This window comes from Pseudoxanthomonas fibrivorans, assembly GCF_041464125.1.
Taxonomy (GTDB): Bacteria; Pseudomonadota; Gammaproteobacteria; order Xanthomonadales; family Xanthomonadaceae; genus Pseudoxanthomonas.
Map to the genome: position 1 here is coordinate 2,512,292 of NZ_JBGNUG010000001.1, position 57,671 is coordinate 2,569,962.

General features: G+C 70.0%; 46 protein-coding genes, 2 tRNA genes, 3 rRNA genes and 1 pseudogene (2 of these 52 running past the window's edge). 30 read left to right on the plus strand and 22 right to left on the minus strand.

Annotated features, from left to right (window positions below; genetic code table 11):
- On the minus strand, nt 1-1,979 hold the 5' portion of the coding sequence (locus ACA089_RS11620; RefSeq protein WP_372016948.1) for a hypothetical protein. It extends 187 nt beyond the left edge of the window; the window shows 1,979 of its 2,166 coding nt (coding positions 1-1,979); the start codon lies at nt 1,977-1,979; its stop codon lies off the left edge, out of view.
- A gap of 295 nt (nt 1,980-2,274) precedes the next feature.
- On the opposite strand from ACA089_RS11620, the gene ACA089_RS11625 reads away from it, so the two are divergent.
- Complete coding sequence (locus ACA089_RS11625; RefSeq protein WP_372016949.1) at nt 2,275-3,399, plus strand: helix-turn-helix transcriptional regulator; 1,125 nt, start codon at nt 2,275-2,277, stop codon at nt 3,397-3,399.
- 15 nt (nt 3,400-3,414) lie between these two features.
- Here the strand turns inward: ACA089_RS11625 and ACA089_RS11630 are convergent, their stop codons facing one another.
- Nucleotides 3,415-3,618 (minus strand): YdcH family protein, encoded by a 204-nt coding sequence (locus ACA089_RS11630; protein ID WP_372016951.1) that lies wholly within the window; start codon nt 3,616-3,618, stop codon nt 3,415-3,417.
- Nucleotides 3,619-3,687: 69 nt separating this feature from the next.
- Here ACA089_RS11630 and ttcA point away from each other — a divergent pair, with 69 nt between their 5' ends.
- The 5 genes from ttcA (at nt 3,688) to ACA089_RS11655 (ending at nt 7,951) form a co-directional block, all read left to right on the plus strand.
- Entirely contained in the window at nt 3,688-4,608 is a 921-nt protein-coding gene (ttcA, locus tag ACA089_RS11635) for a tRNA 2-thiocytidine(32) synthetase TtcA (RefSeq protein WP_372016953.1), read from the plus strand.
- A gap of 86 nt (nt 4,609-4,694) precedes the next feature.
- Nucleotides 4,695-5,600, plus strand: a complete 906-nt coding sequence (locus ACA089_RS11640; protein ID WP_372016955.1) for a recombination-associated protein RdgC — start codon at nt 4,695-4,697, stop codon at nt 5,598-5,600.
- Between the two features lie 78 nt (nt 5,601-5,678).
- Nucleotides 5,679-6,017 (plus strand): hypothetical protein, encoded by a 339-nt coding sequence (locus tag ACA089_RS11645; protein ID WP_372016957.1) that lies wholly within the window; start codon nt 5,679-5,681, stop codon nt 6,015-6,017.
- A 52-nt stretch (nt 6,018-6,069) separates the two neighbouring features.
- A complete protein-coding gene (locus ACA089_RS11650; protein ID WP_372016958.1) occupies nt 6,070-6,858 on the plus strand; it encodes a YgjP family zinc-dependent metalloprotease in 789 nt (262 codons plus the stop codon).
- A gap of 49 nt (nt 6,859-6,907) precedes the next feature.
- On the plus strand, nt 6,908-7,951 hold the full coding sequence (locus tag ACA089_RS11655; protein WP_372016959.1) for an SMP-30/gluconolactonase/LRE family protein: 1,044 nt from the start codon (nt 6,908-6,910) through the stop codon (nt 7,949-7,951).
- Between the two features lie 69 nt (nt 7,952-8,020).
- On the opposite strand, the gene ACA089_RS11660 is transcribed toward ACA089_RS11655, so the two are convergent.
- Nucleotides 8,021-9,406: an OmpP1/FadL family transporter gene (locus tag ACA089_RS11660; RefSeq protein WP_372016961.1), complete on the minus strand. Its 1,386-nt coding sequence runs from the start codon at nt 9,404-9,406 to the stop codon at nt 8,021-8,023.
- A gap of 225 nt (nt 9,407-9,631) precedes the next feature.
- On the opposite strand from ACA089_RS11660, the gene ACA089_RS11665 reads away from it, so the two are divergent.
- Nucleotides 9,632-10,324: a rhomboid family intramembrane serine protease gene (locus ACA089_RS11665; RefSeq protein WP_372016962.1), complete on the plus strand. Its 693-nt coding sequence runs from the start codon at nt 9,632-9,634 to the stop codon at nt 10,322-10,324.
- A 69-nt stretch (nt 10,325-10,393) separates the two neighbouring features.
- The gene (locus ACA089_RS11670) at nt 10,394-10,717 is read left to right on the plus strand and encodes a DUF1820 family protein (protein WP_372016964.1); all 324 of its coding nucleotides are present in this window, start codon (nt 10,394-10,396) and stop codon (nt 10,715-10,717) included.
- A 24-nt stretch (nt 10,718-10,741) separates the two neighbouring features.
- Here the strand turns inward: ACA089_RS11670 and ACA089_RS11675 are convergent, their stop codons facing one another.
- Nucleotides 10,742-12,145 (minus strand): S41 family peptidase, encoded by a 1,404-nt coding sequence (locus ACA089_RS11675; RefSeq protein WP_372016966.1) that lies wholly within the window; start codon nt 12,143-12,145, stop codon nt 10,742-10,744.
- Between the two features lie 94 nt (nt 12,146-12,239).
- Nucleotides 12,240-13,457 (minus strand): murein hydrolase activator EnvC family protein, encoded by a 1,218-nt coding sequence (locus ACA089_RS11680; protein ID WP_372017765.1) that lies wholly within the window; start codon nt 13,455-13,457, stop codon nt 12,240-12,242.
- Between the two features lie 178 nt (nt 13,458-13,635).
- Here ACA089_RS11680 and ACA089_RS11685 point away from each other — a divergent pair, with 178 nt between their 5' ends.
- Together ACA089_RS11685 and ACA089_RS11690 are read left to right on the plus strand one after the other, a co-directional pair.
- Complete coding sequence (locus tag ACA089_RS11685) at nt 13,636-14,301, plus strand: DUF4097 family beta strand repeat-containing protein (protein WP_372016967.1); 666 nt, start codon at nt 13,636-13,638, stop codon at nt 14,299-14,301.
- 52 nt (nt 14,302-14,353) lie between these two features.
- Nucleotides 14,354-16,078: a M28 family metallopeptidase gene (locus ACA089_RS11690; RefSeq protein WP_372016969.1), complete on the plus strand. Its 1,725-nt coding sequence runs from the start codon at nt 14,354-14,356 to the stop codon at nt 16,076-16,078.
- A 774-nt stretch (nt 16,079-16,852) separates the two neighbouring features.
- Here the strand turns inward: ACA089_RS11690 and rrf are convergent.
- From rrf to hemH, 8 genes are all read right to left on the minus strand, one after another.
- Nucleotides 16,853-16,966: ribosomal RNA gene (rrf, locus tag ACA089_RS11695) — 5S ribosomal RNA — on the minus strand.
- A 145-nt stretch (nt 16,967-17,111) separates the two neighbouring features.
- Nucleotides 17,112-19,989 (minus strand): 23S ribosomal RNA (locus tag ACA089_RS11700).
- 228 nt (nt 19,990-20,217) lie between these two features.
- Nucleotides 20,218-20,294, minus strand: a tRNA-Ile gene (locus tag ACA089_RS11705).
- Between the two features lie 17 nt (nt 20,295-20,311).
- Nucleotides 20,312-20,387: transfer RNA gene (locus tag ACA089_RS11710), tRNA-Ala, on the minus strand.
- Nucleotides 20,388-20,479: 92 nt separating this feature from the next.
- Nucleotides 20,480-22,024 (minus strand): 16S ribosomal RNA (locus tag ACA089_RS11715).
- The 16S, 23S and 5S rRNA genes sit together here with 2 tRNA genes alongside, the layout of an rRNA operon.
- A 590-nt stretch (nt 22,025-22,614) precedes the next feature.
- Nucleotides 22,615-23,583 carry an NAD(P)-dependent oxidoreductase gene (locus ACA089_RS11720; RefSeq protein ID WP_372016970.1) on the minus strand — a complete coding sequence of 323 codons (969 nt, stop codon included), beginning with the start codon at nt 23,581-23,583 and terminating at the stop codon, nt 22,615-22,617.
- Nucleotides 23,584-23,657: 74 nt separating this feature from the next.
- A complete protein-coding gene (locus tag ACA089_RS11725; protein WP_372016972.1) occupies nt 23,658-24,506 on the minus strand; it encodes an alpha/beta fold hydrolase in 849 nt (282 codons plus the stop codon).
- Nucleotides 24,503-25,465 carry a ferrochelatase gene (hemH, locus tag ACA089_RS11730; protein ID WP_372016974.1) on the minus strand — a complete coding sequence of 321 codons (963 nt, stop codon included), beginning with the start codon at nt 25,463-25,465 and terminating at the stop codon, nt 24,503-24,505. The genes ACA089_RS11725 and hemH overlap by 4 nt, the downstream gene beginning before the upstream one ends.
- Before the next feature lie 247 nt (nt 25,466-25,712).
- Here hemH and ACA089_RS11735 point away from each other — a divergent pair, with 247 nt between their 5' ends.
- The 4 genes and pseudogenes from ACA089_RS11735 (at nt 25,713) to tatC (ending at nt 28,022) form a co-directional block, all read left to right on the plus strand.
- Entirely contained in the window at nt 25,713-26,591 is an 879-nt protein-coding gene (locus ACA089_RS11735; RefSeq protein WP_372016976.1) for a lipid-binding SYLF domain-containing protein, read from the plus strand.
- A 47-nt stretch (nt 26,592-26,638) separates the two neighbouring features.
- On the plus strand, nt 26,639-26,860 hold the full coding sequence (tatA, locus tag ACA089_RS11740) for a Sec-independent protein translocase subunit TatA (RefSeq protein WP_372016978.1): 222 nt from the start codon (nt 26,639-26,641) through the stop codon (nt 26,858-26,860).
- 21 nt (nt 26,861-26,881) lie between these two features.
- Nucleotides 26,882-27,217, plus strand: a pseudogene (gene tatB, locus ACA089_RS11745) (Sec-independent protein translocase protein TatB); the annotation flags it as partial.
- 46 nt (nt 27,218-27,263) lie between these two features.
- The gene (gene tatC, locus ACA089_RS11750; RefSeq protein ID WP_372016979.1) at nt 27,264-28,022 is read left to right on the plus strand and encodes a twin-arginine translocase subunit TatC; all 759 of its coding nucleotides are present in this window, start codon (nt 27,264-27,266) and stop codon (nt 28,020-28,022) included.
- Between the two features lie 2 nt (nt 28,023-28,024).
- On the opposite strand, the gene ACA089_RS11755 is transcribed toward tatC, so the two are convergent.
- Both ACA089_RS11755 and ACA089_RS11760 read right to left on the minus strand, forming a co-directional pair.
- Nucleotides 28,025-28,912, minus strand: a complete 888-nt coding sequence (locus ACA089_RS11755; RefSeq protein WP_372016981.1) for a BPSS1780 family membrane protein — start codon at nt 28,910-28,912, stop codon at nt 28,025-28,027.
- A gap of 117 nt (nt 28,913-29,029) precedes the next feature.
- Complete coding sequence (locus tag ACA089_RS11760; protein ID WP_372016982.1) at nt 29,030-29,779, minus strand: glutamine amidotransferase; 750 nt, start codon at nt 29,777-29,779, stop codon at nt 29,030-29,032.
- 106 nt (nt 29,780-29,885) lie between these two features.
- Between ACA089_RS11760 and glyQ the strand changes: the two genes are divergently transcribed.
- The 8 genes from glyQ to ACA089_RS11800 all read left to right on the plus strand — a co-directional run bounded on the left by glyQ (nt 29,886) and on the right by ACA089_RS11800 (nt 44,111).
- Nucleotides 29,886-30,782, plus strand: coding sequence for a glycine--tRNA ligase subunit alpha (glyQ, locus tag ACA089_RS11765; RefSeq protein WP_372016984.1), 897 nt, complete (start codon nt 29,886-29,888; stop codon nt 30,780-30,782).
- Nucleotides 30,779-31,126, plus strand: coding sequence for a cupin domain-containing protein (locus ACA089_RS11770; RefSeq protein ID WP_372016986.1), 348 nt, complete (start codon nt 30,779-30,781; stop codon nt 31,124-31,126). The genes glyQ and ACA089_RS11770 overlap by 4 nt, the downstream gene beginning before the upstream one ends.
- Nucleotides 31,123-33,219 carry a glycine--tRNA ligase subunit beta gene (glyS, locus tag ACA089_RS11775; RefSeq protein WP_372016988.1) on the plus strand — a complete coding sequence of 699 codons (2,097 nt, stop codon included), beginning with the start codon at nt 31,123-31,125 and terminating at the stop codon, nt 33,217-33,219. The genes ACA089_RS11770 and glyS overlap by 4 nt, the downstream gene beginning before the upstream one ends.
- A 59-nt stretch (nt 33,220-33,278) precedes the next feature.
- On the plus strand, nt 33,279-35,051 hold the full coding sequence (locus ACA089_RS11780) for an autotransporter assembly complex protein TamA (RefSeq protein ID WP_372016990.1): 1,773 nt from the start codon (nt 33,279-33,281) through the stop codon (nt 35,049-35,051).
- Nucleotides 35,048-38,860: a translocation/assembly module TamB domain-containing protein gene (locus ACA089_RS11785; RefSeq protein WP_372016992.1), complete on the plus strand. Its 3,813-nt coding sequence runs from the start codon at nt 35,048-35,050 to the stop codon at nt 38,858-38,860. Before ACA089_RS11780 ends, ACA089_RS11785 begins: the two co-directional genes overlap by 4 nt.
- Before the next feature lie 84 nt (nt 38,861-38,944).
- Nucleotides 38,945-41,104, plus strand: a complete 2,160-nt coding sequence (locus tag ACA089_RS11790) for a S46 family peptidase (RefSeq protein ID WP_372016993.1) — start codon at nt 38,945-38,947, stop codon at nt 41,102-41,104.
- A gap of 26 nt (nt 41,105-41,130) precedes the next feature.
- Complete coding sequence (locus ACA089_RS11795; protein WP_372016995.1) at nt 41,131-41,613, plus strand: GNAT family N-acetyltransferase; 483 nt, start codon at nt 41,131-41,133, stop codon at nt 41,611-41,613.
- A gap of 143 nt (nt 41,614-41,756) precedes the next feature.
- Entirely contained in the window at nt 41,757-44,111 is a 2,355-nt protein-coding gene (locus tag ACA089_RS11800) for a Tex family protein (protein ID WP_372016997.1), read from the plus strand.
- A gap of 92 nt (nt 44,112-44,203) precedes the next feature.
- Here the strand turns inward: ACA089_RS11800 and ACA089_RS11805 are convergent, their stop codons facing one another.
- Nucleotides 44,204-44,563, minus strand: a complete 360-nt coding sequence (locus ACA089_RS11805; RefSeq protein WP_372016999.1) for a carboxymuconolactone decarboxylase family protein — start codon at nt 44,561-44,563, stop codon at nt 44,204-44,206.
- Nucleotides 44,564-44,651: 88 nt separating this feature from the next.
- Between ACA089_RS11805 and ACA089_RS11810 the strand changes: the two genes are divergently transcribed.
- Nucleotides 44,652-44,963 (plus strand): ArsR/SmtB family transcription factor, encoded by a 312-nt coding sequence (locus tag ACA089_RS11810; protein WP_372017001.1) that lies wholly within the window; start codon nt 44,652-44,654, stop codon nt 44,961-44,963.
- Between the two features lie 14 nt (nt 44,964-44,977).
- Nucleotides 44,978-45,502, plus strand: a complete 525-nt coding sequence (locus ACA089_RS11815; protein ID WP_372017003.1) for a rhodanese family protein — start codon at nt 44,978-44,980, stop codon at nt 45,500-45,502.
- Between the two features lie 13 nt (nt 45,503-45,515).
- Here the strand turns inward: ACA089_RS11815 and ACA089_RS11820 are convergent, their stop codons facing one another.
- Together ACA089_RS11820 and mnmG are read right to left on the minus strand one after the other, a co-directional pair.
- Nucleotides 45,516-46,481 (minus strand): cation diffusion facilitator family transporter, encoded by a 966-nt coding sequence (locus ACA089_RS11820; RefSeq protein ID WP_372017005.1) that lies wholly within the window; start codon nt 46,479-46,481, stop codon nt 45,516-45,518.
- 68 nt (nt 46,482-46,549) lie between these two features.
- Entirely contained in the window at nt 46,550-48,439 is a 1,890-nt protein-coding gene (mnmG, locus tag ACA089_RS11825; RefSeq protein ID WP_372017007.1) for a tRNA uridine-5-carboxymethylaminomethyl(34) synthesis enzyme MnmG, read from the minus strand.
- Nucleotides 48,440-49,748: 1,309 nt separating this feature from the next.
- Here mnmG and ACA089_RS11830 point away from each other — a divergent pair.
- Genes ACA089_RS11830 through ACA089_RS11840 form a run of 3 tightly spaced genes read left to right on the plus strand, consistent with a single transcriptional unit; the run spans nt 49,749 to nt 51,782 of the window.
- Entirely contained in the window at nt 49,749-50,702 is a 954-nt protein-coding gene (locus ACA089_RS11830; protein ID WP_372017009.1) for a pyridoxal-phosphate dependent enzyme, read from the plus strand.
- On the plus strand, nt 50,690-51,304 hold the full coding sequence (locus ACA089_RS11835) for a YdcF family protein (RefSeq protein WP_372017011.1): 615 nt from the start codon (nt 50,690-50,692) through the stop codon (nt 51,302-51,304). Before ACA089_RS11830 ends, ACA089_RS11835 begins: the two co-directional genes overlap by 13 nt.
- A gap of 49 nt (nt 51,305-51,353) precedes the next feature.
- Nucleotides 51,354-51,782 (plus strand): ketosteroid isomerase-related protein, encoded by a 429-nt coding sequence (locus tag ACA089_RS11840; protein WP_372017012.1) that lies wholly within the window; start codon nt 51,354-51,356, stop codon nt 51,780-51,782.
- Nucleotides 51,783-51,804: 22 nt separating this feature from the next.
- On the opposite strand, the gene bioC is transcribed toward ACA089_RS11840, so the two are convergent.
- From bioC to bioB, 4 genes are read right to left on the minus strand one after another with little or no spacing between them, the layout of a single operon-like run.
- A complete protein-coding gene (gene bioC, locus ACA089_RS11845; protein WP_372017014.1) occupies nt 51,805-52,689 on the minus strand; it encodes a malonyl-ACP O-methyltransferase BioC in 885 nt (294 codons plus the stop codon).
- 15 nt (nt 52,690-52,704) lie between these two features.
- Nucleotides 52,705-53,484, minus strand: a complete 780-nt coding sequence (bioH, locus tag ACA089_RS11850; RefSeq protein ID WP_372017016.1) for a pimeloyl-ACP methyl ester esterase BioH — start codon at nt 53,482-53,484, stop codon at nt 52,705-52,707.
- Nucleotides 53,485-53,539: 55 nt separating this feature from the next.
- Entirely contained in the window at nt 53,540-54,730 is a 1,191-nt protein-coding gene (bioF, locus tag ACA089_RS11855; protein ID WP_372017018.1) for an 8-amino-7-oxononanoate synthase, read from the minus strand.
- 34 nt (nt 54,731-54,764) lie between these two features.
- Nucleotides 54,765-55,811 (minus strand): biotin synthase BioB, encoded by a 1,047-nt coding sequence (gene bioB, locus ACA089_RS11860; protein WP_372017020.1) that lies wholly within the window; start codon nt 55,809-55,811, stop codon nt 54,765-54,767.
- A 98-nt stretch (nt 55,812-55,909) separates the two neighbouring features.
- Between bioB and ACA089_RS11865 the strand changes: the two genes are divergently transcribed.
- The 3 genes from ACA089_RS11865 to ACA089_RS11875 form a co-directional block, all read left to right on the plus strand.
- Nucleotides 55,910-56,620 (plus strand): ComF family protein, encoded by a 711-nt coding sequence (locus tag ACA089_RS11865; RefSeq protein WP_372017022.1) that lies wholly within the window; start codon nt 55,910-55,912, stop codon nt 56,618-56,620.
- A 94-nt stretch (nt 56,621-56,714) separates the two neighbouring features.
- Nucleotides 56,715-57,269, plus strand: a complete 555-nt coding sequence (locus ACA089_RS11870) for an HdeD family acid-resistance protein (protein ID WP_372017024.1) — start codon at nt 56,715-56,717, stop codon at nt 57,267-57,269.
- Nucleotides 57,270-57,320: 51 nt separating this feature from the next.
- Nucleotides 57,321-57,671 carry the 5' portion of an HdeD family acid-resistance protein gene (locus tag ACA089_RS11875; protein WP_372017026.1) on the plus strand. 180 nt of this gene lie beyond the right edge of the window, so the window shows 351 of its 531 coding nt (coding positions 1-351); the start codon lies at nt 57,321-57,323; the stop codon falls past the right edge of the window.

The window sequence follows — 57,671 nt, forward strand, 5'->3', positions numbered from 1 at the left end:
TTCTGCCGGTAGTTGCCCTCGGTGAAGCCCGGACAGGCGCCGGTCGCCAGGTTCGGCCGGGTCGCATAGCCGCCGCCACCGGCGAGCGCACCGGCCGCCGAGGCCACGCCACCGCCGGTGCCCAGCACCTGGTCGCCGGTGGCGCCCAGGGCGGCCGCACCGGCGCTGTCGGGATTGAAGATCTGCGCACCCTTCAGCGCCGCGCCCATCACCTGGTCGCCGTCCAGGCCACCGGCGCTGGCCATCCCCGCAACCACCGCCGCACCGACCAGCGAGCGCAACATGCCGCCGCCGCCACTGGCTTTCTCCTGCTCTTCCTGCGCGCGCTGCTCGGCCAGCCGGGCGCGCTCGTCTGCCAGCTGCCTGCGCCGGGCCGCCTGCATCTGCGCCACCTGCCCCACCTTCTGGGCCAGTTCCGCACGCGAGCTCGGCACCCAGACCGTTCCGGACCCGTAGCGTTGCGAGCCATCGGCGAGCAGTTCGACCCTGTCCTTTTCCGCCAGCGACAGGCGCCTGTCCGCCGCAACCTGGTAAGCCACGAAGTTGAATGCATCGGCGCCGGCGCTGCGGAACTCCATCTCGCTGACGACCTCGCCGGCGGCGTCACGCCGCACGGCGCGATAGGTGCCGCTGGCCGGGTCGAACCGGTAGACCGTTTGAGCCTCGGCCTGCCTGACGCCCTGGTGCCAGACCACGCCGCTGTTCAGGCGAAGCTCCCTGGCCTGCGCATCCCAGAGGTATTCCTTCCAGCCGAAGGTCAGCAATTCGCCTTGCGCCTGCCACTCGGTGCCACCCTGGAACACCTTGCGATCCAACCGGGCGAATATCCGCTCCGCGTCGGCGGCACGCTGGGCCAGCACCTGCGGATCCACCACGACCGGTGCCGCCGGACCGTCGTGCCGGGCAGTCAGGGGCGCGGGAATGGCCTGCATGACGGCGGTGCCACCACGGGCCTTGCCCGGCTTCCGCTCCAGCTGCAGCTCGTAGTTGCGAGTAGGAACACCGGCGACCCACAGCCAGTAGTAACCGCCCGCCGCTTGCAGGTTCAGGATGCCATCGCCGCTCCACCAGCCGGACTTGCCGCTGACGCCGTCCGTCTTGCCCATTTCGCTTGCCTGGCCGCAGTCGGCGACCGGGCCCTGCGCCAAGCGGATGCTGGCCTTCTCCTCCCGCACCCGGACCCTGATCTCCCATCGATCGCCCGGTTGCGCGCGGACCAGATAGCAGTCGTACCACCTGCCCTCGTTATCGGTGGCCGATATACCGCGGGTGAAAGTGCCCTGCAGGGTCTCGCTCCCCGTGATCACGCGCACCGGGTGCGCACCGGCCGGGGCCTGGGGGGCGGCCGGTGCGATCGCCGCCGCAGCCCGGGTGCCCGTCTCCTGACCCGCGGCGGCCCGCGCGTCGACCGGAGGCGGGGACGAGGGAAGTGCGGGAGGCGGCAATGACGGGGCGGCGGCCAGCGCCGTCGCAGGCGCGCCGTCGGGGTTGCGGTAGCTCCTGCTGTACTTCGGGTTGACCGTGGCCTGGCCACCCTTGAACTTCAGCCACTGGTACTGCAGCTCGCCCTCCGCGGTCAGGACCATGCGGAAGCCGGTCTTGAACAGGGTGTCGTTCTCGAACTGCACGCTGCCGTCGGGCTGCACGCGGCCGATGAACGTGGGCGTGAACAGGTCGTCCTCGCGGTAGCGCAGGGTGCCGGTGGCGGCGTCGCGCCTGATCCGGGCCGGGATCCGGTAGGTGCCGGGGGCGCGCTCGAGCAGTTCCTCGCCCGGCGTGACCCAGCTCACGACCAGGCGCGAACCGTCGTCCGCCTGCCACTGCCGGTTCAGCACCTCCGCATAGACGCCCCAGACCGCCGGATCGGCCGGTGCCTGCGGTGGCGCGCCGGCGTCCTGCGCATGCGCGGCCGCGAAGCAGGCGAACAGCACCGTGCCCAACAACCCGTGAGTACCCGCGTGGCGGGCCAGCGTATCCATCATGTTTCCCCCTGGTGCCGGCCGCGACCGGCGGTTCAGTCCTTGCACCGGTAAAGGCGCCGCCGGGACGGGCTTCGTCCCGGCGCCGCCACCCCCGATGCCGCGCTCCACCCCCGACCTGCCTGGATCGCCAACGGCGCAAGGTCCCAGTGTTTGGCATAGTTCAATTCCCGGCCGCGACGCACGCAGCTCCCGGCCGGGGCTTGACAGGGGGATCCACCGATGTGCCATGCCAGACGGGCGCACGCCCGCCACCCGGCGCCGCCCTGCGCGCGCACAAGCAGGGGCTGCGGCCGTGCTTGACGATGCCGTGTTCGACGGGCTGCTGGAGTCGCTCTACGGTTCGGTGCTGGACCACGACCAGCTCGATGTGTTCAACCGGCGCCTGGCGCAGGCCACCGACAGCCACATCACCGGGGTGATGATCCACGACGTCATGTTCGGCCGCGCCGAGGCCTCGCGCATCCACGGCGTGGACATGGCCCGCCTCGGCGCCATGCTGGACGGCCAGGACCTGCGCGACGACCTGTGGATGCAGCGCGCCACACCCCAGCTGGAAACCTGCCGGATCCTGGATTCGGAGGCGATGGTGGAGCGCCGGGTCGCGCAGCGGAGCGATTTCTTCAACGCCTATTACCGGCGCCTGGACATCGTCCAGCAGATCGCCTGCGTGGGCCTGTTCGACGGCGCCAACTCGGTGACGCTGTCGATCTGCCACGGCGACCCCGACCGGCATTACGGCCCGGCCGAGAAGCGCCTGCTGCAGCGGCTCACGCCGCACTGGGTCAATGCCTACGCGATGATGCGCCGCCTGCAGGGCCTCGAGCGCCGCGCCGGTTCGCTGGCCCAGGCGCTGGACGCGGCGCCGGTGGCGATGTTCGCGCTGTCGCGCGAGCTGCGCCTGTCGCGGACCAACGCCGCGGGCGACCAGCTGCTCGAGCGCGGCGTGCTGCAGCGCGCGCCGGACGGGCGGCTGGCCGGGCACGGCGCCGCGGCGCGGCCGTTGCTCGACCTGCTGCAGCGCGCGGTGCGCGGGCGCGGCCTGCTGGTCGGCGGCGACGTCGAGCGCGTCGTCCTGCGCGACGGGGACGATCGTGCCGGGCTGGTGGTGACCGCGCATCCGACCGCGGCACTCGCCGGCGACGGGGCCGAAGCCCTGCTGGTGTTCGTGCGCGAAGTACACCGGCCGGCGGCGGCGCTGGAGCCGGTGTTGCAGGCCCTGTTCGGTCTGACCGCGGGCGAGGCCCGGCTGGCGGCGGCGATGCACCGGCACGCCGATGCGGCGCTGGCGGCGCAGGCCTGCGGAATCACCCCGGCCACCGCCCAGTCGCGCCTGAAGCTGATCTACGGCAAGACCGGCGAACGCAGCCAGTCCGCGCTGGGGCGGCTGCTCTCGGCGGTCGCCGCCAGCGGCGCCTGAACCGCCGGGTCGGGCTCAGGCCGGCTGGTCGGGAATGAGCAGGCTCTCCAGCCGCGCGATGCAGTCCTTGAGCTGCAGCTTGCGCTTCTTCAGGCGCTTGGATTCCAGCTCGTCGTCGGGATTGGCCGCCAGCTGCACGATCCGCTCGTCCAGCGCGCGATGTTCCCGCCGAAGTTCGGCGATGCGCTCGGCGATGGTGGCGGGATCGTCTGCTTCCACGATGGCCAAGCTTACACCGCTGCCCGCTCCAGCCGCGCCGCCGGCGCATGCCCGGTAGAATGGAGCCGCATGAACGCCGTCCTGCCCCTGCCCGAACCGGTTTCCCGGAAGCCCGACCGCCAGCCCGACCCGCGCGTGGTCCAGCGCGAACAGGCCAAGCTGGCCAAGCGCCTGCGCCGCCAGGTCGGCCAGGCGATCGCCGACTTCGGCATGATCGAGGCCGGCGACAAGGTGATGGTGTGCCTGTCCGGCGGCAAGGACAGCTACACGATGCTGGACATCCTGATGCAGCTGCAGCGCAAGGCGCCGGTGCCGTTCGAGCTGGTCGCGGTGAACCTGGACCAGAAGCAGCCGGGCTTCCCGGAGCACGTGCTGCCGGAGTACCTGCACTCGGTCGGGGTGCCGTTCCACATCATCGAACAGGACACCTATTCGGTGGTGTCGCGGGTGGTGCCGGAAGGCAAGACCATGTGCTCGCTCTGCTCGCGCATGCGCCGCGGCGCGCTGTACGCCTACGCGGCCGAGCACGGCTTCACCAAGATCGCGCTGGGCCACCATCGCGACGACCTGGTGGCGACGTTCTTCCTCAACCTGTTCCACCACGCCAAGCTGTCGGGCATGCCGCCCAAGCTGCTGTCCGACGACGGCCGGCACGTGGTGATCCGCCCGCTGGCCTACGTGCGCGAGAGCGACATCGTCGAGTACGCCGATGCCCGCCGGTTCCCGATCATCCCGTGCAACCTGTGCGGCAGCCAGGAGAACCTGCAACGCAAGCAGGTCGGCCTGATGATGAAGCAGTGGGAACGCGACGCGCCGGGCCGCATCGAGACCATCGCCCGCGCCCTCGGTGACATCCGCCCCTCGCAGCTGTCGGACCCGAAGCTGTTCGACTTCCTCGCCCTGGGCCATCGCGAAGGCGCGCAACGCGCCGATGCGCATGCGTGGCTGGCGGGTAGCCCGCACGAAGACGAGGCGCCGCCCCCCGGCTGATACCGTCGCGCCTCGTGCGACCCGCCGAGGTTCTCCTGCACGGCGCGCCGTAGCGCGCCCGACATTCCTTCGATCCCGGATTCCGCATGTTCTTCCGCAACCTGACCTTTTTCCGCTTCCCGACCACCCACGACTTCGAGCAGCTCGACGCCCTGCTGCCGGAAGCCGCGCTCAAGCCGGTCGGCCCGCTGGAGCTGTCCTCCAGCGGCTTCGTCTCGCCGTTCGGCCGCGGCGAGCAGGCGCTCTCGCACCGCATCGAGAAGTCGATCTGGCTGTCGGTCGGCAGCGAGAACAAGATCCTGCCCGGCTCGGTGGTCAACGACCTGCTGGCGCAGAAGGTCGCCGAGATCGAGGACAGGGAAGGCCGCAAGCTTGGCGGCAAGGCGCGCAAGCGGCTCAAGGACGACCTGCTGCACGAGCTGCTGCCGCGCGCGTTCGTGAAGAGTTCGCGCACCGATGCGCTGCTGGACCTGGAACACGGCTTCCTCGCCGTGGACACGTCCTCGCGCAAGAGCGGCGAGGCGGTGGCCTCGGAAATCCGTCGTGCGCTCGGCAGCTTCCCGGCGATCCCGCCGAACGCCGAGGTGGCGCCGCGCAGCATCCTCACCGGCTGGATCGCCGGCGAACCGCTGCCGGAAGGCCTGTCGCTGGGCGAGGAATGCGAACTCAAGGACGCGATGGACGGTGGCGCCGTCGTGAAGGCGCAGAACCAGGAGCTGGTCAGCGACGAGATCGGCAAGCACCTGGAGGCCGGCAAGCAGGTGACGAAGCTGGCGCTGAACCTCGACGACCACGTGTCCTTCGTCCTCGGCGAGGACCTGGTGGTGCGCAAGCTCAAGTTCCTCGAGGGCGCGGTCGACCAGCTGGAAAGCACCGAGCGCGACGACCTGCGCCAGGAGCTGGACGCGCGCTTCGCCTTGCTGGCCGGCGAAGTCCGCCGCCTGTTCCTGGTGCTGGAGTCGGCGCTGAAGCTCAGCCGGGCCGAAGGCTGACCGTGACCGCGTTCGCTTGAACCGGGTGCGCAGGCGCGCTAGGGTCCGGCTTGAACCCACCGTCTGGAGGCTGTCCGCATGAAGAAGGTCGCTTTGTGTGCCCTGCTCGTGGTCCCGCTGGCGAGTTCCGCGTTTGCCGCCGGAATGGCCGGTGCCGCTGACTCCCCGGAGCTGCCGACCACCCTGACCCGGTCGGGAGTCAAGTTCGTCAACCAGTGCGATGACGCCGCCTTCGCCAGGACCAGCATCCCGAACAAGCTGGCGCAGCGCTGTGCGGCCCTGCTGGAGCTGTGGCGCGCCGAGGCCGGAACCGAGGGCAACTGGGCCAACCGCGGCGTCGGTATCGCGCGTGGCGAGGCGGCCGTCGCCAGTGCCAAGCCGCAACGCGTCTACCTCAATCCCGAGCGGATGCGCTGAACCCCACGGGGCGTCTCCGGCCCTGCCGGAGACGCGGGCGGTACAATCGCGCATGCCCTCGCTGCTCCACCGCCTCATCGCCCGCGCACCCCAGCGCCTGCAGCGCGACTCCCTCGAACTCGAGCTCGAAGACGGGCGGCGTATCGACGTGCAGCGCGTACGCGATCCCCGCGCGCGCCGGCTCAAGCTCAGCGTGGACGAGCGTGGCGCACGCCTGACCCTGCCGGTGCGCGCCAGCCTGGTCTCGGGCGACCGCTTCCTGCACGAACACCGCGGCTGGCTGGCCAGCCAGCTCGACCGCTACCGGGTTCCCGAGGACGCGGCTGCCGTGCTGGTTGCGGGGGTGACCGCGGCCCTGCCGTTGCGCGGCCGCAGCGTTCCACTGCACTGGCACGGCGGGCGGTACATCCGGATCGGCCTCGAGGGGGACGGCGTCCACCTGCAGCATCCGGAACGGGCGTCGGACGCGGCGCTGCGTCGCGCCCTGCGCGGGTTCTACGAGGCCGAGGCCAGGGCCGACATCGGCCGCTGGCTGCCTGCCTACCTCCCGGGGCTGCCGCGCGCGCCCCGCCAGCTGCGTCTGAAGGTGATGTCTTCCCAGTGGGGGTCGCTGGCGCCGGACGGCAGCCTGGCGCTGGACCTGGCGCTGGTGCTCGCCCGGCCCTCGGCGTTCGAGTACGTGCTGGTGCACGAGCTTTGCCACCTGCTGCAAGCCAACCATTCGCCCGCCTTCTGGCGGGAGGTCGAGCAGCGCTTCCCGCGCTGGCGCGACGAACGCACGTACTTCCATGCGGAGGGTCGGCGGCTCAAGGCGAGCCTGAGGGCGCTGCTGTCGGGCTGAGGGGCGGCGGCGGCCGCGCTAGGATGGAGGCGACCGACAGGAGCCCCGCATGCGCGTATCGACGTCCACCCCGCTTCCCCTGGTGCTGCTCGCCCTGCTGGCAGGCTGCCAGCGCGAACCGGCCGAAGGCCAGGCGCCGGAAGCGCCGCCGGCCGCCACCGCGCCTGCGAACGCGCCATCGGCCGACGCACCGTCCCCGCCCTCCGCCGACGCGCACCCGGCCTGCCCGGCCGACGCCGGCACCGCGCCCGCGGGCGAACTGGTCGCCGTCCGGATCGCCGCCGCCGACGGGGATGGCACCCGGGGCCTCTACGAAGGCCCGGTGTGGAGTGGCGATGCGCTGTACTTCTCCGATTTCACGTTCGACGACGGCTTCCCCTCGCGGATCCGCCGGCTCACGAGCGATGGCCACCTCGAGACCGTGGTCGATCCGAGCGGCAGCAATGGCCTGGCGCTCGGCGAGGACGGCGCGCTGGTGGCCGCCACACACGACCGCAAGGAGATCTCGCGCTTCGACCCGGTCGACGGCTCGCGGATGCGCATCGTCGGCGAGTTCCAGGGCCAGCCGTTCAACTCGCCCAACGACCTGGTCATCGGCCGCGACGGCACGATCTGGTTCACCGACCCGGATTTCCAGCGCGCCGCCGCCCCGGGCGGGCAGGACAGGACCCGGGTCTACCGGGTGGGCGCCGGCGGCGAGGTCACGGTGGTCGACGACACCATCGCCAATCCCAACGGCATCGCGCTGGCGCCCGACGGCAACACGCTCTATGTCGCCGGCGGCGGCGAGCAGGGCGTGCTGCGCGCGTATGCGCTGGTCGACGGGCGGCCCGCCGGCCAGCGCGACCTGGTCACCGACGCGGTCGTCCCCGACGGCCTGGCCGTCGACTGCCTCGGCAACATCTACCTGACCGAGCACAATCGCCGCCGGGTCCGCGTGGTCTCCCCGCAAGGCCAGCCGCTGGCCACGATCGCCGTGGATGCCAACCTGACCAATGCCGCGTTCGGCGGCCCGCAGCGGCGCACCCTGTTCCTCACCGGGGCCGGCTCGGTGTGGTCGATCGAACTGGGCGTGGCCGGCCTGCCTTACTGAGCGGCGCCCGAGCCAAAAGAAAAGGCCCCGCGGAGCGGGGCCTTTTCGCATCGCGTCACCGCAGGGCGGTCAGAAGCGGTACTGCGCCGAAACGCCGAACAGGTTGGCACCGCCGTCGTACGAACCGGTCAGGCGCGAGCGGCTGGACGACAGGATGTCGATCTCCGGGGTGTCGACCAGGTCGATGCGCGCGAAGCTGGCGTCGAGCGAGAAGTTGTCGCTGGCCATCCAGGTCAGGCCGACCGCGTACCACATGCGGTCCTGGTCGGGCATGCGCGGGGTGCGGTGCGGGTAGCTAACCGGGGAGTCGTCGCGGGCGATGCCGGCACGCAGGGTGAAGGCGTCGTTGAGCGCGTACTCGCCGCCCAGGCTGTAGAACCAGCTGTCGCCCCAGCTGTAATCCTCGGCCGAGTCGGGCTGGCGCGGGTTGTCGAACTCGATGCGGATTTCGCGCAGGGAGCTCCAGCCGGTGCGCGAGGTCTCGGCCATCAGGGCGAAGCGGTCGGTGGCCTGCCAGGTGGCGCTCAGGGTGTGGACCGACGGGGTGGTCAGCTTGGCCAGCGCGCCGGTGTCCACGTACTGGCCGGTGGCGGCCAGGATGGTGGCGACGTTGGTCGGCACGGTGAAGTCGGCGTCGCCGGTCAGCTCGTGGTCCACTTCCGAACGGTACGAGTAGCCGATCGAGACGGCGTCGGTCGGACGGAAGCTCAGGCCGGCGATGAAGCCCAGGCTGGTATCGGTGCCGTGCACCTCGACCTCGCCGTCGTTCTTCTGCGGGCCGAACGGACCGGTGATCGGGTTGGGCATGAAGCACAGCGCCTGGGTGGCCGGGTTGGCGCACAGGGCCGAGCCGAAATCGATCGCGTTGGACAGGGTCACGTCGGAACGCTCGACGACCGCGCCCAGGCCGGCCGAGAAGTGGTCGCCCAGCTCCACCGACATCGCCAGGGTCAGGTCGATGATCTTCACGTCCGAGTTCAGCGCGTGGTAGCGGCCCTGCCAGCCATCGTCGTATTCGGTCTTCAGGCCGAACGGCGCGCTGACCATCGCACCCAGGGTCAGGTACTCGAAGTTGCCTTCCAGCGGCAGGATGAAGGACATGGCCGGGACCGGGCTCACGCCGCCGGCGTCGCCGCCGTCGCCACCGGTCAGCGGCTGCTGCAGCGGGGTGCCGGACGCGGCATAGCCGCTGCCTTCGAATTCGAACGACAGGTCGATCGCGGTGATGTCGCCCTGGACGGTGGTGCGCTCGAAGGTCGACATCATCGCCGGGTTGTTGGCGACGACCGAGGCATCGCCCTTGGCCGAGGCCGAACCGGCCATCGCGCGGCCCTGGGCCTTGACGCTGTTTTCCTTCAGCTGGAATGCGGCGGCATGGGCGTGGCCGCAGGCCAGCACGCCGGCGATGCCCAGGGCCAGGGCGGAAATACGGGTGAGGGAGTGGGCGAGTTGCATGTTTCTGTTCTCTCCGGATGACGGGTTTGAATGGCACCAGCGCCCGCAAGCGACCCTCTTCCCGGGGTTGCCCGCATCCGTCGGAGTCCCCTCCCGACATACGACGCCGTATTGGAGTATACCCGCTGCCTTTAACAAGACAATAACGACGAAGGTCATGCTTCCGCACCCCGTCCCCGGGGCAGTGGCAGACGCGTCCCCTGCCCTTGGGCGATAGTGGCGCCCATGTTCGTGTCACTGCCCTCGCGCCAGAAGGCCGGCCTGCGCTGGGCCACGCCCCTGCTGTTCGCCGCGCTGTGGCTCGCCTTCCTCTGGTCGCTGGGCCGGCCGGACGAGGCCAGGCGCAGCCTCTGGCTGGCCTGGGGCGCGCTGGGGCGCGGCCTGGGTGGCGGCGCCGCCTGGCTGGCGGCGCTGCAGGACGGCAGCGTCTCGCGGCTGTTCACCGCACTGTTCCTGCATGCCGACTGGGCGCACCTGCTCGGCAACCTCGTGTTCCTGCTGATCTTCGGCCTGCCCGCGGAACGGACCATGGGCCCATGGCGGTTCCTGCTGCTGTTCCTGTGCGGCGGCGCGGTCGCCAACCTCGCGGCGGTCCTGGCGATCGACAATCCGGACCGCGCGGTGATCGGCGCCAGCGGCGCGGTGTCGGCCGTGATCGGCGCGTACCTGGCGCTGTTCCCCGGCGCGCGCCTGGGGGTCGTGCTGCCGCTGGGCCTGTTCCTCGAGTTCGTGCGCGCCCCGGCCTTCCTGCTGATCGGCATCTGGGCGGCGCTGCAGGTGGTGTTCGCGTACATCGGCCCGGCGTTCGGCGCGGTGGCCTGGGCCGCGCACGTGGCCGGCTTCCTGTTCGGCGTGGTCTTCGCGCTGCTGGTGCGGGCCGGCATCGCCCGCCGGCTGCGCCGCCAGCGGGGCTACTGAGCGCCCCTTGGATTCGGGCGTCGCCCGCCCCATCTCCGCCGTATCCACCCTTCCGATCGCATCCGGTCCATGGCCAAGCCGCTGTACAAGGTGACCTTCCTCAACCACGGCAAGGTGTACGAGCTGTACGCGCGGCATGTGGCCGGCAGCTCGCTGTGGGGCTTCACCGAGGTCGGCGAGCTGGTGTTCGACGTGCACGAGGGCCTGGTGGTGGACCCGACCGAGGAACGCCTGCGGGACGAGTTCGGCGCCACCCGGGTGCTGCACCTGCCGATGCAGAGCATCGTCCGGGTCGAGGAAGTCGAACGGAAGGGCCAGTCGGCGATCCGCGACGCGGCCACCGGCGAGAAGGTGGTCACCCCCTTCCCGATGCCGGCCAAGCCGCCGCGCTGAGCGCGCCGGCGCCGAAGGCGGGCGTCAGCGCGCCTTGACCGCCCCGGCCGGGGCGGCGGCTACCAGTTTCTTCAGCTCGGCCAGGGCCGCCGCGATCGGCTTGTCGCCCGGCAGCGGTTGCCCGGCCTTGTACCCTTCGGCCCCTTCCTCGTCGCCACGCAGGTGGCCGGGCAGGGTCGCCTCGCTCAGTTCGGACAGGCTCGCCGGGGCGGCATCGGTGCCGACGACCGCAGGATCCGGCGCCAGCTCGGTGTCGGGCACGATGCCGCTGGCCTGGATCGAACGGCCGCTGGGCGTGTAGTAGCGGGCGGTGGTCAGCTTGACCGAGTCGCCGTTGTCGAGCGGCAGGACCGTCTGCACCGAGCCCTTGCCGAAGGTGCGGCTGCCGACCACGCGCGCGCGATCATTGTCGCGCAGCGCGCCGGCGAGCACTTCGGCGGCGCTGGCCGACCCGGCATCGACTAGCACGACCACGGGCGCGCCCTTCAGCCTGTCTCCCGGCGTGGCGTCGAAGCGGGTGTCGCTGATCGGGATGCGGCCGCGGGTGCTGACGATCCCGCCGGATTCGAGCAGGTCGTCCGCCACCTGGACCGCGGCGGTCAGCAGGCCGCCCGGATTGCTGCGCAGGTCCAGCACCAGCCCGCGCAACCGGCCCCCGGCCTGCGCCTGCAGCCGGCCGACATGGGTCTGGAAGTCCGCGCCGGTGTCGGCCTGGAAGGTGCTGATGCGGACGTAGCCGTAGCCCGGTTCCAGCATGCGGCTGCGCACGCTGGTCACCTTGATGGTCTCGCGGACGATGGCGACGTCGAACGGCTTGTCGCGGCCTTCGCGCACGACGGTCACGGTGACCTTGCTGCCGGGGGCGCCGCGCAGCGGCTCCATGCCCTCGACCTGCGCGATCGGCTTGCCGTCGATGGCGATGATGACGTCGCCGGACAGCAGGCCCGCGCGCGCGGCCGGGGTGTCGTCGATCGGCGCGACCACCTTCAGGGATCCATCCTGCTGCTGCAGCAGCTCCACGCCGATGCCGTCGTAGGCACCGCTGGTCTGCTCGTCGAACGATTCGCTCTCGTCCTTGTCGAGGTAGGCACTGTGCGGATCCAGGTCCAGCAGCAGTCCTTCGATGGCCGACTGCATCAACGCACGGTCGTCGACCGGGTCGACGTAGGCGTCCTTGATGGCGTTGTAGACGGCCACGTAGCGCCGGATCTCGGCGAGCGGGACCTTCGACGACGCGGCTGCGCCGTCGTCTGTCGCATCGGGATCGTCGTTGGCCGGAACCGGCGCATCCTGCGCGGCGCCGGGTCCGGTGCCCTCGGCCACCGCTTCGCCTTGCGCCTGCCCCGCCGCCGGCGCTGGCGGCTGCTGGGCGATGGCGTGCGCCGCCGGCCACAGGGCCAGCAGCAGGAGCAGGGCGGATCGACGCATGCATGCCTCCGGGACGCGCCGGGTGCGCGTCCGGACGATTATGCGGCAAGCCCGGCCGAATACCGCTTGAACCCGGGCGCGCGCGGGCGCGGATTCAGCGCCGTTGCAGCCAGGTCCCCGGATCGACCGGCTGGCCGTTGCGACGCAGCTCGAAGTACAGCGCCGGGCGGCCATGCCCGCCGGAACTGCCGACCTTCGCCACCGCGTCGCCACGGCGGACGCGGTCTCCCGCGTCGCGCAACAGGGATTCGTTGTGGGCGTACAGGCTCATGTAGCCGTTGCCGTGGTCGACGATCAGGATCAGCCCGTAGCCCGTCATCCATTCCGAGAACACCACGGTGCCGTCGGCGACGGCGGTCACGGTGCTGCCGGCGGGCGCACCGATCAGCACGCCGCTGCTGGTCCTCCCGTCGGGCAGGCGCCCGCCGTAGCGCGCGAGCAGGTCGCCGCTGGCCGGCCACCCCAGCCCACCCACTTTCGGCGCCGGCGTGGCCGATGCGACCCGGGGCGGCACCTTGCCCGGCGTCGCCGGGGTCTTCCCGCCGGAGGAAGCGGCTTCCCGTGCGGCCGCGCGCTCGCGGGCGGCCGCGGCGCGGCGTTCGGCTTCGGCTTTCGCCGCCGCCTGGCGCAGGTTCGCCAGCAGCCGCTCCAGCGATTTCACGTCCTGGCCCAGCGCCTTTTCCCGCTCTTGCCGGTCCTGGTATCGACCGTCGAGTTCGGCGACCACTTCGGCGCGGGCGCCGCGATCGCGGGTGAGCGTGGCCACCTGCGCCTGCTGGCGCACCTGCAACGCTTCCAGCTCCACTGTGCGGGCTTCGATCTCGGCCTGGTTGGCGGCGAGCGCCTCGAGCGAACCGGTCAGCTCGGACACCTGGCGCACCTGTTCGCGCTGGGCGTACCGGTAGTAGCCCAGCGCGCGCTGCGCATCGGTGATGCGGTCCTGCGCCAGCAGCAACTTCAGCGGGGCCTGCGCCCCGGTCATGTAGGCGCTGCGGAGCAGGCTGGCAAGCCGGATACGTCGCTGGCCCAGGTCGCGCTGCAGGGCCAGCCGGCGCTGCTCGAGCGCTGCCAGCGCCGCGCGGGCATCGCGCAGGGCGGTTTCGGTTTCGGCCAGCGCGCGGCCGGAGCGGCCGAGCTGCTCGTCGGCCCTGCGCAGGCGTTGCGCGGCGTCGCCACGCTGCCCCTCCAGGCGACGCCGCTCGCGGGCGATCTGCTGCAGTTCCGAGCGGGCCTGGCGCAGCTGCTGCTCGGTCGCCCTCTGCGACTGCGCCGGGACGCTGGCGGGGGTGGCAACCAGCAGCACCCCGAGGATCGCCGCGGCGACCAGGGGCGCGGCGGGCGGCGGCCTGCGGACGCGGCCCAGGGCCCAGGACAGCATGTGCTCGCGGGGATGGCGCACGCCCGGTTATCCCAATGACTTCAGACAGTGGCGGATTGTAGCCAAGGGTGGTCGTATGCTGGTCCGGTCCCGGACTACAGGCAGCCCACCCATGACCCGCACCATCACCCGCCTCGCCCTAGCCCTCGCCCTGGCCTGCTCGTTGCCGGCGGTCGCCGCCGACGACATCAGCAAGGTCAACGGCAGCATCGAAACCACCGCGGGGCAGAGCTATGGGGACCTGGAAACGGTCAACGGCGCGGTGCGCGTCGCCGAGAACGTGCAGGCCGGCGACGCGAGCACCGTCAACGGCAGCATCAACGTCGGCGACGGCGCCCGCGTGGGCTCGCTGGAAACCGTCAACGGCGCCATCCGGCTGGGGCGCAACGTCCAGGTCGCAGGCGACATCGAGACCGTCAACGGCAGCGTGTTCGTCGACCACGGCGGCAAGGTGGGCGGCGGGATCGAGACGGTGAACGGGGCCATCGGCCTGGTCCATACCGAGGTCACCCAGAACCTGGAGACCGTCAACGGCGACATCACCGTGGGCATCGGGTCGCACGTGCGCGGCGGCATCACCGTGGAGCGCAACCGCAGCTGGTTCCAGGGCACGCCCAAGCGCAAGCCGCGGGTCGTGATCGGGCCGAACGCGGTCGTCGACGGCCCGCTGGAGTTCCGCCGCGAAGTCACCCTGTACGTGCACAAGACCGCCCGCACCGGCCCCGTCACCGGTGCCGAGGCCGTGACCTTCGAAAGCGAGACCGCCCCGCAGGACTGAGCCGGCGCGGCTTGGCTAGAATCGGGACTCCGCTGTTTCCTCCGGAGTCCCGATGTCCAGCAAGATCCTGATCGGCCTCGCCGCCGGCGCACTCGCGCTGGCAGGCTGCAAGCAGGCCGACAACAGCCCTGCCGCCGCGCCCGCCGCGGCCGCGTCCGCCGCCGCCACCGCCAGCACCCACGGGTTCAAGCCGGCCATCGACGGCGACGATTTCGCCGAGATGGTGAAGACCCTCGCCTCGGACGAGTTCGAGGGCCGCGGCCCGGGTTCGGTCGGAGAAGAGCGCACGATCGAGTACATCCGCGCACAGATGCAGCGCATCGGCCTGCAGCCGGGCAACGGGGACAGCTACTTCCAGGACGTGCCGATGGTGGAGACCACGGCCGACCCGGCCACCAGGCTGACGCTGACGATCGGCGGCAAGCCCGTCGAGCTGGGCTTCGGCACCGACATGGTCGTGGGCACCCGCACCGGCCAGGCCCAGGTGAGCGTCAAGGACAGCCCGGTCGTGTTCGTCGGCTACGGCGTGGATGCGCCGGAGCGAGGCTGGAACGACTACGCCGACCAGGACTGGACCGGCAAGACCGTGGTGATGCTCGTCAACGACCCGGGGTTCCATGCCGACGACGACAAGCTGTTCGACGGCAAGAAGATGACCTACTACGGCCGCTGGACGTACAAGTTCGAGGAGGCCGCGCGCAAGGGCGCCGCCGCGGCGCTCATCGTCCACGACGATGCCGGCGCCAGCTACGGCTGGGACGTGGTCAAGAACTCGTGGTCCGGCGCCCAGTACGACCTTCCGGCGGCGGACGACCCCGAGCCCCGGATTCCGGTCCAGGGCTGGCTGACGGCCGACGCCGCACGCAAGCTGTTCGCCGGCGCGGGCATCGAGCTGGAAGACGCGTACCGGAAGGCGAACCAGCCCGGCTTCAAGCCGGTGCCGCTCGGGGCCACGCTCTCGGTCGACCTGGCCAGCACCACCGCCAACAAGACCTCGCGCAACGTGGTCGGCGTACTGCCCGGCAAGGCCCGCGCGGACGAAGCCGTCCTCTACATGGCCCATTGGGACCACCTGGGCAACCACGAAGGGGAAGAGGGCGACACCATCTACAACGGCGCGGTCGACAATGCGACCGGGGTCGCCGGCATCCTCGAGATCGCCGAGGCCTTCGCCCACCAGGAACAGCCCCCCGAGCGGTCGGTGGTGTTCGTGGCGGTGACCCTGGAAGAATCGGGGCTGCTCGGCTCGAAGTACTACGTCGCCCACCCGACGTTCCCGCTCGACAAGATCGCCGGCGTGGTCAACCTGGATGCGATGTCCGTCGCGGGCCGCTCGCGCGACTTCGTCATCACGGGCAAGGGCAACTCGGAGCTCGAGGACATGCTGAAGGCCCATGCCGATCGCCAGGGGCGGGTCCTGACCGCCGAAAGCAACACCGCGGCGGGCTACTACTTCCGCAGCGACCACTTCAACTTCGCCAAGGCCGGCGTCCCGGCGCTTTATGCCAAGGGCGGAAACGACCTGGTCGACGGGGGCGTGGAGGCCGGCAAGGCCGCCGGGGCCGAGTACGCCAAGCGCTACCACCAGCCGAGCGACGAAGTCCACGAAGGCTGGCGTTATGACGGGATCGTCGAGGATCTCGGCGCACTGTATGGCGTCGGCCAGGACCTGGCGGCCGGAGAGCGCTGGCCGAACTGGTACGACGGCAACCCGTTCAAGGCGGCACGCGACCGGATGATGGCCAGCAAGCCGCCGGGCGCCGCCCCGCAGGAATAGGCGAGCAACCCCGCCGGCCACGTGGCCGGGGACCAAGGGCCGGTGCCGATGGCACCGGCCTTTTCTTTGGCTGACCGATCGAGGGGAAGCCAAGCGCGGCTGCGCGTTGAACCCCGGCGCAGCCAAGGCCATCCGCTCATGTGCCTGCCTTGGGCGCCCTCGACTGCGTGGATACAAAGCCCTGTTGAACATTTCCGCAGGGCCGTCGGCAGGATGAGCGGGCACGCAGAACTGCCTACAGCGGCGCACTCGTCCGAAGGACCCTCGAAACGGGACGCCAGGCTTGCCAGGGCCTGACCTGCCTTCTTCGATGACGCACGCCGCGCGACTTTTTTTCGTGACCCGGCGTAGAAGGCGGGCGAGACCACGCCTCAAACGGGATCTTCTTCCACGTTGGCCCAGATGATCTCGCCGGCCGCGCATCAGAGGCTTCAGAAGCGTTCCGCACGTTGGCGTGCGCCGATCATTGGCACTTCGGCGACGTCGAACCGCACACGATCGGGACATAGCCCCCGGCTTACTCCACCGGCCGGCGCACCATCTGGTCGAGGAGGAGGCGCCGGCACGGAACAGACGACGGTGCTGCCATGGTGAGCCCGCCCGGACCGCCTCGACCGAACCCCACCTGCTCGCGTACCGATGCGCGCTATCCGCGGCCAGCACCGAATGGCGTACTACAGGCAATCACGATCGTGTCCGCCGGAACCTGCCTGCCGTTCCGGATCGCAGAAAAGATGAAACCCCCAGCCATTCGGCTGGGGGTTTCGGATAAGACCCTGGCGATGACCTACTCTCGCATGGGAAACCCACACTACCATCGGCGCTGTTGCGTTTCACTTCCGAGTTCGGGATGGGATCGGGTGGTTCCACAACGCTAATTTCACCAGGGAGACGGTTGGAGCGTGCTGGTGAACATGGTCGCCCGTGAAGGACCGACCGTGCATACCGCACCGTCTCGCATATGTACTTGGGATGTAGTGAGCGGCGGATGGCTATCGACGTCATCGTCGAGTCCAAGGCCACTTGAGGTTATATGGTCAAGCCGCACGGATCATTAGTATCAGTTAGCTCAACGCATTGCTGCGCTTACACACCTGACCTATCAACCACCTAGTCTTGATGGTTCCTTTAGGGGACTTGTGTCCCGGGAGATCTCATCTTGAGGCGCGCTTCCCGCTTAGATGCTTTCAGCGGTTATCGCTTCCGAACATAGCTACCCGGCAATGCCACTGGCGTGACAACCGGAACACCAGAGGTTCGTCCACTCCGGTCCTCTCGTACTAGGAGCAGCCCCTCTCAAATCTCCAACGCCCATGGCAGATAGGGACCGAACTGTCTCACGACGTTCTGAACCCAGCTCGCGTACCACTTTAAATGGCGAACAGCCATACCCTTGGGACCGACTACAGCCCCAGGATGTGATGAGCCGACATCGAGGTGCCAAACACCGCCGTCGATATGAACTCTTGGGCGGTATCAGCCTGTTATCCCCGGAGTACCTTTTATCCGTTGAGCGATGGCCCTTCCATACAGAACCACCGGATCACTAAGTCCTAGTTTCCTACCTGCTTGATCCGTCGATCTTGCAGTCAAGCACGCTTATGCCTTTGCACACAGTGCGCGATGTCCGACCGCGCTGAGCGTACCTTCGAGCTCCTCCGTTACTCTTTAGGAGGAGACCGCCCCAGTCAAACTACCCACCATACACGGTCCCCGACCCGGATTACGGGTCTAGGTTAGAACGTCAAGCACATCAGGGTGGTATTTCAAGGATGGCTCCACTGCAGCTAGCGCCACAGCTTCAAAGCCTCCCACCTATCCTACACAGACGAACTCAACGTTCAGTGTAAAGCTATAGTAAAGGTTCACGGGGTCTTTCCGTCTTGCCACGGGAACGCTGCATCTTCACAGCGATTTCAATTTCACTGAGTCTCGGGTGGAGACAGCGCCGCTGTCGTTACGCCATTCGTGCAGGTCGGAACTTACCCGACAAGGAATTTCGCTACCTTAGGACCGTTATAGTTACGGCCGCCGTTTACTGGGGCTTCGATCAAGAGCTTCGCCTTGCGGCTGACCCCATCAATTAACCTTCCAGCACCGGGCAGGCGTCACACCCTATACGTCCACTTTCGTGTTTGCAGAGTGCTGTGTTTTTGATAAACAGTCGCAGCGGCCTGGTTTCTGCGACCCTCCTCAGCTATAGCCCGCATGGGCCACCAAAGAGGGTGCACCTTCTCCCGAAGTTACGGTGCCATGTTGCCTAGTTCCTTCACCCGAGTTCTCTCAAGCGCCTGAGAATTCTCATCCTACCCACCTGTGTCGGTTTACGGTACGGTCTGCGTGAGCTGAAGCTTAGGAGCTTTTCCTGGAAGCGTGGTATCAGTGACTTCGTCCTAAAGGACTCGTCTCGGTGCTCGGTCTTAAAGGATCCCGGATTTGCCAAAGATCCAAACCTACCGCCTTTCCCCGGGACAACCAACGCCCGGTACACCTAACCTTCTCCGTCCCTCCATCGCACTCACGCGAGGTGCAGGAATATTAACCTGCTTCCCATCGACTACGGCTTTCGCCCTCGCCTTAGGGACCGACTAACCCTGCGTCGATTAACGTTGCGCAAGGAAACCTTGGGCTTTCGGCGTGCGGGCTTTTCACCCGCATTATCGTTACTCATGTCAGCATTCGCACTTCCGATACCTCCAGCGGACTTCTCAATCCACCTTCGCAGGCTTACGGAACGCTCCTCTACCGCGCATAACAAAGTTATGCACCCCAAGCTTCGGTTTACCGCTTAGCCCCGTTAAATCTTCCGCGCAGACCGACTCGACCAGTGAGCTATTACGCTTTCTTTAAAGGGTGGCTGCTTCTAAGCCAACCTCCTGGCTGTCTGTGCCTTTCCACATCGTTTCCCACTTAGCGGTAATTTGGGACCTTAGCTGTGGGTCTGGGTTGTTTCCCTTTTCACGACGGACGTTAGCACCCGCCGTGTGTCTCCCATACAGTCCGTCTCGGTATTCGGAGTTTGCAATGGTTTGGTAAGTCGCGATGACCCCCTAGCCATAACAGTGCTCTACCCCCGAGAGGATACATATGAGGCGCTACCTAAATAGCTTTCGAGGAGAACCAGCTATCTCCGGGTTCGATTAGCTTTTCACTCCTAATCACACCTCATCCCCTACCTTTGCAACGGGAGTGGGTTCGGGCCTCCAGTACCTGTTACGGCACCTTCACCCTGGGCATGACTAGATCACCCGGTTTCGGGTCTACAGCCCGCGACTATGCGCCCTATTCAGACTCGGTTTCCCTTCGCCTCCCCTATACGGTTAAGCTTGCCACGAACTGTAAGTCGCTGACCCATTATACAAAAGGTACGCAGTCACCCTTGCGGGCTCCTACTGCTTGTACGCACACGGTTTCAGGGTCTATTTCACTCCCCTCTCCGGGGTTCTTTTCGCCTTTCCCTCACGGTACTGGTTCACTATCGGTCGGTCAGGAGTATTTAGCCTTGGAGGATGGTCCCCCCATGTTCAGACAGGGTTTCACGTGCCCCGCCTTACTCGTCTTCACTGGTATGGCCCTTTCAAATACAGGGCTATCACCTTCTATGGCCAACCTTTCCAGGTTGTTTTTCTAAAGCCATACCAGCTTAAGGGCTAGTCCCCGTTCGCTCGTCACTACTTAGGGAATCTCGGTTGATTTCTTTTCCTCCGGTTACTTAGATATTTCAGTTCACCGGGTTCGCTTCCAGCAGCTATGAATTCACTGCAGGATACTGCCGAAGCAGTGGGTTTCCCCATTCGGACATCGCGGGATCAAAGCTTATTGCCAGCTCCCCCGCGCTTTTCGCAGGCTGTCACGTCCTTCATCGCCTCTGACCGCCAAGGCATCCACCGTGTGCGCTTATTCGCTTGACCATATAACCCCAAGTCGCCTCGGAGTTAATGACGTGCCAGTGGGGTACAAAGCCACCAGCGCGAACATACGACTCAATTTTTAGGGGCTCGAAGCCCCCGCCTTAGCCTCAACGACACGTCGAGATAGACATCTCAAACGCTCGCTACATCCCAAGTTTTAAAAGAACACGTACCCGGCCTCAGCGCCTGGTGCGTAAATTCGAAAGTGTGTGCGCTTGTCATTCAGAGTGGTGGGTCTGGGAGGACTCGAACCACCGACCTCACCCTTATCAGGGGTGCGCTCTAACCACCTGAGCTACAGACCCAAAAGTCGATACTCATATGGTGGAGCCTGTCGGGATCGAACCGACGACCCCCTGCTTGCAAAGCAGGTGCTCTCCCAGCTGAGCTAAGGCCCCTAAAAGGGACTTGCCTAGCCCGCTATCGGGCCAGGAACTCTGAATGCAAGTAACTTGTGAGGACGCCTGACAGGACGATGCTGCCGTGCTCAAAAGGAGGTGATCCAGCCGCACCTTCCGATACGGCTACCTTGTTACGACTTCACCCCAGTCATCGGCCACACCGTGGCAAGCGCCCTCCCGAAGGTTAAGCTACCTGCTTCTGGTGCAACAAACTCCCATGGTGTGACGGGCGGTGTGTACAAGGCCCGGGAACGTATTCACCGCAGCAATGCTGATCTGCGATTACTAGCGATTCCGACTTCACGGAGTCGAGTTGCAGACTCCGATCCGGACTGAGAGAAGGTTTCTGGGATTGGCTCACCCTCGCGGGATTGCAGCCCTCTGTCCTTCCCATTGTAGTACGTGTGTAGCCCTGGTCGTAAGGGCCATGATGACTTGACGTCATCCCCACCTTCCTCCGGTTTGTCACCGGCGGTCTCCTTAGAGTTCCCACCATTACGTGCTGGCAACTAAGGACAAGGGTTGCGCTCGTTGCGGGACTTAACCCAACATCTCACGACACGAGCTGACGACAGCCATGCAGCACCTGTCTCACGGTTCCCGAAGGCACCAATCCATCTCTGGAAAGTTCCGTGGATGTCAAGACCAGGTAAGGTTCTTCGCGTTGCATCGAATTAAACCACATACTCCACCGCTTGTGCGGGCCCCCGTCAATTCCTTTGAGTTTCAGTCTTGCGACCGTACTCCCCAGGCGGCGAACTTAACGCGTTAGCTTCGATACTGGGTTCCAAGTTGAACCCAACATCCAGTTCGCATCGTTTAGGGCGTGGACTACCAGGGTATCTAATCCTGTTTGCTCCCCACGCTTTCGTGCCTCAGTGTCAGTGTTGGCCCAGGTGGCCGCCTTCGCCACGGATGTTCCTCCCGATCTCTACGCATTTCACTGCTACACCGGGAATTCCGCCACCCTCTACCACACTCTAGTCGCCCAGTATCCATCGCAATTCCCAGGTTGAGCCCAGGGCTTTCACGACAGACTTAAACAACCACCTACGCACGCTTTACGCCCAGTAATTCCGAGTAACGCTTGCACCCTTCGTATTACCGCGGCTGCTGGCACGAAGTTAGCCGGTGCTTATTCTTTGGGTACCGTCATCCCTGTCGAGTATTAATCAACAGGATTTCTTTCCCAACAAAAGGGCTTTACAACCCGAAGGCCTTCTTCACCCACGCGGTATGGCTGGATCAGGCTTGCGCCCATTGTCCAATATTCCCCACTGCTGCCTCCCGTAGGAGTCTGGACCGTGTCTCAGTTCCAGTGTGGCTGATCATCCTCTCAGACCAGCTACGGATCGTCGCCTTGGTGGGCCTTTACCCCGCCAACTAGCTAATCCGACATCGGCTCATTCAATCGCGTGAGGCCTTGCGGTCCCCCACTTTCACCCTTAGGTCGTATGCGGTATTAGCGTAAGTTTCCCTACGTTATCCCCCACGACAGAGTAGATTCCGATGTATTCCTCACCCGTCCGCCACTCGCCACCCACAGTATTGCTACTGCTGTGCTGCCGTTCGACTTGCATGTGTTAGGCCTACCGCCAGCGTTCACTCTGAGCCAGGATCAAACTCTTCACTTAAAACTACAGACCCGAAGGTCAATATTTTCAGCTGCAGAAGTTCTACCCAGCTACGTATCGCTTGCTTAAAGCAATTGACTTGTTGCTGTTTCAAACGTCTGCAAGATGGACAGTCATCCTTCCTGCAGGCGTCCGCACAAGTTACCTGCGCACACTTTCAAAGAGCAGCGGAATCGGCCTCAGCGCCTTCATCCGTGTCCCGACGTTTCCGTCGAGGTGAGCCGCACATTCTGGCAGCTCGTTTTGGAAGTGTCAACACCGCGTTGCGGGGCTTTCATCTTCCCCTCATCTTCAGCGGTGAACCGCTTCCGTCGAGGTGAGCCGCACATTCTGGCAGCTCGTTTCGGATCCGTCAACACCCCGTGAAGGGATCTTTTCGTTTCCGTCCCGGTGGGCCCGAATCAACCGATTCGTTTCCGCCGAGGGAGCCGCCCATTATAGGGGGCTTCCGGAGAACTGCAACACCTTTTTTCGAGGGTCTTCGCTTTCCGGCCCCGCCGCCGTGGTTCCCGAAGGATCCTGTCGTTGGCGGGGCGCGCATTGTGCACGGCCAGCGGGTCGATGGGAAGCCCCTGCGAGATTTTTTTCGATCAGCCCGCCGCGGGGACCACACGACAAGCGATTCCGGCCTCCACGCACCTCTCGGCAACGCGCCGGATCGAAGCGCTGTCCGTGCCATGCCTGTACAGGAAGACCACGCGGGCACCAGCCTCGGCGAGGACGAGCACCCGCGTCGCAGGGTCCACCGGCGCGTGCACGCGCTGCGCATCCCGGCGCGCCGGTTCAAGCAACGCCTCATCGATACCTTCCTCCACCACGATCACATCCGCTTCGTTGAGCGCGCGCAGTGCACGCAGGGTGTAGAGGTCCGGCGCGTCGCTCGCGGCGACCAGCGCCACCGCGCCCGAAAGGGTCTCTTCCCCCCCTGCACGGTCGACCTCAACGAGAAAGGCCGCCTCGAGTGCCGCTTCACCCCCTTCCTCGAAAGCCCGATCCATCCGTCCATCCAGGACGCGCTCGAACCAGCGGCGCCGTGCGGACATGTCCGGCAGTCGCGCACGGATGTGCTCGCGCTGGTCGGCGAACAGCGCCGCAAGCTTGCCCAGCGACGGGGCAAGCATCGTTTCCAGACGCTCGCGGATGCGGCGAGCGAGCATCGGGGCCGCGCCTCCCGACGAAATGGCGACCACGAGCGGCGCACGCTCGACCACCGCCGGCACCTGGAAAGTCGAGAGCACGGCATCGTCCACGACGTTCACGAGCCGGCGACGGCGTCCGGCCTCGGCCGCCAGGCCGGCGTTGAACGCAGGGTCGTCGGTGGCCGCGACCACGAGCCAGACGGCGTCCAGCCAGGCACTGTCGAACTCGCCCCCCAGGCGGACGATGCGCCCGTCTTCAAGAGCGGCGGCCAGCTCGGCATTCAGCACCTCCCGCGCGTGGAGGCGGACGAGCGCGCCGGCCTTCGCAAGTGCGGCGACTTTGCGCGCGGCGACCTCGCCGCCACCCACCACGAGAACCTCCCGACCGTCCAGGTCGGCGAACAGCGGATAGAGCGCCATGCGGGAATCCTCAGCCAATGCCGGCATCGTCCCTGCTGCCGCCAGGCTTGTCGATGGCCGACTGGCGGCCGGCGCTAGCCGGCCAGGAACGCGCGATATACGGAAGCGACGGCGTCAGGCTGGTCCATGTGCAGGTGGTGTCCGCCCGCGATCGTGATCAGCTCCGCGCCGGGAACGGACCCCAGCCGGGCCTGGCGCACCGGATCGGGAAAGTAGGGTTGGGCGGGATCGGCATAGAGCAGGCGGACCGGGCAACGGATGGCCGCCAGCAGGGCGCGGACCTGGGGTTCGGTGAGACGGGTTGCGGCCGGCCGGGTGAGCCGCGGATCGCTGCTCCATACGAAACCGCCGTCCGCGGGGCGGGTGCCCCGTTCCACCAGAAGCCGGGCGACAGGCTCGTCGAGCCGGCTGGCATGCATGCGTGCGCGCACGGCGAGCGCGAGATCCGGGAAAACGCGCAGGGTCGCGCCGGCGGAGCGGCGGGCGGCTGCCACGGCCTGCTGCAGCCGGGACGCGGTACCGTCGACCGCCACGGCGAGGGGACCCAGGGTTTCGACGAGGGCCAGGCGCTCGACCCGCTCGGGCGTGGCGACGGCGACCAGCGCCCCGATCGCCGCGCCCATGGAATGGCCCAGCAGTGCGAAGCGTTCCCACCCCAGGGCGTCGGCCGCATCGAGCACGGCATGTACATGGGTGGTCAGGGTGTACTCGGCGCCGGGCGGCAAGTGCCCGCTGCGGCCGTGGCCCGGAAAGTCGAGCAGCAGCAGGTCCAGGTCCGGGAGGAACGGCAGGAGCGGCAGGAAGCTGGCGGCATTGTCGAGCCAGCCGTGCAGGGCGATCACTTTCGGCGTGCCCGGGCGATCGAGCCTGAGCCCGGCCAACTCGCCCCAGGCCACCGGGATGCGCCACTCGGCCGGGCTCACGCCTCGCGCCCGGCCGCCCGGAGCGCAAGCCGCGCCAACGCATCCGCATGCGCGCCGCCGTCATTGAGACAGGGGACATAGGCCATGCGCCCGCCCTTGGCCTGGAAGTGCTCGGCCAGGCCCAGCGCCACTTCCTCGAGCGTCTCCAGGCAGTCGACGGCGAACCCGGGGCATACCACGTCGACCTGCCGGACGCCGGTTTCGGCCAGCCGGTCCAGCGTCCGCACCGTCGATGGTTCCAGCCAGCGCTCCCGGCCGAAGCGGGACTGGTAGGACAGCGACCACTGCGACGGCTCCAGTCCCAGCGCCGCAGCCACCGCCGCGGCACTGTCCTGGCAGCGCTGCGGATACGGATCGCCGGCATCGGCGACACGCTGCGGCAGGCCGTGGAAGGAGAAGAGCAGGTGGGTCCCGGCGCCGTGCTGCTCGCGGTAGCGGCGCACGGACTCGGCCACGGCCGCGACCCACCCGGGATCGACGGAGTAATCCTCGATGAGGGTGACGTCCATGCCCTGGGTCTCCTCGGCGACGACATCGGCGACCGAGGCGGTGGTGGTCGTGGAGTACTGCGGATAGAGCGGAAGCACCACCAGCCGGCGCACGCCGGCGGCGCGCAGCTCGCGCAGGGTGGCGCGCAGGGCCGGCTTTCCGTAGCGCATGGCCGGAACGACGCGCCATTGCGGCAGCCGCTGTTGCAGCGCCGCGGCCAGTCGCCGGGTGTAGACCAGCAGCGGCGAACCTTCGTCCATCCACACCTTGGCGTAATTGGCGGCCGAACGGGGGCCGCGCAACGGCAGGATGAGCCCGTACAGCAGCGGCTTCCACAGCAGGGGCGGGATGGACACCACGCGGGGGTCGCCGAGGAACTCGGCGAGGTAGCGGCGCACGGCCGGCGCGGTGGGCGCTTCGGGGGTACCTAGGTTGACCGCGACCAGCGCGGTGTCGATGGCGTCGGACATGCCCGTCATTCTGACAGACCCGGCGCGTCCGCCGCCTCCGCCGGTCACGGGAGTTCGACTGCCCGGGCGTCGGACGAACACACGGGCGCGTGGTCGCACCCGCCGGATCCGCGGCGCCAGTCCATCGCCCATCCGTGCGGTCCGGACGCGCGTCGTGAACCGGCTGGCCTCAGGCACGATTCATTGCGTCTTCATTAATTTCGAGCGGTCCGCGGCCGAGGCCGCCATCCGCTCCGGAGCTCCACGCATGTCGCGCCTGCCGAAAATCCTGCTGTCGCTGGCTGTCCTGCTGTCCGTCGCCGGCCCCGCGGCGGCCGCGCCGTCCGAGGAGGAGCGGGCCCGCAATGCGGTGCGCGTCCTGTCCGAGATCCAGCAGATCCCCGAGCAGTCGATTCCGGACAAGCTGCTGGACGAGGCACGCGGCATCGTGGTCATCCCCGACACCATCAAGGCGGGGCTGGTGCTCGGCGGACGCCGCGGCCATGGCCTGATGTCGGTCAAGAGCGCCGATGGCACCTGGTCCAATCCGGTGTTCGTCACCCTCACCGGCGGCAGCATCGGCTTCCAGGCGGGCGTGCAGTCGGCCGATGTGGTGCTGGTGTTCCGCAACGACCGCAGCCTGGACGACATCGTCAACGGCAAGTTCACCCTGGGCGCCGACGCGGGCGTGGCCGCCGGTCCCGTGGGCCGCAACGCGGCGGCCGCCACCGACGGCCAGCTCAAGGCGGAGATCTGGTCCTGGTCGCGCGCGCGCGGCCTGTTCGCCGGCGTTTCCCTGGACGGCGCGGTCCTGCAGATCGACCGGGACTCGCAGGCCACGATCTACGGCTCCACCACGACGCCGCGCATGGTCTTCGAGGACCGCTCGCAGGTCGCCCCGCCCAGCGCGGTGGTCGCGTTCCGCGACCAGCTGGAGGAAGCCACCCACAACGCGCGGGTTGCCCGCTCCGGCGGTAGCGCACCGGCTACCGTGCCTGCCTCCGCTTCCCAGGCGCCGACCCAGGGCACCGCCCAGGTGGCACCCACGCAGCCGCCGGCCGCCCCGGCCACCACCAGCGGCCCGGCGCCGACCCAGGGCTTCGAGCCGGTGGAAGACTCCGGCACGCGGACCGAACCGCTGCCCTGATCGCTGCGCTATCCTGTGGCCTGTTCCCCCAAGAATGTGAGCGTGCCATGGGCGGTCTGAGCATCTGGCATTGGATCATCGTGCTGGTGGTGGTGCTGCTGGTGTTCGGCACCAAGCGCCTGCGCAATGCCGGCAAGGACCTCGGCGAAGCAGTCAAGGGCTTCAAGGAAGGCATGCGCGACCCGGACGACAAGCCGGCCGGCCAGCTCGGCAACGAGCGCAGCGCCGAGTCGAAGGAAGAGTCCGAGCGCGATCGCGCCCAGCGCTGAACCCGCGTCGGTCGCACGCGGATGTTCGATATCGGCTTCGGCGAGCTGCTGCTGATCGCGGTGGTCGCCCTCGTGGTGCTCGGCCCGGAACGGCTGCCCAAGGCGGCCCGCTTCGCCGGGCTGTGGGTGCGCCGCGCCCGCGCCCAGTGGTATTCGGTCAAGTCCGAGCTGGAACGCGAGCTGGAGGCCGAGGAGCTCAAGCGCAGCATGCAGGACACCCAGGCGGCGCTGAAGCAGGCGCAGGCGCGGCTGGAGGACGAGTTCGGGCAGGCCCGGTCGCAGGTGCAGGACGGGATCGCCGGCGCAAGCCGGCAGCTCGACGAGGTCCGGCGCCAGGTCGAGGATCGGTCGGCGGCCGGCGAGGATCGCCCTGTCGAACCGGCGCCACCGGCGGAGGGAAACGATGAACCACGCCGGCCCTGATTCGGACAACGAAAGCAGCCTGATGGAGCACCTGCTCGAGCTGCGCACGCGCCTGCTGCGGGCGATCGCGGGCCTGGTGATCGTGCTGCTGGCGCTGCTGCCGTTCGCCAACAAGCTCTATGCATGGCTGGCCGCGCCGCTGCTGGACAAGCTGCCCGCCGGCGGCCAGCTGATTGCCGTCCAGGTCGCCTCGCCGTTCTTCACCCCGCTCAAGCTGGCGTTCTTCGTGGCGCTGGTGGCGTCGGCGCCCTGGCTGCTCTACCAGGCCTGGGCGTTCGTCGCACCGGGCCTGTACCAGCGCGAGAAGAAGCTGGCGCTGCCGCTGCTGGCCTCGGCCGTGGTCCTGTTCTACGCCGGCTGCGCGTTCGCCTACTTCGTGGTGCTGCCGTCGGTGTTCGGCTTCCTCACCGCGATCAAGCCCGATGGCGTGGCGATGATGACCGACATCAACGCCTACCTGGACTTCGTCCTGGTGATCTTCCTGGCCTTCGGCGCCAGCTTCCAGCTGCCGGTGGCGCTGGTGATCCTGGTCCTGCTGGGCTGGGTCACCCCGGAGCAGCTGCGCGAGGGACGGGGTTACGCGATCGTCGGCATCTTCATCCTGGCCGCGCTGATCACCCCGCCGGACGTGGTCTCGCAGCTGCTGCTGGCAATCCCGATGTGCCTGCTCTACGAAGCCGGCATCGTGGCCTCGAGGATGGTGGCGCCGCGCTCGGGCGACGCCGCTTCCCCGTCCTGAGCTCAGGCTTCGAAACGGCCGCTGGCGACCGCGGCTGCCGGCGGCTCGTCCCTGAACAGGCGCAACCAGGCGGTGTAGACCGCCCCGGCGAGCAGCGGCATCAATACCGCCATCAGCAGCAGCTGCGCCGCCCACATCGCCACCATCGGCCCGGCCAGCAGCTGCAGCACCAGCGCCACCAGCAGCACGCCGAAGTACACGGCGAAGATGGCGACCATGGTGAGCAGCAGGAACACCGCCAGCGCCGGCAGGTTGGCCACGCAGGCGCGCAGGCTGTCGCCCATCGCCTGCAGGCCCTCGCGGCGGTCGAACAGGATCCGCGGCACGGCGACGAACACCGTCATCGCCACCGCGACCGCGGCGGCCACGCCCAGCAGCAGCCACAGCAGGATGCGCCCGGCGGGCAGGTCGCCGACCAGCGCTTCGACCTGTTCGGGGGTGGCCTGCTGGCCGGACTGCGCCAGCGCATTGAGTTCGTGGCTCACCTCGGCCAGGTGCTGCAGCTGCTGCGGGCCGACCAGCACCAGCAGCAGCATGCCGAGCAGCAGGCCGGCGGCCACCTGGGGCAGCAGGGTCGCCAGCAGTGCCGGCACCCGGCCCTCGCGCGCGGCATGCAGCAGGTGTCCCGGCAGGGCGGGGCGGTCGTGCGCGACCTCGTGCACCGCCCACAGCAGTCCGGCGAACAGCACCGGCCCGGCCAGCGCGACCAGCAGCTGCAGGATCGTGGCCAGCGCCGGCACCGCCAGCCCCACCGTCACCACCAGCGAAGCCAGCAGTCCCCACAAGGCGCCTAGCGTGCCCAGCGCCAGCGGCGCGCGCCGCAGCAGGGCGAACCCGCCCAGCAACCATTCCGCGCCGTCCGAAGCCGGCAGCCTGCGTATCGTGTCCATCCTGTTCCCGTTGAGGCACGTCCGGAGCGGGCGTGCGGTACATCGTCAGATTGCTGCAATCGCGCCGGCGATTATGGGCGATGCCCGCGCGGCGCAGCAGTGCCGCCGGCGGCCGGTTCAGGCATGGCCGGCGCGCCCGGGGGTGCCGCGCGCATGCTGGACGAAGCGGCGCAGCAGGCGGCGCGCCTGCGGGGCGGCGCTGACTTCCCGCGCCACCGTGCGCGGGCAGCGTCCGTGGTTGCGCAGGCAGTCGGCCCGCGCGTGCACGTAGCCGCGCATGTGGTGGGTGGCGAATTCCGGATGGAACTGCACGCCCCAGGCCTGCTCGCCCCAGCGGAAGGCGTGGCAGCCGTCCTGCTCGGAGCGGGCCAGCACGGTGGCGCCTTCCGGCGGCTGCAGCACGGTCTGCAGGTGGGTGGCATGGGCGGCGAACCGCGCCGGCATCTGCGCGAACAGCGGGTCTTCGAACGCCGGCGGGTGCAGGTCGATGAACACCGTGCCGGACTCGCGCCCGGCCGGGTTGTAGTCGACCTGGCCGCCGAGCGCGTGGGCCAGCAGCTGGTGGCCGTAGCAGATGCCCAGCAGCGGGGTGCCCGCCTCCACCGCCTCGCGCATCCAACCGGCGGTGCGCTCGCTCCAGTCGGCGCGGTCGGTGACGAAAGCCGCCGAGCCGCTGACGATGACCCCGGCCAGGCCGGCCGCGGCGGGCAGCGCGTCGCCCCGCTCCGGATTGACCTCGACCACCTCGTGCGCCGCCAGCCCGGCGGCGACCCGGATCCAGTGCGGGAAGCGGCCGTAGCGCTTGAGGCTGTCCACCGGCTGGCCGGTCTCGACGATCAGGAAGGGCGCGCGGCGGGCGGCGTTCACGGGCAGGTGGACCGGCAGGAAAAGTAGCCGTTGAAACGGCGGAAACCCGCATGGCGCGGGGCCCGGCCCTATACTAGCCCGCTTTTCCGCAGCGCAATAAATGCCGATGACAGGTCCGACCTTCCAGGGATTGATCCAGGCGCTCAACGCCTACTGGGCCGAGCAGGGTTGCGTGCTGATCCAGCCGCTCGACCTGGAGGTCGGCGCCGGCACCTTCCACCCGGCGACCTTCCTGCGCGCGCTCGGCCCGGAGCCGTGGAACGCCGCCTACGTGCAGCCCTCGCGCCGGCCCACCGACGGCCGCTACGGCGAGAACCCCAACCGGCTGCAGCGTTACTACCAGTACCAGGTGGTGATGAAGCCCAACCCGGACAACATCCAGGAGCTTTACCTGGGTTCGCTGAAGGCGCTGGGCATCGATCCGCGCGTGCACGACCTGCGCTTCGTCGAGGACAACTGGGAATCGCCGACCCTCGGCGCCTGGGGCCTGGGCTGGGAGGTCTGGCTCAACGGGATGGAGGTGACCCAGTTCACCTACTTCCAGCAGGCCGGCGGCCTGGAGTGCAAGCCGGTGCTGGGCGAGATCACCTACGGGCTCGAGCGCCTGTGCATGTACCTGCAGAACGTGGACAACGTCTACGACCTGGTCTGGACGGTCGGCCCGCAGGGCGTGGTCACCTACGGCGATGTCTACCACCAGAACGAAGTCGAGCAGAGCACCTACAACTTCGAGTACGCCGACGTGGCCGAGCTGTTCCACCGCTTCGACGCCTGCGAGGCCGGGGCGCTGAAGCTGGTCGAGGCCGGCCTGCCGCTGCCGGCGTACGAGCAGGTGTGCAAGGCCAGCCACAGCTTCAACCTGCTCGACGCGCGCCGCGCGATCTCGGTGACCGAGCGGCAGCGCTACATCCTGCGCGTGCGCAGGCTGGCCCAGGGCGTGGCCGAGGCCTACCACGCCCAGCGCGAGAAACTGGGCTTCCCGGGACTGAAGCAGGGCGCATGAGCCCGCGGCTGACGCCCGCCGCGGCCCTGCAGTCGCTCGACGCGCGCAGCGACGGCGCGGCGTTCGCGGAGGTCTTCGCCCATGGTTCGCTGAGCGTGGAGATCTACCGCCCGCGCGGGCGCGACCTGCAGACCCCGCATACCCGCGACGAGCTGTACATGGTGATCTCCGGCCACGGCGAGTTCGTCGACGGCGGCCAGCGCCATTCATTCGAGCCCGGCCAGGTGCTGTTCGTCCCGGCCGGCCGCGAGCACCGATTCGAGAATTTCAGCGACGACTTCGCCACCTGGGTGGTCTTCTACGGACCCGAAGGCGGCGAGGCCTCCACACAGGAACATCCATGAGCACGCAACTCCCCCTGCTGGTCGAACTGGGCACCGAGGAACTGCCGGTCAAGGCGCTCCCGGGCCTGGCCCAGGCGTTCTTCGACGGCGTGGTCGCGGCGCTGGACAGGCGCGGCGTCGGCGTGGAGGTGGGCGACGCGCGCCCCCTGTACACCCCGCGGCGCCTGGCCGTGCTGCTGCCGGCGGTGGACGTGGAGCAACCGGAGCAGGCCTCCGAGGTGCTCGGTCCCTACGTGAACATCGCGCTCGACGGCGAGGGCAGGCCGACCCGGGCGCTGGAAGGGTTCGCCGCCAAGGCCGGCGTCGCCTGGGACGCGCTGGAGCGTACCTCCGACGCCAAGGGCGAGCGTTTCGTCCACCGCTCGGTCAAGCCGGGCGCGAAGACCGCCGACCTGCTGGCCGAGGTCGTGGCCGAGGCGATCGCCGGCATGCCGATCCCCAAGCCGATGCGCTGGGGCGACCACGACTACGCCTTCGCCCGCCCGGTGCACTGGCTGGTGCTGCTGCTCGGCGACACCGTGGTGCCGGCGCAGGTGCTCGGCGTGGGCTCGGACCGGATGAGCCGCGGCCACCGCTTCGAGCACGACAAGCCGGTCTGGATCGGCCAGCCCGGCGACTACCTGGACGCGCTGTCCGCCGCGCGGGTACTGGTCGATCCGGAGGAGCGCCGCGCACGGATCGTGGCCGAGGTCGGCAAGGCCGCGGCGCAGGCCGGCGGCAGCGCGCGGATCACCGACGACAACCTCGAGCAGGTGGTGTGCCTGACCGAGTGGCCGGCGGCGGTGCTGTGCAGCTTCGAGCGCGAGTTCCTGGCGGTGCCGCAGGAAGCGCTGGTCGAGACGATGGAGATCAACCAGAAGTTCTTCCCGGTGCTCGGCGACGGCGGCAGGCTGACCGAGCACTTCATCGGCATCGCCAACATCGAGTCGCGCGACGTGGCCGAGGTGCGCAAGGGCTACGAGCGGGTGATCCGCCCGCGCTTCGCCGACGCCAAGTTCTTCTTCGACGAGGACCTCAAGCAGGGCCTGGCGTCGATGGGGGATGGGCTCAGGACCGTCACCTACCAGGCAAGGCTGGGCTCGGTGGCCGACAAGGTCGCGCGCGTGGCTGCGCTGGCCGAGGCCGTCGCCGCGCAGGTCGGCGCCGACCCGGCGCAGGCGCGCCGCGCCGCGCAGCTGGCCAAGAACGACCTGCAGTCGCGCATGGTCAACGAGTTCCCGGAACTGCAGGGCATTGCCGGTCGCCACTACGCTCTGGCCGCGGGCGAGCCGTCCGAGGTCGCGCTGGCGATCGACGAGGCCTACCAGCCGCGCTTCGCCGGCGACGACATCGCGCTGTCGCCGCTGGGCAAGGTGCTGGCGATCGCCGAACGCGCCGACACGCTGGCCGGCGGTTTCGCCGCGGGCCTGAAGCCGACCGGCAACAAGGACCCGTTCGCCCTGCGCCGCAACGCGCTGGGGCTGGCGCGCACGCTGATCGAGAGCGGCTTCAACCTCTCGCTGAAGGAACTGGTCGGCAGCGCGATCGCCGGCGTCGGGCCACTGCCGGCGGGCAAGGACGGCGCGACCGCCACCGCCGACGCGGGCGAGCTCTACGACTTCATCCTCGAACGCCTGCGCGGCTACTACGCCGACAAGGGCGTGCCGGCCGCCCACTTCAACGCGGTGGCCGAGCTCAAGCCGGCCTCGCTGTACGACTTCGACACCCGGATCGACGCGATCGGCACGTTCGCCGCGCTGCCGGAGGCCGAAGCGCTGGCCGCGGCCAACAAGCGCATCGGCAACATCCTGAAGAAGGCCGACATCGCGATCCCGGCAATGGAGGACCCGGCGCTGTTCGCCGAGCCGGCCGAACGCGCGCTCGGCGAGGCCGTGGAGGCCGCGCTCGACGACACCACGGCCGCGTTGCACCAGCATGACTACGTGCGCGTGCTCAACCGCCTGGCACTGGTGCGGCCGCAGGTCGACGCGTTCTTCGACCAGGTGATGGTCAACGCCGACGACCCGGCGATCCGCGGCAACCGCCTGGCCCTGCTCAAGCGCCTGGCCGACCGCTTCGGCGCGGTCGCCGCGATCGGCCACCTGTCCGCCTGAACGCCAACGGCGTGAGGACGGGCTAACGGGGCCGGCGCCGGCCCCGTTATCCTGAGCCGATGCGACTCCGCCCGTTCCTCGCGCTGATCCTGGCCCTGGTGGCGGCGCCCGGCTGGGCCCGCGGCACCATCGAGCGGGTCGAGATCCGCGGCCTCGAGCACCACGAGGCCATGGAGCACAACGTGCGCCTGGCCCTGTCGGTGAACGACGAGGTGGGCGAGACCCAGGGCGAATCGCGGCTCGAGTTCCTCCTGCTCAGTACCGAGCGCGAGGCACGGCGCGCGCTGGAGCCGTTCGGCTACTACTCGCCGACCATCACCGTGGACTCGCCACGCGACGCCAACGACCGGATCGTGGTCACGGTGAACGTCGATCCGGGCGAGCCGGTGCGCGTGCGGGCGTCGAACGTGGACATCGTCGGCCCTGGCGGCGAGGACCAGTACCTGGCCCGCGACCTGGCGGCCTTCCGGCCCCGGCAGGGCGACCCGTTCAACCACGCCACCTACGAGGCCAGCCGCGACGGCATCACCCGGCGCCTGGCCGAGCGCGGCTACTTCGACGCCGATTTCATGTCGCGCGAGGTCCGCGTGACCCGCGCCGACTTCGCCGCCGACATCGACCTGGTCTGGGACAGCGGCTTCCGCTACGACATGGGGCCGACCACCTTCCACCAGGAGTTCTTCCGGCCCGGGCTGCTGGAGAAGCTGGTGACCTGGGAGGAGGGCAGCTATTTCCACCAGGGCAAGCTGGACCGGCTGCGCCAGTCGCTGGTGAAGCTCGACTACTTCAGCGCCATCGACATCCAGCCGCTGACCGACCAGGCCAGCGACGACCTGCGGGTGCCGATCGACGTCACCCTCGCGCTGGCCAAGCGCACCGTCTACACCGCCGGCGTGAGCTACGGCACCGAGAGCGGCATGGGCGTGCGCTTCGGCATGGAACGCCGCTACGTCAACGACCGCGGCCACAAGCTGGTCACCGACGTCGACTACGCGCAGAACCGCAAGAACCTGCTGGTCCAGTACCGCGTGCCGGCGTTCGCCTGGCTCGATGGCTGGTATACCGCCGCGTTCAGCGCGTACGACGAGCAGACCGACTACATCGACTTCCGCAACGTGCGCCTGATCGGCAGCCGCAGCGGCGAGCTCACCGAACGCTGGACCGCGACCGCGTCGCTGATCGCCCTGCGCGAGCGCTGGAGCTACGACATGGACAGCGCCACCGGCCAGCGCCTGTACACGTACTCCACGCTGCTCTACCCGGAACTCACCGGCAGCTACATCGGCGTGGACAACCGGCTGTTCCCGCGCCACGGCCTGAGCCTGAACCTGGCCATGCGCGCCGGCACCGAGGCGCTGGGTTCGGACACCAGTTTCGTCCAGGGCTGGGCCAGCGGCACCTGGTTCCAGGGCGTGGGCGAGGCCGACCGGCTGATCCTGCGCGGCGAGGCCGGCGCGACCTGGACCAGCGACCTGGTGTCGATGCCGCCGAGCCTGCGCTTCTTCGCCGGCGGCGACCGCAGCATCCGCGGCTACGCCTGGCGCGAGGTCGGCCCGCGCACGCCGCCGCCGGACAACTTCGCCCTGGGCGCGCGCTACGTGCTGACCGGTTCGGCCGAGTACGAGCACTACTTCAACGCCGGGCCGTGGGGCATGGCCGGCTTCGTCGACGTCGGCGACGCGTTCGACGACGAGTTCGATCCGCACGTGGGCATCGGCATCGGCGCCCGCTGGCGCTCGCCGATCGGCGGCGTGCGCGTGGACATCGCCCATGGCCTCGACGATCCCGATTCAAGCTTCCAGATCTACCTGAGCCTGGGGGCCAACCTGTGAGCACGCCGGTGCCGCCGCCGGATACGGGCGCGCCAGTGCCGCCGGTGCGGCGGCCGCGCTTCTACCGGCGCCGCCGGTTCTGGGCCTGGTCCGGGCTGCTGGCCCTGGCCGGCACGCTGGGCATGCTGCTCCTGCTGTACTGGCTGCTGCAGACCGTGGCCGGTCGCGACGTGCTGCTGGCGCAGATCATCTCGCGGCTGCCGGTGGGGGCGACGCTGACCTGGGAGAAGGTCGAGGGCCCGATCGCCGGCCCGCTGACCATCCATGGCCTGGACTTCCGCTACGAGGATTACCGCTTCACCGCGCGGCGGGCCTACCTGGACCCGGACATCCGCCCGCTGCTCGGCCGCCGGCTGCGGCTGGACGCGTTCGAGATCGAAGGCGCCACGCTCAACCTGATGCGCAGCGACGAACCGTTCGAGCTGCCGCGCTGGCCCGAGTCGTTGCCGCCGATCGAAATGCCGATCGCGATCCAGGCCGACCGGATCGTGATCGACGGGCTGGACATCACGTCCGGCGGCGAACACGTCATCGACATCCGCTCGCTGCGCGGCGGCATCGACATCGCCAACGGCTCGCTGCACGCCGAACGGCTGAAGGTCGACAGCGACCTGGGCCTGTTCACCGTGCATGGCAGCTACGAACCGGTGCACGACTACCGCAGCGACATCCTGGTGACGGCGGTGCTGCCGGCGCCGCACGGGCGCAGCCCGGCGCGGCTGGGCCTGCTCGCCCGCGGCGACCTGTCGGGCATGGAGGTGGGCATCGGCGGGCGTGCGCCCGAACCGCTGCGCGCCACGCTCACCCTCGGCGGCGACGAAGACGCGCCGGCCTGGCGGCTCGTCGCCAGCAGCAAGGGCCTGGACCCGGCCCTGCTCACCGGCGGCGAACCGGCAGCGGAGGCGATCACCTTCGACGTCGCCGCCAGCGGTACCGGGGGCAACGCCAACCTCTCCGGCGAAGCCGGGCGCGGCGCCCAGCGCCTGGTGATCGCGCCATCGCAGGTCCACCTGTCCGAACAGGTGCTGACGGTCGCGCCCCTGGCCGTGGAAGCGCAGGGCGGACAGGTGGTGCTGCGTGGCCACGCCGATTTCAGCAACCCCGCCGACCGGCATTTCCGCTTTTCCGCGGTCGCCCGCGGGTTGAGCTTCGAGGGCGCGGACCCGGCCGTGCCGGCGGTCGGCGTGGACGCCGCGCTGGGCCTGGCCGGCTCGATCGAGCGCTGGGCGGCCTACGGCGATGCGACGCTTCGCCGCGACGGCCAGCAGGCCGACCTGGTGCTGGACGTCCGCGGCGACCAGGCGCGGGCGACGATCCACTCGCTGCACGCGACCATGCCGACCGGCACGCTGCAGGCCACCGGCGAGGCCGGCTGGGATCCGGTCCTGGACTGGAACCTGGCGCTGGTGCTCGAGGGGTTCGACCCCGGCTACTTCGCCCCGGGCTGGGACGGCAGCGTCCACGGCCGCATCGCCACCACCGGACGCGCACGCGACGGCGGCGGCTTCGATGCGCAGGCCGACGTGCAGTCGCTCGGCGGGCGCCTGCGCGGCCGGGCGCTGTCGGGCAACGGCCGCTTCGTGCTGCGTGGCGACCAGGGCGAAGGCAATGTCACCCTGGCCCTGGGCAACAGCCGGGTGCGCGCCAGTGGCCGCATCGGCGACCGCCTCGACATCCATGCGCAGCTGCAGCCGCTGCAGCTGGACGACCTGCTGCCCGGCGCCGCCGGCACGGTTGAGGGTTCGTTGCGCCTGACCGGCCTGCGCCAGGCGCCGGACGTGCAGGCCGACCTGCGCGGCCGCGGACTGCGCTGGGACGACTGGAGTGTCAATGCGATCGACCTCCGCGGCCAGCTGCCGTGGCGCGGGCGCAATGGCGACCTGGTCGTGCAGGGCAGCGAAGTGCAGGTCGGCATCGCGCTGCAGTCGGTGACCGTGCACGCGCGCGGGGCGGTGGAGGACCTGCAGCTGCAGGTGCAGGCCGACAGCCCGCAGGCGGCCGGGATGAGCGTGGCCGGCCAGCTCCGGCGGCGCGGCGCCGGATGGGCGGGCTCGCTCGACCAGTTGCGGATCGAACCGGCCCGCGGCAATGCCTGGGCGCTGACCGCCCCGGCCGCGTTCACCGTGCTCGGCGAGCGCGTCGTGCTGCAGCCGGCCTGCCTGGCCACGACCGGCGCCAACGGCGATGCCTCGCTGTGCGCGCAGGCCGACTGGCCGCGGGAGGGCCTGGTGGTCAACAGCGAGCGGCTGCCGCTGACCCTGCTCGCCCCGTGGCTGCCGGAACAGGGCGGCCGCGCCCTGGTGCTGCGCGGAGAACTGACCCTGGACGCGGACATCCGCCCGCAGGGCAACCGCTGGGTCGGCGGCATCCACCTCAAGTCGCCCGAAGGCGGCATGCGCCTGGGCAACAACGCACGGCGCGAGATCGCCCGCTACGACAACTTCAGCTTCGACGTGACCTTCGACCCGCAGAAGATCCAGGGCCGGCTCGGCACCGGCTTCCAAGGCAACGGCTACGTCGATGCGACCTTCAACACCGGCTGGGATCCGTACTCGCCACTGACCGGCGAGCTCTACACCTATGTGTCCCAGCTGTTCTGGCTGGAGCTGTTCTCGCCCGACCTGGTGCGGCCGCGCGGGGTGGTGCGCGGCCACATGAGCGTGCGCGGGACGCGCGAGACCCCGCTGATGGCCGGCCAGCTGCTGCTGGAGGACTTCCAGGGCGAGCTGCCCGCGCTGGGCCTGAGCCTCACCGATGGCCAGGGCAGCCTGGACGCGCAGCCCGACGGTTCGGCCCGGCTGCAGGCGTCGGTGAGTTCCGGCGGCGGCCGGCTCACGGTCGACGGCAGCCTGTCCTGGTTCGGCCAGGCCACGCCGCTGCAGCTGCAGATCAACGGCCGCGACGTGCTGATCGCCGACACGCCGATGCTCAGGGCCATCGCCACGCCCGACCTGCAGTTCAGCATGGATGGCCCGACCATGGTCCTGCGCGGCCAGGTCGCCGTCACCGAGGCGACGGTCAACCTCGAGCGGCTCGAGCAGGGCGTCTCGGTGTCCGAGGACGTGGTCGTGGTCGATCCGGTCGATCCGGAGGACCAGGGCAGCACGCCGCTGGACATGGACCTGGCGCTGGTGCTCGGCGACAACGTCTCGATCACCGGTTACGGCCTGCAGGGCACCATGTCCGGCCGGCTGCAGGTGCGCTCGCGCCCGGGCCACGAAATGGTGGCCACCGGCGCGCTTGAGGTCGGCGGGCGCTACAAGGCCTACGGCCAGGACCTGACGATCACCACCGGCCAGCTCACCTGGAGCAACAACCAGATCGCGGATCCCCGGATCAACGTGCGCGCCGAGCGCCGGGTCGGCGACGTGGTCGCCGGCATCGACGTGTCCGGGCACGCCAGCGGGCCGCAGCTCAACGTCTGGTCCAATCCGTCGATGCCGCAGTCCGAGGCGCTGGCCTACCTGATGCTCGGACGCAGCCTGGAAGGGGCGACCCGCGACCAGGCCCAGCAGGTCACCGCGACTTCGGCGGCGATGTCGGCCGGCACCGGCCTGCTGGCCGCGCAGCTCGGCACCCGGCTGGGCTTCGACGACGCCGGCGTGATGCAGTCGCGTGCGCTCGGCGGCTCGGTGGTCGGCGTGGGCAAGTACCTGTCGCCGCGGCTGTACGTCGGCTACGGCGTGTCGATGGTCGGCGCCGGCCAGGTGGTGATCCTCAAGTACCTGCTGCGCAAGGGCTTCGACGTCGAGCTGGAATCGAGCACGGTGGAGACCCGCGGCTCGGTCAACTGGCGCACCGAGCGCTGAGCGCGCACGCATGACCTGCGGCGGTTGTCGGCGCCGCGGCGCGCCGATACCGTCGCCGGTTCCGCTTCCACCGATGGCATCCCGATGACGCTGATCCCGCCGACGCCCGCGCGCCACGCCCTGGCCCGCGCCACCTTCGCCTGCCTGGCCCTGCTGGCCGGGCATGCCGCGGCCGACGAGGGCATGTGGATGCCCGCGCAACTGCCGCAGCTGGCCGCGCAACTGCGCGAGGCCGGCTATGCCGGCGACCCGGCCGCGCTGGCCGACCTGACCGGCGCACCGCTCAACGCGGTGGTCCGTGCCGGGGGCGGCACCGGCGCCTTCGTCTCCGCCGACGGGCTGGTGCTGACCAACCACCACGTCGCCTTCGGCGTGATCCAGTACAACAGCACGCCCGCGCGCAACCTGATCGACGACGGCTACGTCGCCGCGGACCGCGGCGGCGAACTGCCGGCCAACCCCGACTTCCGCGTGCTGGTCACGGTCGGCTTCGACCGGGTCACCGACCAGGTGCTCGGCGCGGCGCGCGGCAAGGACGGTCGCGCGTACTACGACGCGGTCGACGCGGCGGGCAAGCGGATCGTCGCCGAGTGCGAACGCGAGGCCGGCGTGCGCTGCAGCGTGGCCAACATGTACAGCGGCACCGATTTCTACCGGATCCGGCAGCTGGAGCTGCGCGACCTGCGCCTGGCCTACGCGCCGCCGCGCGCGATCGGCAACTTCGGCGACGAGATCGACAACTTCATGTGGCCCCGCCACACCGGCGACTTCACCCTGCTGCGCGCCTACGTCGGCAAGGACGGCAGGCCCGCCGCGCATTCGCCGGACAACGTGCCCTACCAGCCGCCGTCGCACCTGCAGGTGGCTTCCGACGGGCCGCGCGAGGGCGACTTCGCCATGCTCGCCGGCTACCCCGGCGTCACCTACCGGCACCGCACCGCGGCCGAGTTCGCCGAACAGGTCGAATGGACGCTGCCGGCGCGGGTGGAGGTGTTCGACCGCCTGATCGCGGTGATCGAACAGGCCGGGCGCGACAGCGCACAGGCGAAGACGCTCTACGCCTCGCAGCTGCAATCGCTCAAGAACAACCGCAAGCGCGCGGCCGGCGAGCTGGAAGGCCTGCGCCGCAGCGACGCGGTGCGGCTGCGCCGCGAGGACGAGCAGGCCATGCTGGCCCATACCGCCGCCGGCCAGCGCCGCGACCTGGCCGCACTGGACCGCGTGCTCGACGGCGCGTCCGCGGTCCGCGAACGCGACCAGGTGCTGGGCCTGCTGGCCACCCAGACCCAGCTGCTGCGCTCGGCATTGCAGCTGGAGCGCCTGCGGCTGGAAGCGGCCAGGCCGGACGCGCAGCGCGAAAGCGGCTACCAGGCGCGCGACCTGGCGCTGATCGAAGGCACGCTCAGGCAGGTGCAGCGCCGCTACGACCCGCAGGTGGAGAAGGCGCTGCTGCGCGCGCTGCTGGCCCGCTACCAGGCGCTCCCGGACGCGCAGCGCGTGCCCGAGTTCGACGCCGCCTTCGGCCGCACCGCGGGCGAGCTGGACCAGGCGCTCGCTGCGCTGTACGCCGGCACGACGCTTGGCGACGAGGCGGTGCGCCTGGCGCGGTTCGCCGAAGCGCGCGAGGGCCGTCGCCTGCAGGCCGATCCGCTGCTGGCGCTGGCCGCCCGCCTGGTGCCGGCCCAGCTGCGCCTGGAAGACGAACGCAAGGCCCGCGACGGCGAGCTGCTGCGCCTGCGCCCGGCCTACATGGCCGCGCTGGCCGCGTGGCGGGAACGCCAGGGCCGGCCGCTGTACCCGGACGCCAACGGCACCCTGCGGGTCAGTTACGGCCGGCTGGAGCGGCTGCAGCCGCGCGACGCGGTGACCTACGCGCCGGTGACCACCGTGGCCGGCATCGCCCAGAAGCACACCGGGCAGGTGCCGTTCGACGCGCCGGCGCCACTGCTCGCGGCGATCGCCAGGGGCGACTTCGGCGGCACCGCCGATGCCGCGCTGGGCACCCAGCCGGTCAACTTCCTCACCAACCTGGATACCACCGGCGGCAATTCCGGCTCCCCGGTACTCAATGCCCGCGGCGAACTGGTCGGCCTGAACTTCGACAGCAACTGGGAAGCGGTCAGCGCCAGCTGGTGGTTCGACCCGCGCTACAAGCGCGCGATCCACGTCGACATGCGCTACATGCGCTGGCTGATGGGGGAGGTCTATCCGGCGCCGCACCTGTTGCGGGAAATGGGTTTGTGAGCGGGCCGACGGGCACGTCCCCCCGCGTGTCCGTCCGCCGGTTCGAGCCGGCGGATCCGCCGGCGCTGCGCCGGGTGTTCATGTCGTCGATCCACGGCCTCGCCAAGGGCTTCTACTCGCGCGAGCAGCTCGAGGCCTGGGCGCCGCCGGCGTACGACGCGCGGCAGTGGGCCGCCAGGATCGGCGCGCTGCGACCGTACGTCGCCGTGGTCGACGGCGAGGTGGCCGGCTACGCCGACCTGCAGGCGTCGGGCCACATCGAGCACTTCTTCGTGGCGGAGGCATTCTCCGGCCGCGGGGTCGGCGCCGCGCTGATGGCCCGCATCCACCGGACGGCGGCGCGACGCGGCACCGCGCGGCTGTCGGCGTGCGTGAGCGCCGCCGCGGAAGCCTTCTTCATCCGCCATGGCTTTTCGGTCGTGCAGCGCCAGTCGGCCACCATCAACGGGGTTTCGCTGGACAACGCACTGATGGCCCGGACCCTGGCCCGCGGTCCAGAGCGCCGCTGAGCACGCGCGGGCGGCGGCGTCCGTCGCCATCGCATCGCACCCGCCATGTCCGCGCCGGAGGATCGCCGCTTGTCAACGGCTTACATCGGGCCGGCCCCGTTGCCACAATCGGATTCCGCTTTCCGCCACAGAATCCGCTGTCCATGACCGAACTCTCCGCCGCGCTCGCCCGCAAGATCGCCCAGACCATCGCCGGGGAGATCGGCGCGCAGCCCGCGCAGGTCGTCTCCGCCGTCGGCCTGCTCGACGAGGGCGCGACCGTGCCGTTCATCGCCCGCTACCGCAAGGAGGTCACCGGCGGCCTGGACGACACCCAGCTGCGCAACCTCGAAGTGCGCCTGGCCTACCTGCGCGAGATGGAAGACCGGCGCGCGGCGATCCTGGCCAGCATCGGCGAGCAGGGCAAGCTGACCGACGCGCTGCGCGGCGAGATCGAAGCCGCCGACAGCAAGTCGCGCCTGGAAGACCTGTACCTGCCCTACAAGCAGAAGCGCCGCACCCGCGCCCAGATCGCGCGCGAGGCAGGGCTGGAGCCGCTGGCCGACGGCCTGCTCGCCGATCCGTCGCAGGTCCCGGAGGAGTTTGCCGCCGGCTTCGTCGACGCCGAAAAGGGGGTGGCCGACGCCAAGGCCGCGCTGGAAGGTGCGCGCGCGATCCTGATCGAGCGCTGGGGCGAGGATGCCGCGCTGCTCGGCGAACTGCGCCAGTGGCTGGACGGCAACGGCGTGATCCGGGCCAAGGTGGTCGAGGGCAAGGAAGCGGCCGGCGAGAAGTTCCGCGACTACTTCGACCATGCCGAGCCGCTGGCGAAGATTCCCTCGCACCGCCTGCTGGCGCTGTTCCGCGGCCGCCGTGAGGAGTTCCTGCAGCTCGAGCTCGAGCCGGGCAGCGACGTCGAGGCCGGCAATGCGTACGCCGAGGGCCGCATCGCGCGCCAGGCCGGGATCGAGGACCGGGGCCGCGCCGCCGACGCCTGGCTGCGCAACGCCTGCCGCCTTGCCTGGCGCGCCAAGATCCACATGCACCTGCTGCTGGACCTGTTCAACCAGGCCCGCGAGAAGGCCGAGGCCGAGGCGATCGCGGTGTTCGGCGACAACCTCAAGGACCTGCTGCTGGCCGCGCCCGCCGGGCCGAAGGCCGTGCTCGGCCTGGACCCGGGCCTGCGCACCGGCGTCAAGGTCGCCGTCGTCGACGCCACCGGCAAGCTGGTCGCCACCGACACGATCTACCCGCACGAGCCCAAGCGGCAGTGGGATGCTTCGCTGGCCTCGCTGCGCAAGCTGTGCGTCGCCCACGGCGTGCAGCTGGTGGCGATCGGCAACGGCACCGCCTCGCGCGAGACCGACAAGCTCGCCGGCGACCTGCTCAAGCTGCTGCCCGAGCTGAAGATGCAGAAGATCGTGGTCAGCGAAGCCGGCGCGTCGGTCTATTCGGCCTCGGAACTGGCGGCGAAGGAGTTCCCGGGCCTGGACGTGTCGCTGCGCGGCGCGGTCTCCATTGCCCGGCGCCTGCAGGATCCGCTGGCCGAGCTGGTCAAGATCGAACCCAAGGCCATTGGCGTGGGCCAGTACCAGCACGACGTGGACCAGTACCGGCTGGCGCGTGCGCTGGACGCCCGGGTCGAGGATTGCGTGAACGCGGTCGGCGTCGACGTGAACACCGCCTCGGCGGCGCTGCTGGCGCGCGTGTCCGGGCTGTCGACGACGGTGGCCGAGAACATCGTCGCGCACCGCGACCAGAACGGCCGCTTCGCCTCGCGCAAGGCGCTGCTGAAGGTGCCGCGGCTGGGCGAAAAGACCTTCGAGCAGTGCGCCGGCTTCCTGCGCATCGCCGACGGCGACGAGCCGCTCGATGCCTCTTCGGTGCATCCGGAAGCCTATCCGGTGGTCGAGCGGATCCTGGCCGGCAGCGGCCGCGCGGTGAAGCAGATCATCGGCGACGGCGCGTTCCTGCGCGCGCTCAAGGCCGAGCAGTTCACCGACGAGAAGTTCGGCCTGCCGACCGTGCGCGACATCCTCAAGGAGCTGGAGAAGCCCGGTCGCGACCCGCGCCCCGAGTTCAAGGCGGCGAAGTTCGCCGACGGCGTGGAGGACATCAAGGACCTGCGCCCGGGCATGATCCTGGAGGGCGTGGTCAGCAATGTCGCGGCGTTCGGCGCGTTCGTCGACATCGGCGTGCACCAGGACGGCCTGGTGCACATTTCCGCGCTGTCCGACCGCTTCGTGAAGGACCCGCGCGAAGTGGTGAAGGCCGGCGACATCGTCAAGGTGAAGGTGCTGGAGGTGGACGTGGCGCGCAAGCGCATCGCCCTGACCCGGCGCATGGACGACGAGCCCGGGCAGGCGACATCGCGCCCGGGCGGCGAGCGCGACGCACGCCGCGAGGGCGGGCGCCCGGGTGGACAGCCACGTGAGAACCGCGGCGCGCCGCGCCCGCAGCAGGCTGCGCCCTTCAACAGCGCCATGGCCGACGCGCTCAAGGGACTGCGCCGCAGCTGACCGGCGTGGAGCGGGCAGGCCCGCTCCGTCCTGGCACGCTTCGATGCGCGCGGCAGCCGGCCGGACCCGGAGGCTGCGCGACCGGCGGTCGATCAGGCCGCTGCGGCGGCCCCGCCGAATTCCTCGTAGGCCGCCATCGCGTTGGCGGCGTACATCAACGACGGGCCGCCGCCCATGTACACGGCGACGCCGAGCATCTCGCGGAATTCCTGTGACGTGGCGCCAAGCCGCACCAGCGCCTTGGCGTGGAAGCCCAGGCAGGCATCACAGCGGTTGGCCACGCCGATCGCCATGGCGATCAGCTCCTTGGTCTTCTCGTCCAGTGCGCCCGGCGCCAGCGCGGCCTTGCCCAGCGCGCCGAAGCCCTGCATGACGTCGGCGTTGTGGGTGCGCAGCGGGGCCAGGTTGCGCGATACCTCGCGGGTCAGTTCCTGGTAGGAAGCGGTACTCATGTGCTGTCTCCATCGGTCCGGGCCGGTTGCCCATGCCGTCCAATATATTAGTTATTGCTAATTTAGCAATGGCTGATATGATGGCGGCATGAACACGAAACGCCGGGACCGGAAGTTCATGGAGCAGGGCGCCAGCCAGGCCGCGGCGATGCTGCGCGCGATCGGCAACGAACAGCGTCTCCTGCTGCTGTGCCTGCTGATCGAGCACGGCGAGATGAACGTCGGCCAGATGCAGGCGCAGGTGGACCTGAGCCAGTCGGCGCTGTCCCAGCACCTGGCGCGGATGCGTGCCGACGGCCTGGTCGCCTGCCGCCGCGAGGGCCAGTCGGTGCATTACCGCATCGACGACCCGCGCGTCGAAACCCTGGTGTCCGCGCTCAAATCCGTGTTCTGCCCCTGAAAGCCGAGAGCCACATGAAGACCGTTGACCCCCGCGCCGCCCTCGCCCTCATCGAGCAGGGCGCTCTGCTCGTCGACATCCGCGATGCCGACGAGCACGCGCGCGAACGCATTCCGGGCGCCTGCTGCATCCCGCTGGAGCACGTGGGCTCGGCGCCACAGCTGCAACAGGCGCCGGGCCGGACGATCGTGTTCCATTGCCGTTCCGGCATGCGCACCCGCGCCAATGCCGCCGCCCTTGAAGCCGCCAGCCCCGGCTGCCCTGCCTATGTGGTCGCCGGTGGCCTGGACGCATGGAAGCAGGCCGGCCTGCCGGTGGTCCGCAATGCGCGCGCACCGCTGGAACTGATGCGCCAGGTGCAGATTGCCGCGGGCAGCCTGGCCCTGCTCGGCGCGGTACTGGCGGCGACGATGTCGCCGTGGTTCCTGCTGCTGTCCGGCTTCGTCGGTGCCGGTCTGATGGTGGCCGGCCTGACCGGGTTCTGCGGCATGGCCCGGCTGCTGGTGCACATGCCCTGGAACCGCGCGCTGCGCGGCTGAGGACACCTGCCCGCTACTCGGCCCACTCGCGATCGGTGGTGAAAACGATCGTCAGCCACCGGTCCGGCGAATCCCCGCCGATCGCCTCGCCGATCTCGTCGCGCAGGGCATCCCATGCTTCCAGCGCGCGCGGCGGCCAGCCTGCGGGAACGATGAAATACAGCTCGATCTGGCGACCCCGCCCGACCTTGGCCACGTAGGCGCGATAGGACAGGAAACCGTGCCGCTCGACGATCCGTTGCGCGACGGCGTCGACGTGATGCTTGAGCGCGGCCGGCGTCACCAGCAGGATCTCCGAGAGCGCCTGCCGGACCGCACGCAGCGGGATCGGGAAGATCGCCAGGCACACCAGCGCCAGCACCGCCGGGTCGACATAAGGCGATATCCATTCCAGCGAGGTACCCTGGATCGCCAGGCCGATGACGAAGGCGACGAGCAGGGCAGCGGTGATCGCCGCCGACATCAGCCAACCGCGCACATCCATCGCGATCAGTTCCGAACGCAGGCGACGATTGGCGCGCCGGCCATACCAGGCCATCGCCAGGCTGATCGCCACCGTGGCCCCTGCGTAGATGGTCGCCTGGCCGAAGTGCAGCGGGCGACCGCCGGCGAGGAAGCTGCCGATCGCATTGATGAAGGCGTAGACCGCCGCCCCCGACATCAGCATGCCGGCGGCGCCGACCACCATCGGTTCCAGGTGCCAGAAGCCCATCGTGAACTTCTCGGCCAAGCGCCGGTCCTGCGATTCGCCCGCGGTGTGGCTGGCGATCAGGTTGACCACCAGCAGCGCGACCACGCTCGTCGCGCCGTCCGCGAGCGAGTAGATGCCATCGAACACGATCGCGTAGGACCCGGACAGCAGGCCGAAGACGATGCCGAGCGCCGCCACCAGCACCGTGGCGGCGATGGAGAAGCGCAGCACGCGCTGCTCGCCGCCGGGGGTGGGGACTTCCCGCGCGGGGCTGGAAGGATCGCTCATCGGCCCAGCCTGCCGCAGCTCGCTCCCGCGCGCCACTGCAGCCGGGGGACCACCCGGCCCCGGGCCGGTCAGGCGACGCGGCTGCGGCGCAGGCGTTCCAGGTGCACCAGCAGCAGCGAGATCGCCGCCGGGGTCATGCCGGGGATGCGCTGGGCCTGGCCGATGGTCTGCGGCCGCACGCGCTCCAGCTTCTGCTGGACCTCGGCCGACAGGCCGCGCACGGCGGCGTAGTCGAACCTCGCCGGGATCGCGGTGTCCTCGTGGCGCTGCTGGCGCGCGATCTCCTCGCGCTGGCGATCCAGGTAGCCGGCGTACTTCACCGCGATCTCGACCTGCTCGGCGACCTGGGGATCGTCCACGCCGGGACCGAGCGATGGCACCCTCATCAGAGACGCATAGCCCAGCTCGGGGCGCTTGATCAGGTCCAGCGCGCTGGTTTCGCGGCTGACCGCCACGCCCAGTACGGCCTCGACCTCGCGCCCGAGGGCGTTGGCCGGGGTCGCCCACAGCGCGCGCAGGCGCTGCTGCTCGAGGTCGATCTCTGCGCGCTTGGCCTCGAACCGCGCCCAGCGCACCTCGTCCACCACGCCCAGCTCGCGACCCTTCGCGGTCAGGCGCAGGTCGGCGTTGTCCTCCCGCAGCTGCAACCGGTACTCGGCGCGGCTGGTGAACATCCGGTACGGCTCGGTGGTGCCGTGGGTGATCAGGTCGTCGACCAGCACGCCGAGGTAGGCCTCGTCGCGGCGCGGCGACCAGCCTTCATGGCCGTGCACGAAGCGCGCGGCGTTCAGGCCCGCCAGCAGGCCCTGCGCGGCCGCTTCCTCGTAGCCGGTGGTGCCGTTGATCTGGCCGGCGAAGAACAGGCCCGCCACCAGCTTGGTCTCCAGCGTCGCCTTCAACCCGCGTGGATCGAAGAAGTCGTATTCGATCGCGTAGCCGGGCCGGGTGATGTGCGCGTTCCCGAAGCCGCGGATCGAGCGCACCAGCTCCAGCTGGACGTCGAACGGCAGCGAGGTGGAGATGCCATTGGGGTAGATCTCCACGACGTCCAGCCCCTCGGGCTCGACGAAGATCTGGTGGCTGGCCTTCTCGGCGAAGCGCACCACCTTGTCCTCGATCGAGGGGCAGTAGCGCGGGCCGATGCCTTCGATCTGGCCGGTGTACAGCGGCGACCGGTCGAGCGCACCGCGGATGATCTCGTGGGTACGCTCGGAGGTATGGGTGATCCAGCACGACACCTGGCGCGGATGCTCGCGCACGTCGCCGAGGAACGACATCACCGGCATCGGGTCGTCGCCGGGCTGCTCGTCCATCACCGAGTAGTCCAGCGTGCGACCGTCGATGCGCGGCGGCGTACCGGTCTTGAGCCGGTCGATCGCGAAGGGCCGCTCGCGCAGGCGCGCGGCCAGGGTCGTGGCCGGCGGGTCGCCCATGCGCCCGGCGGTGTACTGGGTCTCGCCGATGTGGATCTTGCCGGCAAGGAAGGTGCCGGCGGTCAGGACCACGGCCGGGGCCTCGAAACCCAGGCCGGTCTGGGTGATCGCGCCGCGGACCGCATCGCCCTCGATGACGAGATCGTCGACCGCGGCCTGGAACACGGTCAGGTTGGCCTGGCCCTCGACGATGCGCCGGATCGCGCTGCGGTACAGCGCGCGGTCGGCCTGGCAGCGCGTGGCGCGTACCGCGGGGCCTTTGCTCGCGTTGAGCGTGCGCCACTGGATGCCGGCCAGGTCGGCCGCATGCGCCATCGCCCCGCCGAGCGCGTCGATTTCCCGGACCAGGTGGCCCTTGCCGATGCCACCGATGGCCGGGTTGCAGCTCATCGCACCCACGGTCTCGATGTTGTGGGTCAGCAGCAGGGTGCGTGCGCCCGCGCGCGCGGCCGCGAGCGCGGCCTCGGTGCCGGCATGGCCGCCGCCAATCACGATCACGTCGTAGTGGTGGAAGGACTGGGTCATGGAGAACGCCGTCGCCGGGATCGGGCCCCGGGGCACTGCAGGGCGCGTGATTTTACCGCCGCATGCCTGGTCCGGCGGCCCGGGATTGGCACGCTTCCTGCTGCAACCATCACGTGCACCCATCGCGGCAATGCGTCGGGGGCGCGGGCTGGAATTGGAACAGGGGCCAGCCACGCGCGCGATGGGGAAGCCGGGGGGCCGGCAGTCGGGGGACTGCCGGCCCCATTTTTTTGCCCGGCCCCCTGGACTGTGACCGAGGCCACAAAAAGAGACAGCCCGGCCGGAGCCGGGCTGTCGCAGGGGCGTCGACGTCCGACAGGGCCGGAACAGGGGGGATCCAGATTTCCCTGCCGGACATCGACATGGACTTGGCCGTGCGGGTCACAACATGACGCGCCCGGTCACCTTGCCGCGCTAGCTTGCGACCGAAAACCGGGCAGTGCAAGCGCTAATTCAGGGCTCGACCGTGTCCCGCGTCCCACTCCGCGGCCTGTTCGACTCGCGGGATTCGGATGTCCGCTGGCCGCCCCGCTCCATGCTCCGTTCGCTTCGTGGCGAGGCACCGGGGCCGTTGCCATGGCGCGGCCCGGCGACGCGATAGGCGGGCGGCTGGGACGGGGGCGCGTTGAGCGCCGGTCGTGGACCGCGCGGCGATTCTGCCGACCCCGGGCCGAAGCCGTATGCGCCGGGCCGAGGCTGCCGCCGCGGCTCGTTCTCCTCGACGCCGCGGCGCAGGCGCTCGAGATCGCGCCATGGGGCCCGGTCCGGGTCAGGCCCGTGGCTCGACACCGGTGGCGGCCGGTGGCCCGGACCCTGGCCATGGTCTGGTCGCGGCGGACGGGGGTAATGGGTGGGGGGACGGGAATGCGGGTAATAGGGCCGGTAGCCCGGATGACGGGGATAGCCGTAGCCATAGCCGGGGCCGTAGCCGTAACCCGGGCCGTATCCATATCCGTACCCGTAGCCCAGCCCGAACGAGAGGCCCGGGGAATAGCGGTAGTACGGGGCGCCATAGCCGTACACGCCGTAGCCATAGGACGGGTACACGTAGCGGGTCGAGGATCCGCCGGAGTAGTAGCCTCCGCCGTCATCCACGTAGCCGTAGGTCGTGCAGCCTCCCAGCGCCAGCGCGCACGCCAGACCCGCCAGCAGTCGTAGTTTCATGGTGTCCCCCCGTCGCATGTAGCGCCAGCTTCGACGCCGCGGATTGAATCCGTGCTTAATCCTGCCGGCGCCGACCTGTCGCGCTCAGGCAACGGACAGCGCCGGCGCGCTCGGCCGTGCCGGCGCGATAGGCTACCCTTCACGCATGACCGACCTGCCCGCCGCCGACGACGTCCTCGCCGCCGCCGCCCGGATCGCCGGACACGCCACCGTCACCCCCGTCCTGCACTCGCGCGCGCTCGATGCGATGGCCGGCTGCACGCTGGCATTCAAGGCCGAACACCTCCAGCGCGGCGGTGCGTTCAAGTTCCGTGGCGCCTGCAATGCGGTGTGGTCGTTGCCGGCCGGGGTGGCCGGGCGCGGCGTGGTGACCCACTCCTCCGGCAACCACGGGGCGGCGCTGGCGCTCGCGGCCCGCGACCGCGGCATTCCGTGCCACGTGGTCGTGCCCGAGGGCGCGGTCGCGGCGAAGCTGGCCAACATCCAGCGCCATGGCGCGACCCTCTGGCGCTGCGAGCCCACCCAGGCGGCGCGTGAAGCGATGTGCGCGCAGGTGCAGGAGGGCACCGGCGCCACCCTGGTCCATCCCTATGCCGATCCGCAGGTGATCGCCGGGCAGGGCACGGCGACGCTCGAACTGGTCGGCCAGTCCGGCGCGCCGGAGATCATGGTGGTGCCGGTCGGCGGCGGGGGGCTGGCCGCGGGCACCGCGCTCGCCCTGTCCGCGGTCGCGCCGGACTGCCGCCTGCTCCTGGCCGAACCGGCGGGGGCCGCCGACACCGCCGCATCCCTGGCCGCCGGCGAGCGCCGGATCGAGTTCGTGCCCGACACCGTGTGCGACGGCCTGCGTGGCGCGCTGGGTGCCCCCAACTTCAGCCTGCTGCATGCCGCGGGCGCGGAGGTGGTGGTGGTCGACGACGCGGACACGATCGCGGCGATGCGCCTGGCCTGGCAGGTGCTCAAGCAGGTCATCGAGCCTTCGTCGGCGGTGGCGCTGGCGGCCGTGCTGGCGCAGCCGGAGCGCGTCGCCGGACGCCGCGTCGGCATGGTGCTGTCGGGCGGCAATGTCGACCTCGGGGCGCTGCCTTGGCACGGTTGAGGGGTCGCCGCAGGCGCGGCTGGGGCGGCTGGCTGTGGCGCCTGGCGCTGCTGGTCCTGCTGTGGCTGGCCGCGGTCGCCACGTGGATCGTCTGGGTCGGCCAGCGCGACCAGGCCGGGCCGGCCGACGCGATCATCGTGCTCGGCGCCGCCGCCTACGACGCCCGCCCTTCGCCCGTGTTCCAGGAACGCATCCGCCATGGACTGGACCTGTACCGCCGCGGGTACGCGCCGGTGCTGCTGTTCACCGGCGGCTACGGCGGCAGCCGTGCGCGCTTCTCCGAATCCCAGGTCGCCCGGCGCTATGCCCTGCAGCAGGGCATTCCCGAATCGGCGATCCTGATCGAATCGGTCTCGCGCACGACCCGCGAGAACCTGCTGCAGGCCCGCCAGCTGATGCAGGAGCGCGGGCTGCACCGCGCGATCGTGGTCAGCGACCCGCTGCACATGGCGCGCGCGCTGCGCCTGAGCCGCGAGCTGGGCATCGACGCGGTCGGTTCGCCGACCCCGAGCACGCGCTTCCGCACCGTGCAGACGCAGTGGCGCTTCCTCTTGCAGGAGGTCTACTTCTTCCATCGCGACCTGGTCCTGCGCGCGGCGTGAGGACAGCGCGGCGTATGATGCCTGCCCCGACGAGGCAAGGCCCCCGACGATGAAGATCGATGGCACCCGCCGCCAGGACCGCGCGATCGAGCTGGTGCTGGCCTACTACGCGGCCTTCAACCGCGGCGACCGCGAGGCGATGCTGGCCCTGCTCGCCGACGACGTCGCCCATGACCTCAACCAGGGCGCGCGCGAGACCGGCAAGGCCGCATTCGACGCGTTCATGAAGCGCATGGACGCCAGCTACCGGGAACAGCTGCAGGACATCGTGGTCCTCGCCTCGCAGGACGGCGACCGCGCCGCGGCCGAGTACGTGGTGCACGGCCGGTACCTGCGCGACGACGAAGGCCTGCCGCCCGCGCGCGGGCAGGAATACGTGCTGCCCGGCGGGGCGTTCTTCGACATCCGCGACGACCGCATCGCGCGGGTGAGCAACTACTACAACCTGCAGGACTGGATCGCCCAGGTTTCGCGCTGACCGCCGCCGGCGCGCCAGGCGCTCACGGCTGGCGGCGGCGGATCGGGATCTGCGAGAGCGGCACCGCGGCGACCTCGTGTCCCCCCTCGCGGATCGGCGCGCCCGGCGCGGGCGACCAGGCCTGGGCGTAGATCACCTCCCAGCTGCTCGGCAAACGTCCTGCGCCATCGCGCAGCGGCTCGTAGGCCGCCGCCGCCGCCGCGAAGCGCGCCCGCCCGGTGAGGCTGCGACGGCGCGAGGCCAGCGCGTTGGTCGCGCCGATCGCGCGCAGTTCGTGCATCAGCGCCGGCAGGTCCGGGTAGGTCAGGGTGAACAGGTCGCGGTCGAGCACCGGATCGCGGAAGCCAGCCGCCACCAGCGCATCGCCGAAGCGGGCGATCGACGCGAACGGGCTGACATGCGGTTCGGCGTCGACCCGGCCGAAGGCGTCGCGCAGTTCGACCAGCGTCTCCGGGCCGAAGCTGGTGCACAACAGCAGCCCGTCGGGCTTGAGCACGCGGCGGAAGCCGGCGAACACCGCCGGCAGGTCCTCGACCCACTGCAGGCACAGGTTGCTGAAGATCACGTCGACGCTGCCTTCGGCCAGCGGCAGCGCGCGCGCGTCGGCGCAGACGCGGTTGAACGGCTTCCACCAGCCGGCCTGCCGCCTGGATTCGCGCAGCATCGGCAGGGCCAGGTCCAGCGCCAGCACCTGCGCTTTCGGCCAGCGCTTCTTCATCGCCGCCGAGGCGTGCCCGGTGCCGCTGCCGATGTCGAGGACCACCGACGGCACGCGGTCGTCGAGGTACTCCAGCGATTCGAGCAGGCGCGCGCGCACTTCGGCCTGCAGCGCGGCGGCCGCGTCGTAGCCGCGCGCGGCGCGCGAGAACGCGCGGCGCACCTGGCGGGGGTCGAACAGGGGGTCCATGGCGCGGCGCGAAACTCAGGAAACGGTGGGGCCGGGCTCGATATTGTCGGCGAAAGCGCCGATTTCCGCCGCTACCCGGTCGACATGGCCGAGGAACGGCGCGTGGGCGGCATGGGCCAGCTCCACGAAACGTGCGCCCGGCACGCGCGCCGCCGCCGCGGCCATGCCACGCGGGTCGACCAGCCGGTCGCGCCGCCCGGCCAGCCACAGGCTCGGCACGCGCAGCCCGGGCAGGCTGCGGCGCAGGTCGGACGACGCGAGCAGCGCCAGGCCGTCGCGCAGCGCCGCCGGGTCGGGGGCGCCGCGCTCGTGCAGCAGCGCGCGCAGGGTCTTCAGTTCCGAGCGCCCGTGCTCCGAACCCAGGGTGTCCAGGGCGATGAAGCGGTCGAGCGTGCCGGCGTAGTCGCCGGCCAGCTCGTCGCCGAAGCGGGCGAACACCTCCGGCTCCACCGCGTGCGGCCAGTCCGGCGCGCGCACGAAGCGCGGCGTCGCCGCCACCATCACCAGGCCGCGCACCGTCGGCAGCGCGGCCGCCGCGCGCAGCGCGAACAGCCCCCCGAGCGACCAGCCCAGCCAGATCGCGGGCGGCGTACGCGAGGCGATCTCGCTGGCCACGGCCGCCAGGTCGAGCGGGTCCGCCGGCCCGCGGCTGAAGCCGTGGCCCGGCAGGTCGACCAGGTGCAGGCGGAAGTGCGGCGCCAGGCGCTGCGCGAGCGGCGCGAACACGCCGCCATGCAGCGCCCAGCCATGGATCAGGACCAGGTCCGGGCCGCGGCCCAGGGTTTCGATATGCATGCCGCCATTGTCGCCGATGCCGGCGAACCGCCGGGGCCGCGAACCTGCGCAGGGCTCAGGCGACGTCGCGCACGACCCGGTCGCGGGCCTCCGCGATCGCGCCGAGCAGGGCGTTGACCTGCTGCGGCGTATGCAGCGAGGTCAGCGTCACGCGCAGGCGCGAGCGGCCTTCGGCCACGGTCGGCGGCCGGATCGCGGCGACCAGGAAGCCGGCCTGCTCCAGCGCCGCGGACATCGCCATCGCGCTCGCCTCGTCGCCGCACAGCACCGGCTGGATCGGGGTGGCGGACGGCATCAGCTCCAGGCCGAAACGGCCGGCGCCGGTGCGGAACTGCCCGACCAGCTCCTGCAGCCGCGTGCGCCGCCAGTCGTCGCGACGCGCCAGCTTCAGCGCGGCCAGCGAAGCGGCGGCCAGCGCCGGGGGCAGGGCCGTGGTGTACAGGTAGGGGCGCGCGGTGCCGGCCAGGTGCTCGACCAGGTCGGCGTCGCCGGCGACCACCGCGCCGTAGCCGCCGAGCGCCTTGCCGAGCGTGGCCAGCTGCAGGGGAACGTCGGCCACGCCCAGGCCCGCTTCGGCGACGGTGCCGCGGCCCTGCGGGCCGAGTACGCCGATGCCGTGGGCGTCGTCCACGTACAGCAGCGCGTCCTGGGTACGGGCCACCAGCGACAGGGCGCGCAGCGGGGCGACGTCGCCATCCATGCTGAAGACGCCGTCGGTGGCGAGGATCGCGGCGCCGCCGGGGGCGTTGCGCAGCTGACGCATCGCACCTTCCGGGTCCAGGTGCGGGTAGCGGCGCAGGCGCGCGCCGGCCAGGCGGGTGGCGTCGATCAGGCTGGCGTGGTTGAGCCGGTCCTGGACGCACACGTCGTCGTCCTCCAGCAGGGCCTGCTGCACGGCCAGGTTGGCGGCGAAGCCGCTGCCGAACAGCAGCGCACGCGGCACGCCGAGCCAGTCGGCCATCTCGCGCTCGAGCTGTTCGTGCAGGGCATGGTGGCCGCAGACCAGGTGCGAGGCGGTCGAACCGGTGCCCTCGCGCGAGACCGCATCCTGCAGCGCCGCGCCGACTTCGAACTGCGAGGCCAGGCCAAGGTAGTCGTTGCTGCAGAAGCCGGTCAGCCAGCGGCCGTCCACCTCGACCCGCACGCCATCGCGGCGGGTGATGGCCCGGCGCTCGCGCAGGCGGCCCTGCGCGGCCCGCTGGCGGCGCTGGGCAAGGATGCGTTCGTGGATGTCGGTCCGTGCCATCGTGTGCCCCTCCCCCCCGGGAGCGCTGCCGTGGTCAGGCCGCGCGGCCGCAGGCTGGGTCCGGCGCGGTGATGTCGGCGTGCACGGTACCGCCGGCGCCCGTGGAGGTTCCGTGATCGTGGTCACACTGGAGCGGCATCGGCTGCAGGCCCAGGCGCGCGAACAGGGCCTGGTCGCGCTCGACGTCCGGGTTGCCGGTGGTCAGGAGCTTCTCGCCATGGAAGATCGAGTTGGCGCCGGCCGCGAAGCACAGCGCCTGCAGCTCGTCGCTCATCGCCTCGCGCCCGGCCGACAGGCGCACCATCGAGCGCGGCATCGCGATCCGCGCCACCGCGATCATCCGCACGAACTCGAACGGATCCAGCTCGGCGGTGCCCGCCAGCGGCGTGCCGGCGACCTGCACCAGCCGGTTGATCGGTACCGAGTCGGGGTGCGCCGGCAGGTTGGCCAGCGCCTGCAGCAGGCCGGCGCGCTGCTCGCGGGTCTCGCCCATGCCGACGATGCCGCCGCAGCAGGTCTTGAGGCCGGCGTCGCGCACGTGTTCCAGCGTGTCCAGGCGGTCCTGGTACTGGCGGGTCCGGATCACGTCGCCGTAGAACTCCGGCGCGGTGTCCAGGTTGTGGTTGTAGTAGTCCAGGCCGGCATCGCGCAGGGCCGCGGCCTGGCCCGGCGAGAGCATGCCGAGGGTGGCGCAGGTCTCCAGGCCCAGCGCCTTCACCCCGGCGATCATCTCGGCGACCTTCGGGATGTCGCGGTCCTTCGGGCTGCGCCAGGCCGCGCCCATGCAGAAGCGCGAGGCGCCGGCGGCCCTGGCCTGGCGGGCCTTCTCCAGCACCTCGGACGCGTCCATCAGCTTGGTTGCGTCCACGCCGGTGTGATAGCGCTGGGCCTGCGGGCAGTAGCCGCAGTCCTCCGGGCACCCCCCGGTCTTCACCGACAGCAGGGTCGACACCTGGACCTGGGCCGGGTCGAAATGCTGCCGGTGCACGGCCGCGGCACGGAACAGCAGTTCGGGGAACGGCAGGTCGAACAGGGCGAGCAGTTCCTCGCGGCGCCAGTCATGGCGGATTTCCGAAGGCACGGACGGGGTTTCCTGACAGCGGCGGTGGCCGAAGCCGGGCAGTCTGGAAATCCCCGGGCCACGCTGTCAACCCGATGCCTAGCGATCAGGTTTACCACTTGCCGGCAGCGCGCGCCGGCAGGCCGCTGGACGTGCTGTCACGCCTGGCCGGCCGGATCCTGCCGCGGCGGTGCCTGGCCTGCGAGGAGCCCGGGGGGTCCGGACTGGACCTGTGCCCGGCCTGCCTGGAGGGGCTGCCGGTCCAGCGCGCGGCCTGCCTGCGCTGCGCGGTGCCGCTCGCCACGGCCGGCACCTGCGGACGCTGCCTGCAACACCCGCCCCCGCTGGCGGCGGCGCACGCGGCCCTGCTCTACGCCGCCCCGATGGACCGGCTGGTCCCGCGCTTCAAGTTCCACCGCGACCTGGCCGCCGGCCGCCTGCTGGCGCAGCTGATGGCGCATGCCTTCGCCGGTTGCGACCGGCCGCAGGCCCTGGTGCCGGTGGTCCTGCACCAGCGCCGCCTGCGCGGGCGCGGCTACGACCAGGCGCTCGAGCTCGCCCGTCCGCTCGCGGCCATCCTGCGCCTGCCGCTGCGGACGGACCTGCTGCGGCGCGTGCGCGACACGCCGGCCCAGTCGCAGCTGGACGCGGCGGCGCGGCGGCGCAACCTGCGCGGGGCGTTCGAAGTCGCCGGCGGAGACCTGCCTGCCCACGTGGCCCTGGTCGACGACGTCATGACGACAGGCGCCACCCTGCATGCCGCCGCCATCGCGCTGCGCCGGGCCGGGGTTGCGCGGGTGGACGCGTGGGTCTGCGCCCGCGTCCCGTGACGCGCCACGGACGCGTCATTTGACACTGCCGCCGCCCGGGAGTATCCCGGCGGTCGGGCCTATCCCGGCTCCCGGTCATGAGGCAGGAGGCACCATGGAAGCGGGTACTGTCGAGGAAGTGCGGCGCAGCTGGTGGGTATCGGTACTGTTCGGGCTGATCGGCATCGCCTTCGGGCTGATCACGATCGCCAAGCCGTTCCAGGCGCTGGTCGCCATGGCCTGGGCCTTCGGCATCCTCGCCCTGGCCGACGGCATCGCCAGCCTGCTGGCGATGTTCGACAAGCGGGTGGCGGTGCCCAAGCCGTGGCTGCTGCTCTACGCGATCGCCTCCATCGCCTTCGGCATCATCGCGGTCGGCAATCCCAAGGCCACCGCCGGCATCCTGTTCGTGATGCTCGCGTTCTGGCTGATCGTCGCCGGCGTGTTCCGGATCATCTTCGCCATCCGGGTCCGCAAGGAAATCGTCGGCGAATGGCTGGTCGCGCTCAGCGGCGTACTGGCGATCGTGCTGGGCATCGCCTTCCTCCGCAACCCGGCGGTCGGCCTGTTCACCACCGCGATCTGGGTCGGGGCCGGTGCGCTGGTCTATGGCCTGATGCAGGTGCTGGCGGGTTTCCGCTTCCGCAAGCACGCACCGCTGGCGGCATGAGCCGCGGGCCGGCCCCGGCCGGCCCGCTCCCGCAGCATCCTGGAGGACGTCATGTCACGAGCATGGTGGGTGTTCCTGCTGTACGGCCTGTTCGCGATCATCTTCGGCCTGTTCGCGCTGTTCCGGCCCCACTCCACGGTCTGGATGATGGTCATGGCCTTCGGCGTGCTCGCCCTGGCCGATGGCGTGGTCAGCCTGCTCAGCGTGTTCCGCAAGGACGTGGCCCTGCCGAACTGGCTGCTGGTCGTGTACGCGGCCGCCTCGATCGGCTTCGGCCTGCTGGCGCTGCTGCAGACGCAGATGGTCGCCACGGCGCTGGTGTGGCTGCTGGCGATCTGGCTGGTGGTCGCCGGCATCGCCCGGATCGTCTTCGCCGTGCAGCTGCGGCAGCTCGTCCGTGGC

Coding starts and splice junctions, on each gene's coding strand:
- ACA089_RS11665 (WP_372016962.1), top strand. CDS start 9,632: ATGTTCGTGTCACTGCCCTCGCGCCAGAAGGCCGGCCTGCGCTGGGCC.
- ACA089_RS11735 (WP_372016976.1), top strand. CDS start 25,713: ATGTCGCGCCTGCCGAAAATCCTGCTGTCGCTGGCTGTCCTGCTGTCC.
- ACA089_RS11870 (WP_372017024.1), top strand. CDS start 56,715: ATGGAAGCGGGTACTGTCGAGGAAGTGCGGCGCAGCTGGTGGGTATCG.
- bioF (WP_372017018.1), bottom strand. CDS start 54,730: ATGGCACGGACCGACATCCACGAACGCATCCTTGCCCAGCGCCGCCAG.
- bioC (WP_372017014.1), bottom strand. CDS start 52,689: ATGGACCCCCTGTTCGACCCCCGCCAGGTGCGCCGCGCGTTCTCGCGC.
- ACA089_RS11720 (WP_372016970.1), bottom strand. CDS start 23,583: ATGGCGCTCTATCCGCTGTTCGCCGACCTGGACGGTCGGGAGGTTCTC.
- ACA089_RS11655 (WP_372016959.1), top strand. CDS start 6,908: ATGCGCGTATCGACGTCCACCCCGCTTCCCCTGGTGCTGCTCGCCCTG.
- ACA089_RS11690 (WP_372016969.1), top strand. CDS start 14,354: ATGTCCAGCAAGATCCTGATCGGCCTCGCCGCCGGCGCACTCGCGCTG.
- ACA089_RS11830 (WP_372017009.1), top strand. CDS start 49,749: ATGACCGACCTGCCCGCCGCCGACGACGTCCTCGCCGCCGCCGCCCGG.
- tatC (WP_372016979.1), top strand. CDS start 27,264: ATGAACCACGCCGGCCCTGATTCGGACAACGAAAGCAGCCTGATGGAG.
- ACA089_RS11645 (WP_372016957.1), top strand. CDS start 5,679: ATGAAGAAGGTCGCTTTGTGTGCCCTGCTCGTGGTCCCGCTGGCGAGT.
- ACA089_RS11800 (WP_372016997.1), top strand. CDS start 41,757: ATGACCGAACTCTCCGCCGCGCTCGCCCGCAAGATCGCCCAGACCATC.
- mnmG (WP_372017007.1), bottom strand. CDS start 48,439: ATGACCCAGTCCTTCCACCACTACGACGTGATCGTGATTGGCGGCGGC.
- ACA089_RS11640 (WP_372016955.1), top strand. CDS start 4,695: ATGTTCTTCCGCAACCTGACCTTTTTCCGCTTCCCGACCACCCACGAC.
- ACA089_RS11840 (WP_372017012.1), top strand. CDS start 51,354: ATGAAGATCGATGGCACCCGCCGCCAGGACCGCGCGATCGAGCTGGTG.
- tatA (WP_372016978.1), top strand. CDS start 26,639: ATGGGCGGTCTGAGCATCTGGCATTGGATCATCGTGCTGGTGGTGGTG.
- ACA089_RS11685 (WP_372016967.1), top strand. CDS start 13,636: ATGACCCGCACCATCACCCGCCTCGCCCTAGCCCTCGCCCTGGCCTGC.
- ACA089_RS11755 (WP_372016981.1), bottom strand. CDS start 28,912: ATGGACACGATACGCAGGCTGCCGGCTTCGGACGGCGCGGAATGGTTG.
- ACA089_RS11650 (WP_372016958.1), top strand. CDS start 6,070: ATGCCCTCGCTGCTCCACCGCCTCATCGCCCGCGCACCCCAGCGCCTG.
- ACA089_RS11805 (WP_372016999.1), bottom strand. CDS start 44,563: ATGAGTACCGCTTCCTACCAGGAACTGACCCGCGAGGTATCGCGCAAC.
- ACA089_RS11820 (WP_372017005.1), bottom strand. CDS start 46,481: ATGAGCGATCCTTCCAGCCCCGCGCGGGAAGTCCCCACCCCCGGCGGC.
- hemH (WP_372016974.1), bottom strand. CDS start 25,465: ATGTCCGACGCCATCGACACCGCGCTGGTCGCGGTCAACCTAGGTACC.
- bioH (WP_372017016.1), bottom strand. CDS start 53,484: ATGCATATCGAAACCCTGGGCCGCGGCCCGGACCTGGTCCTGATCCAT.
- ACA089_RS11675 (WP_372016966.1), bottom strand. CDS start 12,145: ATGCGTCGATCCGCCCTGCTCCTGCTGCTGGCCCTGTGGCCGGCGGCG.
- ACA089_RS11810 (WP_372017001.1), top strand. CDS start 44,652: ATGAACACGAAACGCCGGGACCGGAAGTTCATGGAGCAGGGCGCCAGC.
- ACA089_RS11670 (WP_372016964.1), top strand. CDS start 10,394: ATGGCCAAGCCGCTGTACAAGGTGACCTTCCTCAACCACGGCAAGGTG.
- glyQ (WP_372016984.1), top strand. CDS start 29,886: ATGACAGGTCCGACCTTCCAGGGATTGATCCAGGCGCTCAACGCCTAC.
- ACA089_RS11660 (WP_372016961.1), bottom strand. CDS start 9,406: ATGCAACTCGCCCACTCCCTCACCCGTATTTCCGCCCTGGCCCTGGGC.
- ACA089_RS11770 (WP_372016986.1), top strand. CDS start 30,779: ATGAGCCCGCGGCTGACGCCCGCCGCGGCCCTGCAGTCGCTCGACGCG.
- glyS (WP_372016988.1), top strand. CDS start 31,123: ATGAGCACGCAACTCCCCCTGCTGGTCGAACTGGGCACCGAGGAACTG.
- ttcA (WP_372016953.1), top strand. CDS start 3,688: ATGAACGCCGTCCTGCCCCTGCCCGAACCGGTTTCCCGGAAGCCCGAC.
- ACA089_RS11790 (WP_372016993.1), top strand. CDS start 38,945: ATGACGCTGATCCCGCCGACGCCCGCGCGCCACGCCCTGGCCCGCGCC.
- ACA089_RS11815 (WP_372017003.1), top strand. CDS start 44,978: ATGAAGACCGTTGACCCCCGCGCCGCCCTCGCCCTCATCGAGCAGGGC.
- ACA089_RS11780 (WP_372016990.1), top strand. CDS start 33,279: ATGCGACTCCGCCCGTTCCTCGCGCTGATCCTGGCCCTGGTGGCGGCG.